The 45,026-nt window shown below is 50.8% G+C and carries 39 protein-coding genes, 2 tRNA genes and 3 rRNA genes (1 of these 44 running past the window's edge); 13 read left to right on the top strand and 31 right to left on the bottom strand.

Features of this window, described 5'->3' with window-relative positions; genetic code table 11:
- Window positions 1-594, bottom strand: the start of a protein-coding gene (gene tyrS, locus C7W93_RS24150; RefSeq protein ID WP_108442883.1) for a tyrosine--tRNA ligase. It extends 693 nt beyond the left edge of the window; only the first 594 of its 1,287 coding nucleotides appear in the window; it begins with the start codon at window positions 592-594; its stop codon lies beyond the left edge, outside the window.
- Between the two features lie 266 nt (window positions 595-860).
- Here tyrS and C7W93_RS24155 point away from each other — a divergent pair, with 266 nt between their 5' ends.
- Both C7W93_RS24155 and C7W93_RS24160 read left to right on the top strand, forming a co-directional pair.
- Window positions 861-2,231, top strand: coding sequence for a M23 family metallopeptidase (locus C7W93_RS24155; protein ID WP_225870024.1), 1,371 nt, complete (start codon window positions 861-863; stop codon window positions 2,229-2,231).
- An 85-nt stretch (window positions 2,232-2,316) separates the two neighbouring features.
- On the top strand, window positions 2,317-3,486 hold the full coding sequence (locus tag C7W93_RS24160) for an anhydro-N-acetylmuramic acid kinase (RefSeq protein WP_108442885.1): 1,170 nt from the start codon (window positions 2,317-2,319) through the stop codon (window positions 3,484-3,486).
- A 120-nt stretch (window positions 3,487-3,606) separates the two neighbouring features.
- On the opposite strand, the gene erpA is transcribed toward C7W93_RS24160, so the two are convergent.
- From erpA to rplM, 6 genes are all read right to left on the bottom strand, one after another.
- The gene (gene erpA, locus C7W93_RS24165; RefSeq protein ID WP_108442886.1) at window positions 3,607-3,966 is read right to left on the bottom strand and encodes an iron-sulfur cluster insertion protein ErpA; all 360 of its coding nucleotides are present in this window, start codon (window positions 3,964-3,966) and stop codon (window positions 3,607-3,609) included.
- A gap of 75 nt (window positions 3,967-4,041) precedes the next feature.
- Window positions 4,042-4,497, bottom strand: a complete 456-nt coding sequence (locus tag C7W93_RS24170; RefSeq protein WP_108442887.1) for a polymer-forming cytoskeletal protein — start codon at window positions 4,495-4,497, stop codon at window positions 4,042-4,044.
- Between the two features lie 94 nt (window positions 4,498-4,591).
- Window positions 4,592-5,302, bottom strand: a complete 711-nt coding sequence (locus C7W93_RS24175) for a DUF6776 family protein (RefSeq protein WP_108442888.1) — start codon at window positions 5,300-5,302, stop codon at window positions 4,592-4,594.
- 70 nt (window positions 5,303-5,372) lie between these two features.
- Entirely contained in the window at window positions 5,373-6,410 is a 1,038-nt protein-coding gene (argC, locus tag C7W93_RS24180) for an N-acetyl-gamma-glutamyl-phosphate reductase (RefSeq protein WP_108442930.1), read from the bottom strand.
- 261 nt (window positions 6,411-6,671) lie between these two features.
- Window positions 6,672-7,064: a 30S ribosomal protein S9 gene (rpsI, locus tag C7W93_RS24185; RefSeq protein ID WP_108442889.1), complete on the bottom strand. Its 393-nt coding sequence runs from the start codon at window positions 7,062-7,064 to the stop codon at window positions 6,672-6,674.
- A 9-nt stretch (window positions 7,065-7,073) separates the two neighbouring features.
- Complete coding sequence (rplM, locus tag C7W93_RS24190) at window positions 7,074-7,502, bottom strand: 50S ribosomal protein L13 (protein ID WP_108442890.1); 429 nt, start codon at window positions 7,500-7,502, stop codon at window positions 7,074-7,076.
- A 655-nt stretch (window positions 7,503-8,157) separates the two neighbouring features.
- Between rplM and C7W93_RS24195 the strand changes: the two genes are divergently transcribed.
- Window positions 8,158-8,604: an OsmC family protein gene (locus C7W93_RS24195; protein ID WP_108442891.1), complete on the top strand. Its 447-nt coding sequence runs from the start codon at window positions 8,158-8,160 to the stop codon at window positions 8,602-8,604.
- Window positions 8,605-8,674: 70 nt separating this feature from the next.
- On the opposite strand, the gene coq7 is transcribed toward C7W93_RS24195, so the two are convergent.
- The 5 genes from coq7 to C7W93_RS24220 form a co-directional block, all read right to left on the bottom strand.
- Entirely contained in the window at window positions 8,675-9,301 is a 627-nt protein-coding gene (gene coq7, locus C7W93_RS24200) for a 2-polyprenyl-3-methyl-6-methoxy-1,4-benzoquinone monooxygenase (RefSeq protein ID WP_108442931.1), read from the bottom strand.
- A 99-nt stretch (window positions 9,302-9,400) separates the two neighbouring features.
- Window positions 9,401-10,237: a DUF3025 domain-containing protein gene (locus C7W93_RS24205; protein ID WP_108442892.1), complete on the bottom strand. Its 837-nt coding sequence runs from the start codon at window positions 10,235-10,237 to the stop codon at window positions 9,401-9,403.
- A gap of 85 nt (window positions 10,238-10,322) precedes the next feature.
- Window positions 10,323-11,132, bottom strand: a complete 810-nt coding sequence (locus C7W93_RS24210) for an ABC transporter ATP-binding protein (protein WP_201747353.1) — start codon at window positions 11,130-11,132, stop codon at window positions 10,323-10,325.
- Between the two features lie 37 nt (window positions 11,133-11,169).
- A complete protein-coding gene (gene ntrB / locus C7W93_RS24215; protein WP_108442893.1) occupies window positions 11,170-12,114 on the bottom strand; it encodes a nitrate ABC transporter permease in 945 nt (314 codons plus the stop codon).
- Window positions 12,115-12,195: 81 nt separating this feature from the next.
- Window positions 12,196-13,470 (bottom strand): CmpA/NrtA family ABC transporter substrate-binding protein, encoded by a 1,275-nt coding sequence (locus tag C7W93_RS24220; protein WP_225870025.1) that lies wholly within the window; start codon window positions 13,468-13,470, stop codon window positions 12,196-12,198.
- Window positions 13,471-13,519: 49 nt separating this feature from the next.
- Between C7W93_RS24220 and C7W93_RS24225 the strand changes: the two genes are divergently transcribed.
- Window positions 13,520-13,738, top strand: a complete 219-nt coding sequence (locus C7W93_RS24225) for a hypothetical protein (RefSeq protein ID WP_108442894.1) — start codon at window positions 13,520-13,522, stop codon at window positions 13,736-13,738.
- A gap of 58 nt (window positions 13,739-13,796) precedes the next feature.
- Here C7W93_RS24225 and C7W93_RS24230 read toward each other — a convergent pair whose 3' ends face one another.
- The 10 genes from C7W93_RS24230 to C7W93_RS24275 form a co-directional block, all read right to left on the bottom strand.
- Window positions 13,797-14,417, bottom strand: a complete 621-nt coding sequence (locus tag C7W93_RS24230; RefSeq protein WP_108442895.1) for an ANTAR domain-containing response regulator — start codon at window positions 14,415-14,417, stop codon at window positions 13,797-13,799.
- A gap of 186 nt (window positions 14,418-14,603) precedes the next feature.
- Complete coding sequence (gene pyrC / locus C7W93_RS24235) at window positions 14,604-15,638, bottom strand: dihydroorotase (RefSeq protein ID WP_108442896.1); 1,035 nt, start codon at window positions 15,636-15,638, stop codon at window positions 14,604-14,606.
- A gap of 139 nt (window positions 15,639-15,777) precedes the next feature.
- Complete coding sequence (locus C7W93_RS24240) at window positions 15,778-16,503, bottom strand: amino acid ABC transporter ATP-binding protein (protein ID WP_108442897.1); 726 nt, start codon at window positions 16,501-16,503, stop codon at window positions 15,778-15,780.
- Between the two features lie 108 nt (window positions 16,504-16,611).
- Window positions 16,612-17,307 carry an amino acid ABC transporter permease gene (locus C7W93_RS24245; RefSeq protein WP_108442898.1) on the bottom strand — a complete coding sequence of 232 codons (696 nt, stop codon included), beginning with the start codon at window positions 17,305-17,307 and terminating at the stop codon, window positions 16,612-16,614.
- Window positions 17,308-17,309: 2 nt separating this feature from the next.
- Window positions 17,310-18,062, bottom strand: coding sequence for an amino acid ABC transporter permease (locus tag C7W93_RS24250; protein ID WP_108442899.1), 753 nt, complete (start codon window positions 18,060-18,062; stop codon window positions 17,310-17,312).
- A gap of 150 nt (window positions 18,063-18,212) precedes the next feature.
- Window positions 18,213-19,160: a transporter substrate-binding domain-containing protein gene (locus tag C7W93_RS24255; RefSeq protein ID WP_108442900.1), complete on the bottom strand. Its 948-nt coding sequence runs from the start codon at window positions 19,158-19,160 to the stop codon at window positions 18,213-18,215.
- 192 nt (window positions 19,161-19,352) lie between these two features.
- Window positions 19,353-20,222 (bottom strand): amino acid ABC transporter substrate-binding protein, encoded by an 870-nt coding sequence (locus C7W93_RS24260; protein WP_370446530.1) that lies wholly within the window; start codon window positions 20,220-20,222, stop codon window positions 19,353-19,355.
- Window positions 20,223-20,563: 341 nt separating this feature from the next.
- Window positions 20,564-21,850 (bottom strand): Glu/Leu/Phe/Val dehydrogenase, encoded by a 1,287-nt coding sequence (locus C7W93_RS24265; protein WP_108442902.1) that lies wholly within the window; start codon window positions 21,848-21,850, stop codon window positions 20,564-20,566.
- 203 nt (window positions 21,851-22,053) lie between these two features.
- Window positions 22,054-23,031: a LysR family transcriptional regulator gene (locus tag C7W93_RS24270; protein WP_108442934.1), complete on the bottom strand. Its 978-nt coding sequence runs from the start codon at window positions 23,029-23,031 to the stop codon at window positions 22,054-22,056.
- Between the two features lie 137 nt (window positions 23,032-23,168).
- Window positions 23,169-25,049 (bottom strand): ABC transporter ATP-binding protein/permease, encoded by a 1,881-nt coding sequence (locus C7W93_RS24275; protein WP_108442903.1) that lies wholly within the window; start codon window positions 25,047-25,049, stop codon window positions 23,169-23,171.
- A 74-nt stretch (window positions 25,050-25,123) separates the two neighbouring features.
- On the opposite strand from C7W93_RS24275, the gene C7W93_RS24280 reads away from it, so the two are divergent.
- On the top strand, window positions 25,124-25,540 hold the full coding sequence (locus C7W93_RS24280; RefSeq protein WP_108442904.1) for an acyl-CoA thioesterase: 417 nt from the start codon (window positions 25,124-25,126) through the stop codon (window positions 25,538-25,540).
- 104 nt (window positions 25,541-25,644) lie between these two features.
- On the opposite strand, the gene C7W93_RS24285 is transcribed toward C7W93_RS24280, so the two are convergent.
- Window positions 25,645-26,457, bottom strand: a complete 813-nt coding sequence (locus tag C7W93_RS24285; protein ID WP_201747354.1) for an IclR family transcriptional regulator — start codon at window positions 26,455-26,457, stop codon at window positions 25,645-25,647.
- Between the two features lie 298 nt (window positions 26,458-26,755).
- On the opposite strand from C7W93_RS24285, the gene C7W93_RS24290 reads away from it, so the two are divergent.
- Genes C7W93_RS24290 through dgoD form a run of 3 tightly spaced genes read left to right on the top strand, consistent with a single transcriptional unit; the run spans window position 26,756 to window position 29,640 of the window.
- Window positions 26,756-27,796, top strand: coding sequence for a 2-dehydro-3-deoxygalactonokinase (locus C7W93_RS24290; RefSeq protein ID WP_108442905.1), 1,041 nt, complete (start codon window positions 26,756-26,758; stop codon window positions 27,794-27,796).
- Between the two features lie 44 nt (window positions 27,797-27,840).
- Entirely contained in the window at window positions 27,841-28,461 is a 621-nt protein-coding gene (locus tag C7W93_RS24295; protein WP_108442906.1) for a 2-dehydro-3-deoxy-6-phosphogalactonate aldolase, read from the top strand.
- A gap of 30 nt (window positions 28,462-28,491) precedes the next feature.
- The gene (dgoD, locus tag C7W93_RS24300) at window positions 28,492-29,640 is read left to right on the top strand and encodes a galactonate dehydratase (RefSeq protein ID WP_108442907.1); all 1,149 of its coding nucleotides are present in this window, start codon (window positions 28,492-28,494) and stop codon (window positions 29,638-29,640) included.
- A 178-nt stretch (window positions 29,641-29,818) separates the two neighbouring features.
- Here dgoD and C7W93_RS24305 read toward each other — a convergent pair whose 3' ends face one another.
- The 3 genes from C7W93_RS24305 to C7W93_RS24315 form a co-directional block, all read right to left on the bottom strand.
- Complete coding sequence (locus C7W93_RS24305; protein WP_108442908.1) at window positions 29,819-31,510, bottom strand: long-chain fatty acid--CoA ligase; 1,692 nt, start codon at window positions 31,508-31,510, stop codon at window positions 29,819-29,821.
- A gap of 314 nt (window positions 31,511-31,824) precedes the next feature.
- Entirely contained in the window at window positions 31,825-32,901 is a 1,077-nt protein-coding gene (locus tag C7W93_RS24310) for an aminopeptidase (protein WP_370446529.1), read from the bottom strand.
- An 83-nt stretch (window positions 32,902-32,984) separates the two neighbouring features.
- The gene (locus C7W93_RS24315) at window positions 32,985-35,069 is read right to left on the bottom strand and encodes a molybdopterin-dependent oxidoreductase (RefSeq protein ID WP_108442909.1); all 2,085 of its coding nucleotides are present in this window, start codon (window positions 35,067-35,069) and stop codon (window positions 32,985-32,987) included.
- Window positions 35,070-35,421: 352 nt separating this feature from the next.
- On the opposite strand from C7W93_RS24315, the gene C7W93_RS24320 reads away from it, so the two are divergent.
- From C7W93_RS24320 to C7W93_RS24340, 5 genes are all read left to right on the top strand, one after another.
- The gene (locus tag C7W93_RS24320; protein WP_108442910.1) at window positions 35,422-36,621 is read left to right on the top strand and encodes a M20 aminoacylase family protein; all 1,200 of its coding nucleotides are present in this window, start codon (window positions 35,422-35,424) and stop codon (window positions 36,619-36,621) included.
- Between the two features lie 410 nt (window positions 36,622-37,031).
- Entirely contained in the window at window positions 37,032-37,598 is a 567-nt protein-coding gene (locus C7W93_RS24325) for an acyloxyacyl hydrolase (RefSeq protein ID WP_108442911.1), read from the top strand.
- Window positions 37,599-37,866: 268 nt separating this feature from the next.
- Window positions 37,867-38,262, top strand: coding sequence for a transposase (locus C7W93_RS24330; RefSeq protein ID WP_161539841.1), 396 nt, complete (start codon window positions 37,867-37,869; stop codon window positions 38,260-38,262).
- Window positions 38,259-38,606 carry an IS66 family insertion sequence element accessory protein TnpB gene (gene tnpB, locus C7W93_RS24335; protein WP_108438191.1) on the top strand — a complete coding sequence of 116 codons (348 nt, stop codon included), beginning with the start codon at window positions 38,259-38,261 and terminating at the stop codon, window positions 38,604-38,606. The genes C7W93_RS24330 and tnpB overlap by 4 nt, the downstream gene beginning before the upstream one ends.
- Before the next feature lie 29 nt (window positions 38,607-38,635).
- Window positions 38,636-40,213 (top strand): IS66 family transposase, encoded by a 1,578-nt coding sequence (locus C7W93_RS24340; protein ID WP_108438190.1) that lies wholly within the window; start codon window positions 38,636-38,638, stop codon window positions 40,211-40,213.
- A 152-nt stretch (window positions 40,214-40,365) separates the two neighbouring features.
- Here C7W93_RS24340 and rrf read toward each other — a convergent pair.
- From rrf to C7W93_RS24365, 5 genes are all read right to left on the bottom strand, one after another.
- Window positions 40,366-40,478 (bottom strand): 5S ribosomal RNA (gene rrf / locus C7W93_RS24345).
- Between the two features lie 177 nt (window positions 40,479-40,655).
- A 23S ribosomal RNA gene (locus tag C7W93_RS24350) occupies window positions 40,656-43,531 on the bottom strand.
- A gap of 356 nt (window positions 43,532-43,887) precedes the next feature.
- A tRNA-Ala gene (locus C7W93_RS24355) sits at window positions 43,888-43,964 on the bottom strand.
- A 9-nt stretch (window positions 43,965-43,973) separates the two neighbouring features.
- Window positions 43,974-44,051, bottom strand: a tRNA-Ser gene (locus tag C7W93_RS24360).
- Window positions 44,052-44,182: 131 nt separating this feature from the next.
- Window positions 44,183-45,026 (bottom strand): 16S ribosomal RNA (locus C7W93_RS24365); the annotation flags it as partial.

The raw sequence follows: 45,026 nt of genomic DNA on the forward strand, positions 1-45,026 counted from the left end.
GTGCACCGAAATGGGCGTTCCGGCTTTATAACGTTTCGTAAAATCTTCCCGCTCAAGTATCCGCGCGACCGTATATTTGGCCGACAACTGAATCATGCCACGCGCGCCAAGCTTGTCCGACCACTCAGAGTTGTATCGAATTTCAGTGCGCTCAGGGTCAAGCACCAGACTGGCCTGGGCAAAATACGTTTTGGCGTTTTCTTCGATCTGCTCGCGCGTTAGCGGCGGACGCGTGATATTCCGGCCCGACGGATCACCGATCATGGAAGTGAAATCACCGATCAGGAAAATGACGTTGTGGCCCAGATCTTGCAGCTGCCGCATCTTGTTCAGAACGACGGTGTGACCAAGGTGTAAATCCGGTGCCGTTGGGTCAAGTCCAAGTTTGATCCGCAAAGGCTTGCCGGTTTGCTCGGAGCGCTGCAATTTACGGGCGAAATCTGCTTCAATCAATAATTCATCGACGCCGCGCTTGGTGATTGCCAATGCTTCCTGCACCTTATCGGAGAGGATCAATGGCTTGTTTGCAGCGTTGTCGGCAGGTGATGACGCAACCGGCAGATTCGGCGCACTACTTTGGGGAGGTAAAGACATAGTTTATTTCTAGCGCATCGCGGAATAGGTTCTAAAAGTCACTGCATTTACCCCGATTGCGCGGTAAGCGAAATACGAAGCAAAACATGTAAGACACATTTCTAAGTGATCTATTTAACACTTTAAAAATCGGTATTTGGAGATCTGATACAATACTCGATTCCCTGAAACCCTGCCTTAGTGTCAAACACCAAAACAATAGCATCGAGAATCGGTACAAACGGCAAATTTTAACGTATAGCACCATGTCCTTTAAAGATAAATTCATGAACATTCGTCCCAGCGTCAAGCTGTTGACTGGTTCATCGCGTAAAACCCGTATTGTGTCAGCCTCTGCTTTGTTTCTCATTGTTTGCGCCTTTGGTGCAGCAGGGGTAGCACCAATCACACCAGACACATCTGACCTTCGCGTCAGGGCTATCGCAGAAGAATTAATGCTGCCAAGTCTACATCAGCAAATAGCCACACTCGAAGCACAAGATCATTTGTACGTCGCAGAAGACAAAATGCGCTCTGGCGATACACTTGCCGCGTTGATGACGCGCTTGGGAATAAGCGACAACGAAGCCGCCAATTTCATCAAATCCGACGTGACTGCGCGTGCGATGCTGCGCCTCAAACCCGGCAGCGTCGTGCAAGCGCAAACCGATGCTGAAGGCGATTTGCAGTGGCTGCGCGCGACCCGTCTTGATGGCCGCGATGCCCCTAAGAATCTGGTAGTAACCCGCCATGGCGACAAATTTAGCGCTGCAGAAGAAACCTCGGCCTTAGAAACTCGGATTGAAATGCACTCGGGCATCATTCGCTCATCGCTATTTGCAGCGACCGACGATGCAGAAATTCCAGATACCGTATCGGCGCAAATCATCGAGATGTTCGGCACCAATATTAATTTTTCATCCGACTTGAAACGCGGCGATCGCTTCAATGTCGCCTATGAAACTTTTTGGCAGAACGGACAATTTGTTCGCGCCGGACGCATACTAGCCGGTGAGTTCGTGAATGCAGGAAAAACCTTTCAGGCAGTCTGGTTTGACGATCCAAAAAGCGTGCAGGGCGGCGGATATTACGGCTTTGACGGCTCGTCAATGAAACAAGCATTTTTGAAGTCGCCATTGGCGTTTACGCGAATTTCCTCCGGTTTCTCGATGCGTACCCATCCAATTCTGGGTAACTGGAAAATGCATAGTGGCGTCGATTTTGCTGCCGCAACCGGCACCCCTATCCATGCTGCCAGCGATGGCGTAGTAGATTTTGTGGGCGTACAGAATGGCTACGGTAACGTGGTCATCATCAAACATGCCGGTAACATCTCAACCGTCTATGCCCACATGAGCCGCTTTGCGCCGGGTTTCCGCCGGGGCAGCAAGGTTAGCCAAAGCGATGTTATCGGCTTCGTCGGCATGACGGGCTGGGCTACCGGACCACACTTACATTATGAATATCGCGTGGCCGATAAACCAGTCGATCCTATGTCAGTCGTGGTACCAACGATGCAAGCGCTCACGGGCCCACGGCTGCAGCGCTTCCGCACTGTAGCCAACGATATGTCCCATCGCTTTGCCTTGCTACAACCCGATACGACTACTGCACTCAATAAAACTGCACAGACTACAGCGAAGACATCTCGCAGCTGAAGCAATATTCACCCCTTAAGGGCAGCAAAAAACCCGTTGATGGATCAGGCCTTGTAGAATTAGGCGATCCAACAACGGGTTTTTTATGACTACGCAAAACGCGAACACCACTTTATTTATTGGCCTGATGTCGGGCACCAGTCTGGATGGCATAGACGGTGTCATGGCTTCATTTCCAAATAATGATGGCAACGAGCCGCAACAACATCCAGCGACGACCCTGGCATCAGCGTATATGCCTTTTTCTGCCACATTACGCAGAGAATTGATGGCACTGCAACGTGCAGGCGAGAATGAAATCGAACGTGAAGCACTAGTCGGCAATACGCTGGCGACGCATTACGCAGCCTGTGTCGAGCGCTTATTGATCGATGCAGGACTGCGAGCCGACCAAATCCGCGCTATTGGGGTGCATGGTCAAACCATCCGCCATCGGCCAGAACTGGGATTCACCCGTCAAACGAATAATCCGTCGTTGCTAGCCGAACTGACCGGAATCGATGTTATCGCCGATTTCCGTAGCCGCGACATCGCCGCTGGCGGCCAAGGCGCACCTTTAGTGCCAGCCTTTCACCAAGCCGTGTTTGCAAATCCGGCAGAAACCCGCGTCGTCGTGAATATTGGTGGCATAGCCAACATCAGCGTCTTGCACCAGCGAACGGACGGCGCTACAACTGTGACGGATATTGGCTTTGATACTGGGCCAGGCAATAGCTTGATGGATCTTTGGATCAAGCTCAATAAAGGTAAGGATTACGACGAAAATGGCGTGTGGGGGGCTAGCGGCACCGCTCTGCCAATGCTATTAAAGGCATTTCTCAACGAGCCTTACTTTGCGTCTCCACCACCTAAAAGTACTGGCCGTGATTTGTTTAACGAAGCATGGCTGGCGGCAAAACTGGCCCAGTTCCCCCAGCTTTCTCCCGCCGATGTGCAAGCAACACTTGTCGCGCTAACAGCAGCGACGATTGCCGACGCCATCGCACGCCACGCTAGCGATGCCAAGATGGTCTATGTTTGCGGTGGCGGAGCTTATAACCCCTATCTGATGAAAATGTTAGGACGATCACTCGCACAGCATGGCTCAGCCGCCGCAGTCGAATCGACCGAGGCCCTCGGAGTTGCGCCGAATCACGTAGAGGCACTGGCATTTGCCTGGCTGGCGCAGCGCTTCGATTTAAGATTACCTGGAAACTTGCCCGGCGTGACCGGTGCCGCTGGCCCCCGTATTTTGGGAGCGCTGTATCCAGCCTGATCCGGGAGATGAAGACAGTCAGCATGCAAAAAAGCACTCAGATATATTATCTGAGTGCTTTTTTCTTAACTATTTCAGTTGCCGCAACCTGCGTTCTGCTAATGCCTTACTTAGCAGAAATTACGCAGAGAACGAAGATCCGCAGCCGCATGTCGTCGTTGCATTAGGATTCTTGATGACGAATTGCGCGCCTTCCAAATCATCCTTGTAATCGATTTCTGCGCCGACCAGATATTGATAACTCATTGAGTCGATCAGCAACTGCACGCCATTCTTGGTCATGGTCGTGTCGTCTTCATTGACGATTTCATCAAATGTGAAACCGTACTGGAAGCCAGAGCAGCCACCGCCCTGCACAAATACGCGCAGTTTCAGATCTGGATTGCCTTCTTCTTCAATCAGCTGCGCCACTTTCGAGGCTGCACTATCAGAGAAAAGAATCGGGGATACAACGTCTTGGATTTCAGCGACAGCATTCATTTTTGGCTCCTGCGGGAACATACAATACTTGCATTATAGGCGTTTAGCTGCGATTACGCAGACGAGACGCAACTCTTAAGCGGACTCTGATACTTTTGACAACTCTGCAACGGTAGAGCTCTGTGTAATCTGTGGGATCTGCCGCGTTTCCAGCAACCGTAATGTTGCTTCCGGCGTTACCACCTGATCATGCGTCAACTTACCGCTTACCAGAGCACCACTATGCATTTCCAGAATTTTGTAATTTACATCACCGGTTATGCGGGCTTTCGGTTGTAATTCAAGCAGTTCAGATGAAAAAACATTCCCCACGACCTCACCGTTGATCACTAAATGCGCTACGCGGATTTCACCCTCTACCTTGGCGTTCTCGGAAATCACCAGCATCGTGATTGATCCCTCGTCCGCGATGACGTTGCCTTTAATATGGCCGTCAATACGCAGACCGCCTTTGAAATGCACATCGCCATGAATACTTGTCGACGAACCGATCAAACTGTCGATGGTGTGTTTTGCTTTACGGTTAAACATAGTAATCCTGTCCTGTGATGCCGGGTTATCGTGGTCCGTTACTACGGGCAAGCTTCAATCGATATCCTCAATGATGGACGGCAATTATAAAGCACTAAAGATGCGTCGATTGTTGCGCCCGAACCTGGCCTTTTTCCAGCACTTTGACCTGCAACGTTTTAATCGTCGTCCCTTCCGGTAAAGTTACCATCCCATCAATGCGCTGGTAATACTTGAAATCAAGTCGAAAACCAGCCTTATCAGTGGGATTTGCATTCTGTTCGGGATAGGTCAATACAACATTTTTACCGCGTACAACCGCATTCACCAGCACCTGAAAGTCACCCACAAAATCGCGGCCATTGTTACCGCCGCGCATGATCAGAGAGCGATAACGCAATTGTGTCGGCGCGACCAACGCAAGATTCAAACGTTGAATCGCAACACCCTCGTTGCCGATAGCTGTTGGCAGCAAACCCTCAAAAAATGCCAGATCCTCTTTGAGTTTGGCGTTATCCAGTTCCAGCGCTGTAATTTGCTTGTTCAACTGCGCCTGAGTCGCTTGCGCAATATTTTGCTGACTCTCGGCCGCATTGGCGAAACTTAAAAATCGATCCCGTTCCAGACTCAATACGGTGACTTTGGCATTCAGGTCGGTTACATCCTGTGCGGTAGCCTGCACTCTGCCACCAGTAAAACTTCGACCAGCGTCATATGCCCAGAAGGCTATCGCAGAACTCAAACCAATCAGCGCAACCCCAAATGCCGCTTTTAACGGCCACGGAGAATGACTTTTGATCGTCATTCTCGGGGCAGAAATAGACATCTGTCGACGCCATAACGTGTACTTCATCGGACCACGACTAGCGACGCTCGGCAGCAATGAACCAATGACATTATGGCAAAACGGGTACGTGCATCAAACCCGTTGTTTCATCCAGACCAAACATCAGATTCATACATTGCACCGCTTGCCCCGATGCACCTTTGACCAGATTATCCTGAACCACCAGCACGACGACCGTATCGCCATCGTTCGGGCGATGCAAAGCAATCCGTAGCATGTTCGAACTGCGTGTTGAGCGGGTTTCCGGATGCGCGCCAAACGGCATTACGTCAATGAACGGTTCGTCCTTATACGCATCCTCAAACAAAGCTTGCAGCGCAACGTTGTCCAATTTCTGGTTCAGACGCGCATACAGCGTGGAATGCATCCCACGTATCATTGGCACCAAATGCGGCGTAAACAGCAGACCAACCTTTTCCTCAGTCAACTTGGTCAGTTGCTCCAGAGTTTCTGGCAAATGCCGATGCCCTGACACGCCGTAGGCCTTGAAATTATCACTCGCTTCGGAGAACAGCATCGCCACTTCGGCTTTACGTCCCGCGCCAGACACGCCTGATTTACAATCGGCGATCAGATTCGATGCATCAATGACGCCAGCTTTTAGCAGCGGTGCCAAGCCCAATTGCATCGTCGTCGGATAGCAGCCGGGATTGCCGACCAGACGCGCTTCTTTAATCGCTGCACGATTTAACTCTGGCAAACCGTACGCAGCTTCTTTGAGTAATTCAGGACAGCTGTGCGGCTGTTTGTACCATTTTTCAAATACCGCAGTATCTTGCAAGCGGAAATCTGCCGCCAGATCGATCACTTTGACCCCTGCTGCCAGCAACGCCGGTGCCTGCGCCATGGCGACACCATGCGGCGTTGCAAAGAAAACTACGTCGCACTCTTCCAAATGCGCGTTTTCAGGACTGGAAAAGGCTAATGCGACACGTCCGCGCAATGACGGGTACATATCGGCAATCGGGGTCCCGTCCTCTTTTCGTGAGGTGACAGCCATCAATTGCACTTGCGGATGCGTTGCCAGCAAACGCAATAACTCGACGCCGGTATATCCGGTACCACCAACGATTCCAACCTTAATCATTTTTTCGTCCTTACCTGAAAACACTATTGGCGCCTGAGTCGCCAGTCTGATCTGCGATAGCCGGGCCTTTGCCCGGTCCAAAAAATATACCAACGCATGTTTGTGTTGGTATAGCGGCGTATTTTAGCAGCCTGAAGGCAACTACTTCGTCCCCATCAAAAATCCGCGTAAAAATCTTATGTTTTGATCGATATAAAAAATTGGCGAAAAAAAAACCGCCGGGTGCGAACCTGGCGGTTTTTCTTGCTTTCGAAGCAAATATTAACGCTTCGAGAATTGCTTTGCCCGACGCGCTTTGCGCAGACCGACTTTTTTACGCTCAACTTCACGTGCATCACGTGTAACAAAACCAGCTTTTGACAGTTCTGGCTTCAAAGTTGCATCGTAGTCGATCAGAGCACGTGTAATGCCGTGACGAACTGCACCAGCTTGGCCGGACTCGCCGCCGCCGCTAACGTTGACTTTGATGTCGAAAGTTTCAACATTGTTAGTCAATACTAGTGGTTGACGAATAACCATCAGACCGGTTTCGCGCGAAAAATACTCATTCGCTGGCTTGCCGTTGACGATGATTTGACCTGAGCCTGACTTGATGAAGACGCGCGCCACTGCACTCTTGCGACGGCCGGTTCCGTAATTGTAGTTACCGATCATGTCAATTCCTTAGAGTTCAAGTACTAATGGTTGCTGCGCTGCATGCGGATGGGAACCATCTGCGTACACTTTCAGCTTCTTGATCATAGCGTAGCCTAGCGGGCCTTTAGGCAACATGCCCTTGACTGCTTTTTCTAACGCACGACCTGGAAAACGCTGTTGCATTTTCTGGAAATTGGTTTCGTAGATACCGCCTGGATAACCGGAGTGACGGAAATATGTCTTGTCGGTTGCTTTTGCGCCAGTAACACGCAATTTGCCAGCGTTGATAACGACGATGAAATCGCCAGTGTCGACGTGCGGAGTAAATTCTGGTTTGTGTTTGCCGCGCAATCGGAGTGCCACTTCGCTGGCAACACGTCCGAGGACTTTGTCCGTCGCGTCAACCACGTACCAATTACGCTGGACTTCATGTCCTTTAGCGGAAAAAGTTTTCATGTTGACTTCCTTACTAGTTTAATTCGCTCAAATGGTGGTTCCGGCGCTATCAAAAACACCGCTATTCCGATGTTATTGTCCTGCTTTGACGCCAGACTCTGCCTTGTAATCTTTTCCTGAGCAAACGGAAAAGCCGTAAATTATAACGTTTTCAAGGACTTGGCGTCAAATTCATTGATGCGATAACAGAATTCTCGTGCATCCGGCAGGAAAACTGTTGTAAATCCGGAGGCTATCAGAGGATTTTTCGCCAACCAAAAGTCACAATCTTTTGAAAAGGCAAAAAAAACCCGAAACATCGTGGTTCCGGGTGGAATCCGCACTACGAGGAGAGCGGAGGAGACATGGCTGATTGCCAGCAAGCATTGCGGCACTCAGTAAAATCATCTTAGCAGACGAAATTGTGCAGCGCAAGAAAAAATACGAACATTCGATTTCACCACCTTTTTTCCTGATTCTCCTATGAAGAATTTCGTTAGCTGTGCACAACGGACATTTTTATAATATCGATATGCCTTTTGACACCAAAAAATGATGCAGCGCAATATTTAAGGACGCACATCAATCGAAGGGCAATAAAGCAAGCTATCCACCAACGACAAACTTGAAGAGCAGTTAAACTATTCCGATCTATCAATCAGTCAGTGAGAAACATATGGAATGCACAGTGCGCTGGACAGGTTTGTCCGGCATGACGTTTTTGGCCGAAACCGGCTCAGGCCACGTAGTAACGATGGACGGCGCTCCCGATGGCGGCGGCCGCGATCTTGCGCCACGCCCTATGGAGCTGGTGTTGGCCGGGACAGGCGGCTGTACTGCTTATGACGTAGTGTTAATTCTGAGAAAAAGCGGGCAAGACATCCGCGCTTGCGAAGTAAAACTGACTTCAGAACGAGCAGAAAAAGATCCTAAGGTATTTACCAAAATCAATTTCCACTTCATCGTCCGTGGTCGCAACCTGAAGCCGAACGTTGTGGAACGCGCGATTAAGTTGTCCCATGAGAAATATTGCTCTGCATCAATCATGCTGGAAAAAACTGCCGAAATAACGCATAGCTATGAAATCGTCGACGATCTGGCGGAATTGCCACCGACCAGCTAATTTACGATCACAATCTAGCCCTAAGCCATATAGGGCTAGATGTTAAAGGTCGGAGGTCGGAGGTCGGACGTCAGATGTAATATGCAACGCTAGTCATTACTTTCGACATTGTCCGCATTGCCTTTTGCGCCGGTAGTGGCAGGTCAGTTCCTCCCAAAGCTTTCGCCGCGGCGCCATGCGCAATTTCATCTTCACGCATTTGCATCACAATCGCCCGGGACTTAGTGTCTTGTTCGGGCAATTCGGTCAGATGGCTGGTCAGATGTTCTTCGACTTGCCGCTCGGTTTCTGCAACAAAACCAAGACTGCGCGTATCTCCTAGTCGCGCCGCGACAGTGCCCAGCGCATACGCGCCGACATACCACAACGGATTAAGCAAGCTGACACGCGACCCTAACTCGCGCAGACGTTCTGCAGTCCAGGCCAGATGATCTTCTTCTTCGCGGCCCGCCTCGGCAAATTGTTGCTTGATCGGTTCCCCCTGCGCAAACCGCCCTTGCGCGTCATACAGCGCCTGCGCGCAGACTTCCCCGACATGATTTACCCGCATCAAACCCGCGCTGTGCCGCTGCTGATCTGCGTCCAACACGGTCTGCGCGACTTGCAATGCAGGATTCGGCCGCGATGCCGATGCAATCCCGCCAATCACGCGCAGCGCACGATCGAAATCTCCAATAACCTTGTCTAAAAATGGCATCTGTTTGACCAATAGAAATATGCGATGAGGGAATTTTATCAGGGGTGCAACAAGTTCACCGAACTAAGCAGGTCAAGTACAGTAAACCAACCGCGCCATTTAACCAATTACTCGCTTTGGGCGAAACACTGCGGCATCGGCATAAAAATCCTGACCCTGATTGCCGCACCAACCCGGCACGCCCAATACGGGCAACGGCGTTAATTGCCCAATAGTCATGCCTTGCTGCGTCAAATGTCCTGCCAGATAGCGATCAATCCAACGCCTGCGCGAATCCATATCCTGCACAAAAAAATCATCAGGAGCGATCAGTATTAACGTGTGCGCGGTAATCGCTTTGTAAGGACGCACCAGCTTTTCTACCAGCGCGTGGCCGAATAGCCATATCTCGGCATTGACGCCAAACGCCGCACGCTGCTCAATAAATGCTTCGCACCATTGATGCTGCCTTAGCGCCGCAATCAACGCGGTGCCTGCAAGGCCATCGCGAACGACCAGCAACGCTGCATTTTCATCAAAAATCGTCGCCGCATCACGTGCTGCACCGCGTGGCTTACCGCTACCCGATAACGTCCCGGCCTTGGATAGCTCCGCCGCTTGCAATGCATTCAGGCGCGCTTTGCTGGCGGGAAATGAGAGCCATATCAGCGCATTTAAAAAATCATGGAGATTTGTCCGCGTCGGCACCTTGCCGGTTTCGCTAATGAACGCTTCGTAGGCAGTATCGGCAGGCAATGCCGTCTGCGGCACAAAACCAATTAGCAAGCCACGATGATTGCGAATATCACCTGCGATGGCGGCGTTGTTGAGCGCCAGAAGCCAATCTTCGGTCGCAGCCAATTGCGCACCGTAGCCGCGCAGAGGCGATAGCCAAGGCTGTTGCCAGTCGATAGCATCAAGGAAGTGCGCAGTTGGGGAGGAGGGAGGAGAGCTCATTTTGCGCACATTTTACAGCGCCCTCCCCGCGTCCTCCACATGTTTCCAGATTCAGCAGCGCCCCGCTGCCTTTTGCCGGAACGAACTACGCAGCTTGCTGCGATGGATGTGATTGCTTGCGATACAAAAATTCCAACACCGTAGTGCGATATTCCGCATACAACGCATCCTGCGCCAATGCGACTCTTTCACGTGGTCGCGACAAGCGCACTTCCACGATTTCGCCGATGGTCGCGGCTGGCCCATTGGTCATCATCACGATGCGGTCCGATAGCAAAACTGCTTCATCAACGTCATGCGTCACCATCACGACGGTCGATTCCGTCTTCGCAACAATTTTTAATAACTCGTCCTGCAAGTGGGCACGCGTCAATGCATCCAACGCCCCGAATGGCTCATCCATCAGCAGCACTTTAGGCTCCATCGCCAGCGCCCGGGCAATGCCGACGCGCTGCTTCATCCCGCCAGATATTTCATTCGGGCGCTTCTGCGCCGATGCCATCAAGCCGACCAACGCCAATGCAGCATTGGTGCGCTCTTTCAATGCCGCTTTATTTTCGGTCGCTGAAAACACCCGCTCAACGCCTAAAAAAACATTTTCGTAGCAGCTCAACCAAGGCAGCAAAGAATGATTTTGAAACACGACAGCGCGCTCTGGCGAAGGCCCCGCAATTTCGCGATTTGCACACAGCAATACACCGGCACTCGGTTGCAACAAACCCGCAATCAGATTCAGTAAAGTCGATTTTCCGCAGCCGGAGTGACCGATCAGCGTTACAAACTCGCCTTTGCGTACCGTCAGATTAATTTCACGCAGCGCATGGAAATCTCCTTTGCGCGTATGAAACAGCATTTCAGCCTGATGGATATCGATAAATTTTTCGTCGCGCAGCATGATATTTTTCCTCTGGATATAATTGCTAGGTGCCGAATCAATTATTCACTTGCTCGTAAGTGAACGCCTTCGCCAACGCCACCAAAAGCTGCTCAAGCAACAAGCCCACCACGCCGATCACCACAATGGCAATGATGATGTGCGGAACGTTCAGATTATTCCATTCGTCCCACACCCAGAAGCCGATACCGACGCCGCCCGTCAACATTTCTGCGGCAACAATTACCAGCCATGCCGTGCCGATTGCCAACCTGACGCCAGTCAACATATAAGGCAAAACCGAAGGGAAAAGTATCTTGGTAACGATCTTCCACTCCGACAAATTCAACACCCGCGCCACGTTCATATAATCCTGCGGTACACGTTGCACACCGACCGCAGTGTTAATCACCATCGGCCAGATCGAACAAATAAAAATGGACCAGATCGCCGCTGGATTAGCCGATTTGAATACCAGCAAACCAATCGGCAACCAGGCCAGTGGCGAGACCGGTTTCAACAAGCTGATAATCGGTCCGAACATGCTGGATAAAAATTGAAAGCGGCCAATCATGAAACCCAATGGAATCCCGACGATGGCCGCCAGACCGAAACCGATTGCCACGCGTTGTAGCGAGGCCAAAATATTCCAGCCGATTCCTTGGTCGTTCGGACCAGTCCGATAAAACGGATCGGAAAATAGTTTAATCGCCTCTTTCAACGTCACCAACGGCTTCGGAAACTGACTATTGTTCAGTGCAATCACTTGCCAGACCAGTACCAGAAAAGCCAGCCCCAGTAATGGCGCGACGACGGCCATAACTTTCGGACTCATCGTGCTGCGACGCCACGCCGTCTTTTTTACCGCCTTGGCGATAACTGGCGCTACTTTTTCTTCCATCACGTCAACGTTAACGCGCGTTCCCGCCGCGCTACCGTCGCCTGTCGAGACATCGAGATCAGTACCACTGGCACCCATAACGGACTTTACAATTGCATTCATACGGACTCCCGAATTAATCGATGTACCAGACCTGCGCCGGTCACTTTCGCATCAAAGTGAAGGTTGATTTACAGTACGCACTCAAGCCCTGATCTTGAACGAAGCGGCGTAGGCTTTCGGATCTTTACCGTCCCAGACCACGCCATCCATCAACTTGGAAGATCGCATCGGGTCTTTCGGTACAGGCGTGTTTGTCAACGTAGCAGCTTCTTTATAGAGGTTGATCTGACTGACCGATTTAGCCACCGCCAGATAGTCGGGATCGCTCTTCAACAAGCCCCAGCGACGATGCTGCGTCATGAACCACATGCCGTCCGACAGGTACGGAAAATTCACTCGACCGTCGTTGTAAAACTTCATGTAATTCGGATCGTCCCAAGTCTTGCCAAGGCCATTCTGATAGCGCCCCATGATGCGTTGATCGATCACATCCTTGCTAGTATTGACATAGGATTTGTCGGCAATGGTTTCTGCCATTTTGTTTTTATTCGCTAACGAAGCGTCGATCCATTTACTGGCATCCAGTACCGCTGCGACCAAGGCGCGGCAAGTGTTCGGATTGTTTTTGACAAACTCGGCAGTCGTACCCAATACTTTTTCCGGATGATCTTTCCAGATCTCTTGCGTGGTAATTGCGGTGATACCGACGCCATCGACAATCGCCCGATGACCCCAAGGCTCACCGACGCAAAAACCATCCATGTTGCCGACGCGCATATTCGCCACCATCTGCGGTGGCGGCACCGTGATCACCTTGGCATCCTTCATCGGATTAATGCCATTGGCCGCCATCCAGTAATACAGCCACATCGCGTGCGTGCCGGTCGGAAAAGTCTGTGCAAATGTATATTCGCGCTTATCGGTTGCCATCAATTTCGCCAGTGAAGCGCCGTCTATCGCGCCTTTGTCCGCCAGCTTTTTCGATAAGGTAATAGCCTGGCCGTTGTTGTTGAGCCCCATCAAAATAGCCATGTCCTTTTTCTGGCCGCCGATACCCATCTGGACGCCGTAAATCAGGCCCGACAATACATGCGCTGCATCCAGTTCGCCGTTGGACAACTTATCCCGCACGCCAGCCCAGGAAGCCTCTTTACTCAGAACAATTTTGATACCGTATTTTTTGTCCAGACCCAATACCGACGCCATGACCACCGATGCGCAATCTGTCAGCGGAATAAAGCCAATCTTGACTTCCGTTTTCTCCGGCTTATCCGAGCCTGCAGCCCAAACGCCACCACTAGTTAATCCCAACATACTGGCTCCTGCGGCGATGGATGCCGTTTGAATAAGTTGACGGCGCTTAAGATTTTCTACAGCAACTGGAGCGGTGTTTGACAGTGCGTCTTTTGAGTCCATAGCATAAGCTCCACTTTAATTCTGACAATAAAAAAGGCATCATCCCGCGATGACCGAAGCCATTCGGGAAGACACCTTTGTCTTAATTGGACAGACCGCCGTTGGCCGCATCCAGTTGCGCCAGCATTGGCGCATACCTTCACTACGCAAGTGGCGTGCCAGCGCTCTAGAAGAAACTATAGGGAATAAAACAGAGAAATTGCATAAAAAATATGCACTGCGTTTGTGCGATGCACCAAGTTTGCTAGCCTTGTTGGTGCAAGCGTAGTCGGAGAATGATTGGAGATGCTGAGGAACAAACGAAACAGGCGATGTGATGCAGAACGCTATCCCAACAAATCATTTGCTTCAATAATCCGCTGCGCGACCTCGGATAATTTCAGGTTTTTATCCATCGCCAGACGTCGCAATTTTTTGTACGCATCTTGCTCGCTCAGTTGTTGACGCTCCATCAACAAACCTTTGGCGCGGTCAATTATTTTTCGATCCGCTAATTTGAGCTTGGTGTCCGACAATTCATTCAATAGCTTTTGCTCTTGATTGAATCGCGCCATGGCGACTTCCAGCACAGGCTTAATGCGAGCAGTTTGCAAGCCTGCGACGATATAGGCAGATACACCGGCAGCCATTGCTGCTTCCATGCTGGATTTTTTGTCATCTTCGGTGAACAACACAATCGCTCTGCGCGCGTCGCGGGTGGCGATGACAACGTGTTCCAGCACATCGCGGGCATCGGATTCCGCGTCGATAATAATCATATCGGGCTGGAGTTGGGCAATGCGATCTGGCAAGTAAAGGTCCGCTGGCAATGAGGCGATGATGTTATAGCCCGCCTGTAGCAATCCGATGCGCAAGTCGTTGCTACGCGCAGCCTGCGCGGCAAACGCAGGATCATTGTCGCCATCGAAGGCGACCGGATTGACAACTACAATGCGCAGGTTATGCATGCTACAAGGCCAGATAAACAGCGATTATATGAATCTACACCAATGTAAAAGTGCAGTCACAGGGCAGCGCACGATACTACAAAAACATAAAGATTATCTCTCTACATGCAAAAATCGCACCAGCTGGTGCGATTTTTTTGTTGAAGCCGATTTCTTAGTCAGCTTTTAGGCAGCATCAGAACGCGTTCAGAGGAGTTGCCAATGTATTACTTCACCACCATTTAGCGGGACAATCGTTGTATTACCCATCGGCAATTCGGCCGGAATAGTCCACTCCTTACGCTGCAACGTCACCGTACCCTGATTGCGTGGCAGATTATAGAAAGCGGGACCATTAAAACTGGCAAATGCCTCCAATTGATCCAACGCTTCGACTTGATCAAAGGCTTGCGCATACAGTTCCAAAGCGTGCAACGCTGTATAGCAACCGGCACAGCCGCAAGCATGCTCTTTCAATCCTTTGGGATGCGGAGCTGAATCGGTGCCCAAGAAAAAGCGATCACTGCCTGACGTCGCGGCCTGCACCAACGCCAAACGATGCTCTTCACGCTTCAAAATAGGCAAACAGTAATAATGCGGCCGAATCCCGCCCTTAAAAATTTCATTTCGGTTGTACAACAGATGATGCGCGGTAACAGTTGCAGCGATTGGCCCCTCGCCCGCGGCGACATACTGTGCCGCATCTTTGGTGGTGATATGTTCAAACACCACTTTCAACTCTGGCATATCGTGCCGCAAAGGCCGCATTACCCGGTCAATAAAAACGGCTTCACGATCAAAAATATCAATCGCCGGATCGGTCACTTCGCCATGCACTAAAAATGGCAAGCCGAGTTCTTGCATGACTTCCAGGGTTTTGTAGCATTTAGCCAGATCAGACACGCCCGCATCCGAATTGGTCGTGGCCCCCGCCGGATACAGTTTTACGGCATGCACAAAGCCGCTGTCTTTGGCACGACGGATTTCATCTGGCGGCGTATTGTTAGTCAGATACAGCGTCATCAGTGGCTCGAATGAAAGGCCTTCCGGCACTGCCGCCAAAATGCGCTCGCGATAGGCAGCGGCTTGCGCAACAGTGGTCACAGGCGGTTTCAAATTCGGCATAACAATCGCACGGCCAAACTGGCGCGCACTGTCCGGCAACACGCTGGCCATGACGTCACCATCACGCAAATGTAAATGCCAGTCGTCGGGTCGGGTGATGGTCAGGGTATTCGTCATGTTGGCTCTCTTATGCAATACAAGGTCGAAGGTCGATTAAGACAGGCCGACATTTTACCGCAGGCCGGCAGATCGCCGCAGGCAAAAAAAAGCCGCCTCTGATGCCAGGAGCGGCTTTAGCGTTACATCAAGTAGTTAATTAATGAATAATTTTTGCCAGGAAGTCACGGGCACGGTCCGAACGCGGTGCACCGAAGAATTCTTCTTTTTTGCAATCTTCAACGATCAAACCCTGATCCATAAAGATCACGCGATTGGCGACTTTCTTGGCAAAACCCATTTCATGGGTTACGACCATCATGGTCATACCTTCTTGCGCCAGGCCAACCATGACATCCAGCACTTCGTTAATCATCTCTGGATCAAGTGCCGATGTTGGCTCATCGAACAACATCGCAATCGGGTCCATCGACAATGCGCGAGCAATCGCGACGCGTTGTTGCTGTCCACCGGACAACTGACCTGGGAATTTATCTTTTTGCGCTATCAAGCCCACGCGATCCAGATATTTCAACCCCTTTTCAGTCGCTTCGCTGACGCTGCGTCCCAATACCTTGACCTGACCGATCGTCAGATTTTCGCGAATCGACAAATGCGGAAAAAGCTCAAAGTTCTGAAACACCATGCCTATGCGTGCGCGCAATTTGGACAGATTGGTTTTTGGGTCGCCGACCGAAATACCATCGACAGTGATATCGCCCTTTTGAAACGGCTCCAGACCATTCACGGTTTTGATCAGGGTAGATTTACCCGAACCGGAAGGACCGCAGACCACCACGACATCGCCCTTGGCTACGCTGGTTGTACAATCGGTCAGGACCTGAAACTGACCGTACCATTTACTGACGTTATTAAGTTTAATCACGCGTAATTCTCCTCATTCTTGAATGCTGTTTTACAAGTGTTCCGCCTTGCCGCGCCTGATCTGAAAACAGCGGCAAGCGGTGCACATTATCGATACATCAGCGCCACGTTAGCGAATAATCGCGACTTTTTCTTGCAGTTTTTTCACCATCGAGGATAAGCCGAAACTCATCACGAAGTACACCACGGCGACAAACAAATACATTTCTACCAGTCGGCCATCACGTTGTGCAATCTTCGATGCGACGGTAACAAACTCGGGCACTGAACCCAATACGTACACCAGCGAGACGTCTTGAAACAGGACGATGGTTTGCGTGAACAGGATCGGAATCATGTTACGGAATGCCTGTGGCAACACCACATTGCCCATCATTTGCCAGTAGTTCATTCCCAACGCATAACCGGCCGAGACCTGACCGCGTGGAATCGACTGTATCCCCGAGCGCATGATTTCGCAATAATACGCAGCTTCAAACAGGATAAAAGTAATCAGTGCCGACGAAAATGCACCTACCTGTATCGGTTGCGATGCACCGGTAATCCAGGCACCGATAAACGGCACAAGAAAATAGAACCAGAAAATCACCAGTACCAGCGGCACCGAGCGAATCAAATTAACGTAGCTGGTAGCAATGAATGAAATCGCTTTGCTATGCGACAAACGCATCATCGCCAATATCGTACCGAAGAAAATACCGCCGATCATCGCCGACACCGTCAGCATCAGCGTAAATTTCATTCCCGTTGTAAACAGGTAAAACCAGGAGCGTTGGATGACGTCAAAATCGAAATTTGAAAACATGATTAATGACCCCCTGTATTAGCGCTACCGGATGAAATAAAACCCGGGATGGCGATTCTTTTTTCCAGCCAGCGCGCAAACAGCAACGCTAATCCGGAGATAACGATGTAGATGACGGTTGCGCCGGTCAACGATTCAAACGTCTGAAACGTAAATTCGCGCATCGAATACGTCGCCGCAGTCAGCTCTACCAGACCTATCGTCAAAGCGACCGAACTGTTCTTGATGATCGCTGCAAACTCATTGGTCAGCGCGGGCACAATAATGCGAAATGACATCGGCAACAATACATAACGGTAAGTTTGCGGCAACGTCAGGCCAAGCGCAGTGCCCGCCAGTTTTTGACCACGTGGCAAAGCATTAATCCCGGCAGAAACTTGTACTGCTACACGCGATGAGGTGAAAAAGCCTAACGCGAGAAAGGCGGTAATGAATGAAGCGTTTGGCAAACTTTTGAGCCAGTCACCCAGCCCGGTCGGCACCAGTTCAGGCATCACGTAATACCACAAGAACATCTGCACCAGCAGAGGAATGTTACGGAACAATTCAACATAGCCATTGGCTATGCGCACCGCCCATTTGTTTGGCATTGTGCGGATTGTGCCAACTACCGTGCCGATCGCAAGCGCCATCATCCAAGACATTGCAGACAATGCGAGGGTCCATTTCAGACCTATCAGCAAGGTGTCCATATAGGTGCTGACACCATCTGGCGACAATTGCCAAAAGATGTTCCAGTTCCAGTTGTAATGCATAGTAAGTCCCCTCTTCCCTCTATTACACAATTCATCACTATTTTTAGTGACAATGCCGGTGTCAAAAAAATAATTTGCAGCGCGGCAACTTTACTCCGGAAACAAAACGGGAGGCTTGCGCCCCCACGTTTTGATCAGGATATGTTCGTCTTATTTTTTCTTGGAAGATTGTTTTTGGGCTTCAGGAACGGCAGCGTAAACCGCTGGGTCACCGGAGTCCGTTGGTTTAGCAAATGCGGCTTTCAGTTCTGGGCTAATTGGCACGTTAAGGTTGATACCTTTTGGTGGAATTGGCGCCTGGAACCATTTTGCATAAATTTTATTGATTTCGCCTGATTTGTAAACATTGCTCAGAGCGGTATCAACAGCGTGTTTGAATGGCAAATCGCCGCTACGTTCAATGATGCCGTACGGCTCGACTGACAACGCTTCTTTAGTGATAACGTAATCATCAGGCTTCTTCGAGCTAGCTGCCAGCGATGCCAACAAGATGTCATCCATGCCGAAGGCGACTGCACGACCGGTTTCCACCATCAGGAAAGCTTCAGCGTGATCTTTAGCGGCAAGAATATTCATGCCCAGATTACGTTCAGCGTTCAAGACTGTCAGTTGCTTCAGATTAGAAGTGCCTGAAGTTGAGACGATAGTCTTGCCCTTCAAGTCTTCCAATTTAGTGATGTTGGACGATTTTTTAGCCAGCAAGCGATTTGCAGTGACATACATCGTTGGCGCAAACGAAACTACTTTTTGACGTTCCAGATTGTTAGTCGCTGAATCGCAAGACAAATCGATCGTGCCGTTTGAAATCAGAGGAATACGTGTCGCAGAAGTGACCGGTACCATTTTGACATTCAATGACAACATACCAAGTTGCTTCTGAATCGCTGTTGCCGCCTTCATACACAAATCAATTGAATAACCTTGATACGATTGCTTATCATCAAGGTAAGAAAAAGGGATCGACGAATCACGTACACCTAGCGTGATAGTGCCTGTATCTTTGATTTTTTTGAGCGTACCTGTCAGCTCTTGAGCCTGCGCAGCGGAAGCAATAACACCAACACTGATTAGCGCGACGATTAACTTTGATACCTTCATAACGACTCCCCCAAAAGAAATAAGTTTTTAGTTTAACAAAATCAACACTGGAACAGCACAACTTTACCTATCCAAATGTTAACTTAGTCTAAAAATAAATAATTTAGCCGACTTTAAACACTGTAATTACTTTGTATTCGTGGCAAAAACTTTGGCACAGCGCTACAACATTGACGGCGCTGTCCTTTACTTTTAATCGCCAACCTGATCCGACGGAAAGCGCAGCGATTCTCTAAACAGATACCCCATCGGCATTTTTAAATTTATATTGTTTTTTGCCGCTATCGGATTTAAAAACCATTTTTGGTATAACTTGTTTAATTGCCCATCCTGAATGATCTGCGCCATCGCACGATCAACCATCGCTTTAAAGGCGGGATCATCCCTGGGCAACATGATCGCATACGGCTCGGTACTCAACGGATCACCAACTACATCATACGCAGCGGGATTTTTTGATGCAGCGCGCAAACCGTATAGCAGAACATCGTCCATCACAAAAGCGTCGACCTTTTTGTCCTCGACCATACGAAAAGAAGCATCATGTTCAGATCCTTCCAGCACAACGATATTCAGTGACCGTACCTGCCCACGATCCGTCAGCGTTCGAACACTGGTCGTGCCCTTGGTCGATACCACTTTTTTGTTACGTAAATCCGGCCAGTTTTTTATACCGGAATCGACATTCACGATCATCCGCACGCCAGCAATAAAATGCGCAATAGTAAAGGCTACATGCTTACGCCGCGCTGCCGTATTTGTCGTTGATCCACACTCAAGATCAGCTTTGCCGTCCTCGATTGCTGATATGCGCGTAGAAGAAGTAACGGGCACATACGCAATCGTCAGCTGCGGCAACTTCAATTGCTGCTTGACTGCGTCTGCAATTTTTAAGCACAAATCAATGGCATAACCAACTGGCTGCTGACTCTGGTCAAGGAAGGAAAAAGGTAACGAGGCATCCCGGTAAGCGATCGTGATCGTTTTCGAATCCCTTATTTTGCTCAATACGTCGGCTTGTGCGCTGGCTTCTGAAAAACTTACCGCCAGCCCCAGCATCATCACCACATTTTTCACAAACTTTGATCTGCGATGTCGCTTTACGACCTTACCTGCCAATGAATTATCCGACTTCTTGCCTGCGTTAGCCTTGTTCTGCCACATAACCGCACTCTCCCTTAAACGATGCATAAACACCGCTGCCAGGTTTATCACGCAAGATTCAAGCCAGGTGATAAACCATTAGTAGCGGTGTCCGATTAGTTTCCCGATCTTCTCAGCAACCGAAGCGAATAGCAAACTATTCACTTCGGCGCTAGGCGCACCTTAACATCTCAAACGGCACAAAACCCGTCACGAGAAGTGGATCTAAGAGAAAGTCTATAACTCCATTAACACTGCGATCAAGGATACAAACCGCGCATTTCACGGGCTTGCAGGACACGGGTACACGCCATAATAAATGCCGCTGTCCGTAGCGATACTTTTTTCTCTTCTGCCAGTTGCCATACGGAGCTGAAAGCCTCGCGCATAATGCGGGTGAGGCGTAAATTGATTTCGTCTTCAGTCCAGAAGAAGCTTGAAAAATCCTGTACCCATTCGAAATAACTGACAGTCACACCACCGGCATTGGCAATGACATCAGGCACAATTAAGACACCCTTATCGTGCAAAATATCATCGGCTGCAGGTGTCGTCGGACCATTCGCGCCTTCCAGAATAATCTTGGCGCGGATAGTCTTTGCGGTATCGACATTGATTTGCTGCTCTAACGCGGCGGGGATCAAAATGTCGCAATCGGTTGCCCAAAACAGTGCACGATCCGAGATCTCTTCACCACCAGTGAACCCGGCCACGCTACCAGTTTGCAGGACATGCTCTTGCAACGCAGGAACGTCCAGACCGCTTTCTCGTATCACGGTGCTTTTGTGGTCCTGCACCGCAACAACTTTGGCGCCAGCTTCAGAAAACAGGCGTGCTGCAATACCGCCGACGTTACCGAAACCCTGCACTGCTACCCGTGCGCCCTTGATATCCAGACCGCGTTTAACAGCCGCTTCGCAGCCGACGACAAACACGCCGCGTCCGGTAGCTTCGCGCCGTCCCAGACTGCCGCCCAGAGAAATCGGCTTGCCGGTGACAACGCCAGAAGCGGTGCTGCCCTGATTCATGGAATAGGTATCCATCATCCACGCCATGATCTGCTCGTTGGTATTAACGTCAGGCGCAGGAATATCTTTATTCGGGCCGATGATGATGCCGATTTCACTGGTATAGCGGCGCGTCATCCGTTGCAACTCACCTTGGGATAACGTTTTTGGGTCAACCCGAATACCACCTTTAGCACCGCCGTATGGCACGTTGACTGCGGCATTCTTCACCGTCATCCAGGCCGATAAAGCCATGACTTCCGACAGTGTCACGTCTTGATGGAAACGAACGCCGCCCTTGCCAGGACCACGCGAGGTATTGTGCTGTACGCGATAGCCTTCAAAGTGGGCGATGGTGCCGTTATCGCGCTCAATCGGGACATCCACGATCAAAATACGCTTAGGCCGTTTCATGGTTTCGACCCAACGTGCTAACGGGCCGAGATAAGGGGTAACACGATCGATTTGCTCAAGATAGTCGCCCCATGGACCAATGCCATGTGACGACAAATAAGAAGGGACTTCATGCTGAATAGACATTTGTGACGCGCTCCGAAGGTTGCAATGATTAGCTCATTAACGCAAGTAAGGCGTAATAAATTGCCTTATTGGTCTGGCTAGAATCGTAGAACATCCGGGTGCGTCAATTCCAATGCTTTGTTCGCATGCAACTATGCATTTTTTGCATGGGGCTGTATTTTTGCCTGATTCTGTGCAACCAAATCGCGCCAGCTAGCGCGGCCTCACAAGGCTATTTTTGGTTTCTTTCTGGTGCCACCGCTACGTACTTTGACCTGTCCTTCTTGCTGCTGCAACAAGTAAGCCCATAACCGCGAAACCACCGGCTTACCGGGCCGCTGCGCTGTGGGGCGTTCGCGATAAAGGCGAATTTCCATGACCGCCTCCCACTCGTGCGCGCCATCGTCGACGCGTGCCAATTGCTTTAGCTTGACTTCACGCGTGACGGCAGACTCGGGTAAAAACGCGACGCCGTGGCCTTCTAGGGCCATCATTTTCAAGCCTTCCGCCATATCGGTTTCATAGCGTTTTTCCAGATGCAACGGCCTTTTCGAATCAGTCAGAATCAATTCCACCATCCGACCGAGATAGGCGTTACTTGTATAAGATAAAAATGGTAAAGGGGTGGTGCTAGTGCCGGGGAAGAGATAATCGGGCACACCAGACTTATTGCAATGCGCGTACGCACGCAACACTTCGCTACCCAAAGTCAGCATGTCATACCGACCGGAATCGAGTTGCACCGGCTGGCGCGGATGGTGATAACACAAGAGCAGATCGCAACCGCCATCTACCATCGTCATCACCGCATCATGGACATTAAGTGCAATTAACCGCGTGCTAAGGGGGCCGAAGTCGGCTTCAAGCAGCCTTATCCAGCGCGGCATATACGTCAATGACAACGTATGCGGCACGGCGAAATCGACGGTACTTAATCCGGTCGGACGCTTACCACGCATCAGCGCACGGGCATTATTAATCTGCCCGAGCATTTCCATCGCCTGCTCATAAAACACTTCGCCCGATGGCGTTAAGCGGGTCGGGTACGAAGTGCGATCGATCAAATCCGCCCCCAGCCACGCCTCAAGCGATTGAATTCTGCGCGAAAACGCAGGCTGCGTGACGTGACGCAATTCTGCCGAACGGCTGAAACTATGCGTTTCGGCCAACGAAATAAAGTCTTCTAACCATTTACTTTCCATAGCGCTATCGTAACGCGAGTCACCGTCGGAAGGGTTAATAGGCGCATAAAAAAATTGGCTGACGCAAAAATGGCCGAGGGGTTTTAACGCCCACTCGGCCAACTAATCCTGATGCTAGCGCAAATCCGTCAACTTTCTCAAGCCTCGGCGAACGGCATCGATGGCACCGACTGCGGCGATGCGGCGGCTTCTTCCGGATGCGCTTGCTGGCGTTCCCACATTTGTGAATATGCACCGGCGGCAGCCAGCAATTGTCCGTGCGTGCCGCGTTCGATGATGCGGCCGTGATCCAGCACCAGAATCTGCTGCGCGTCGGCGATGGTCGACAGGCGGTGCGCAATTACCAGCGTAGTCCGGTTCTTGGCAATTTCTTTTAGCTGGGTCTGGATCGCTTGCTCGGATTTTGAATCGAGCGCAGACGTCGCCTCGTCAAAAATTAGCAACGCCGGATTTTTCAGCAGTGTGCGGGCAATCGCTACGCGCTGCTTTTCGCCACCGGAAAGTTTTAAACCTCGCTCACCCACCATCGATGCATAACCATCGGGCAGCGACACAATAAAGTCATGAATATGCGCCGCTTTCGCCACCGCGATAACCTGCTCTTTGCTCGCGCCCGGCATGCCATAGGCAATGTTGTATTCGATACTGTCATTAAACAGCACGGTATCTTGCGGCACGATACCGATTGCTTGCCGCAACGAAGTTTGCGTCACGTCGCGCAAATCTTGCCCATCAATCGTGATTTTTCCGTGATCGATATCATAAAAACGAAACAGCAAACGCGATAGCGTCGACTTGCCCGAACCGCTATGGCCGACCACAGCCGTAGTCGTACCCGCCGCAATCGTAAAGTCGACATCGAACAGAATCTGCCGGTTGCTTTCGTAACTAAAATCAACGTGCGAGAAATGTACTTGTGCGCCGGTGGTGAACAATGGCGTGGCATCGGGCCCGTCGGCAATTTCGCGGTTCTCGTCCAATAGCGAAAACAGCCGTTCCATATCGGCCAGACTTTGCTTGATTTCGCGATAAATCACACCCAGAAAATTCAACGGAATATATAACTGGATCATGAATGAATTCACCAGTACCAAATCGCCCAATGTCATCTTACCGTCGATCACACCCTGCGTTGCGCGCCACAAAATCAACGTTACAGCGATGGCGATAATCAATGACTGACCGGTATTGAGCAACGACAACGAGGTCTGCGATTTGACCGCCGCCGTTTCATAATCCATCAAACCGTCGTCGTAACGCTTGGCTTCGTACGCTTCATTGCCAAAATATTTAACGGTTTCATAGTTGATCAGGGAATCGATCGCTTTGGTATTCGCTTTGGAGTCCAGCGCATTCATCGTACGGCGAAAATGCGTTCGCCATTCCGTCACAACTACAGTAAAAGTAATATAGGTAATCAACGCCACTGAGGTGATGACCGTGAACCAGATATCGTAATGAATCGCCAGATAACTCAGTACCAAAGAAATCTCAACCAGCGTTGGCAAAATGCTAAATAAGGCGTAAGACACTAGCGACGAAATCCCGCGCGTTCCGCGTTCGATATCCCGCGTCATTCCACCGGTTTGTCGATTCAGATGAAAACGTAACGACAACGCATGCAGATGCCGAAACACCTGCAAAGCAATCGTTCTGACGGCCCGCTGCGTCACCCGCGCAAAGACAAATTCGCGCAATTCAGTGAACAAAGTCGTGCTTAATCGTAGTGCGCCATACGCCGCCAGGATACCTAACGGCAACACCAACATCGCTTGCGGATGCGCCGCGGTGATGGTCATGCTATCGACCAGGCGTTTGAGGACCAGCGGTACGCCGACGTTGGCCATTTTTGCGCCTACCAAAAATAACAGCGCCAACGAGACCCGCCATTTATACGTCCATAAATACGGCAGCAATGTCTTTAAAGTGACCCAATCGCTGCGTTTTTTTGCGGCCGATGGGGGCGAGGGCTGAGATGCTGGGTTAGCAGAATCTGCAGAAGTGGAATAGCGACGCATGGATAGAATCTTATGAATGGTTTATGCTACAGGGCGACCAATTATTGTAGTTGTAGGGCTTAAGGAATTTCAAAATGACTGAACAAAATAACACCATCAATCCGAATGCACTACCGAACGGGAAAATGCCGCAATTGCGGGTAATGCCAATGCCAAGCGACGCCAATGTATATGGCGACGTATTTGGCGGCTGGATTATGGCGCAAGTCGATATTGCCGGCTCGTTACCTGCGACTCGCCGTGCTAATGGCCGGGTTGCCACCATCGCGGTAAATTCGTTTATCTTTAAAAATCCCGTCTTCGTCGGTGATTTACTGTCGATTTACGCCGAGATTGTCAAAGTCGGCAATACTTCGATTACCGTTAATGTAGAAGTCTACGCCGAACGCAATCGCTTGCAGGCGGAGACCGTTAAAGTGACCGAAGCCACGCTGACCTACGTTGCAACCGATTCAAGCCGTAAGCCACGACAAATTCCACCAATGCGTTAAATGGCGGTCAAAAGGCGTAATTCAATATGAATTTAGTTAGAATTTTGTTTGAAAGTTAAGTAAATTTCAGCGAGATTTTCGGCAAAGCGCTGCTTTTACCTGTATCAAGTGGCGGCTGCGCCCAACTCGGTCGAGATAGCGGCGGCTGCCTGCTTCACAATAGGAATTAATGCCTGCATGCGTTTATAGGGCATGTACGGCAAGGTGCTAGACACGCTGATGGCGGCGACAATAGCGTGGCTGGCGTCGCGTATCGGTGCAGCGACACAACGGATCGATGGTTCGTTGTCTTCCAGATCGAAAGAAAAGCCGCCTTTCGCATATTGCTGCATGTGTTCCAGAAACTCCGTCCAACTCCCCTTTTTGAGTAATTTTGCGCTGTCGGCGCTGTGCGCAAACGTGCGCTTCTCATACAAATCTTTCCAGCGGTCCTCCGTCAGTTCCAGCATTAACGCTTTGCCGACACCGGTCGTCGCAATCGGCATTCTGTGGCCGACGCGGGAACGCATTTCCAAACCTTTTTTGCCTGGAATTTTATCCAGATAAATAACGTCATCGGCGTCACGAACGGCAAGATGAATCGTGTCATTCGTTTGCTCTGCCAGCGATTCCAGAAAAGGCCGGGCCACGACCGAAAGCGAGACTTCTTCCCGCGCTTGAAAGCCCAGTTCGATCAATTTTGGACCTAACGCGTAACCGGTGTTTAAGCTGAACCGCAAATAACGCTCTTGCACCAGACAACTGGCCAGCCGGTGCGTGGTGCTGCGGGTGGTCCCGACTGCGGCGGCAATTTGCATCAAATCACGCGCACCGGCAGCAACCGCATGGACCACTGCCAATCCGCGCATTAACGTTTGCGTGCCCGTGGGGGACGACCCATTTTGGGTTCCATCATCTGCCGCCAGTGGCTTCATCATTTCGGGACTTTCGTTTTATTCAATCAATAAAAAGTATCGTGCATCGGGCTTGCCCGGAAAAGATAGGCAATAACCAGTATTTTACACAAAATCTGTAAAAATCCCATATATTGGTACTACGTATCATATATTGACAATCCAAATGCGAAGGTCTAGAGTGCGATGATTGGTGCGCAATGCTACATTTTTATCAGCCGTCGGCATCTGCTAAATGCACTGAAGCAACGGCGAACAGCAAGCCCGCAATAAATAGTCACACCAAAATCTCGCCACCAACGACCACGATGAAGGCAATCTCATGCAGCACACTCAATTAATCGCGCTGGACTGGGGCACTTCATCGTTACGCGCATATCGCCTCGGATATCGTGGCGAGGTGCTGGAACAACGCAGTTTTCCCTGGGGGATCATGCATTTACCCGCAGTCACGGCTGAGGAAGAGCTTGCTTTCGGTGACAAGGCTGGCTTCGAACTGGCTTTCAGACAAGCTTGCGGCGACTGGATCGCGGCAGCACCAGAAACACCGATCATCGCCTGCGGCATGATCGGCAGCATGCAGGGATGGCGCGAAGCGCCATACTTAACGACGCCAATCGCCATCGATCAGATCGGCAAAACATTGCAAGCGGTACAAACAAACGATGGATTAACCGTCCATATCGTACCGGGCCTGATACAGCACACCGACTTGCCTAACGTTATGCGCGGTGAAGAAACGCAGGTCATCGGCGCATTAGCGATCTCTGCTGAAAAACATAAAAAACTAGTCGATGACGTGCTGATCGGTTTGCCGGGTACACATTCCAAATGGATACGCGTGCATCAACACAGTAGCGAACCGATGATCCAGCATTTCGATACGTTCATGACCGGCGAAGTCTACGCCGCGCTCTGTGCGCACACCATTTTAGGCCGCACTATGCAGCCGGAGACGGCCTTTGAATTTGGTGCCGACGATGCTGCCAATGCAGCATTTTTGCGTGGATTGGAAGTCGCACAAACGGTCGCTGGTCGCGCTGGTGTGCTCTCCACTATTTTTAGTTCGCGCACACTCGGATTGACCGGCGCGCTGGACGGCGCAGGTCAACGTGAATATTTATCGGGCTTACTCATTGGTCATGAAATCGCCGTTTTACGCGCCTCACTGGAAGAACAAGCGCATCCGCCGCGTCAAATTATTTTGATCGGCGACACGGCATTGTGCGCGCGTTATATGAAGGCGCTGGAAGTCTATGAAATCAGTCATGCAGAAGTCGCCAGTCAAGCGACGGAACGCGGTTTATGGATGCTGGCAGTACAGGCTGAATTGATTGCAGCAACGCCTTCATCCGGCAAATAACCGACGTACAAAAATATTAATATCAGCCCTCCAAGAAAGTTCAAATGCTAAAAAATGCGATGCAACAATGCGGCATGATTGCGATTTTGCGCGGAGTACTTCCCAGCGAAGTTGCCGCTATCGGCATGGCGCTTTACGCCGCTGGGTTTCGTGTCATTGAAGTCCCTTTAAATTCACCCGAACCGTTTGAAAGTATCCGTATATTACGCACCACGCTAGCCGCTGATTGCGTAGTGGGCGCGGGAACTGTGTTAACAACTGCGATGGTGGCAGAAGTAAAAAATGCGGGCGGTGAAATCATCGTCATGCCGCATAGCGATGCTGCCGTCATCGGCGCTGCCAAACGTGCTGGAATGGCATGCGCGCCCGGCGTCGCCACCGTCACCGAAGCGTTTGCAGCGCTGGCTGCGGGCGCAGACGTTCTCAAAATGTTTCCTGCCGAGCAGCTTGGCCCCAACGTCGTCAAAGCCTGGCGTGCCGTGATTCCCACGAATATCGCGCTGGTTCCGGTCGGCGGTATTACACCAGAAAACATGGCAACATTTATGGCCGCCGGGGCTTCTGGATTCGGCCTGGGATCAGCCCTCTATAAGCCCGGCATGTCTGCCGAAGAAGTCAGCAAAAATGCGCAGCAATTCGTCGCCGCCTGGCGCGCACTAGCCTAGTCGAGCATAAAAAAATAAGGAGATGACTAAATGAAAATCACAAAATTAACGACCTACATTGTGCCGCCGCGGTGGTGCTTTTTAAAAATTGAAACTGACGAAGGCGTTGTAGGTTGGGGCGAACCGGTAGTAGAAGGTCGTGCGCACAGCGTGGCGGCAGCAGTGGAAGAGCTAGCGGATTATCTGATCGGTAAAGATCCACGCAACATCGAAGATCACTGGACCGTACTGTATCGCGGCGGGTTTTATCGCGGCGGCGCAATCCACATGAGCGCACTGGCTGGCATTGATCAGGCGCTATGGGATATCAAAGGTAAAGCGCTAGGCGTCTCGGTCAGCCAGCTATTGGGCGGCCCCGTACGCGATAGCATCAAGGTCTATTCCTGGATCGGCGGCGACAGGCCGGCCGACACTGCAGCAGCAGCCAAAGATGCCGTCGCACGCGGATTCAGCGCCGTCAAAATGAACGGCACTGAAGAATTACAGTTCGTTGATTCATATGACAAAGTAGAGGCGATGCTGGCCAATGTCGCTGCCGTACGTGCAGCAGTCGGTCCAAATATCGGCATCGGCGTAGACTTCCACGGCCGCGTCCATAAACCAATGGCAAAAATTCTGATCAAAGAACTAGAGCAATATAAGCTGATGTTCATTGAAGAACCGGTCCTGAGTGAGAACTACGAAGCCCTAAAAGAATTAGCGCATCTGACCAGCACACCAATCGCACTAGGCGAACGCTTGTATTCACGCTGGGATTACAAACGCGTGCTAAGCGAAGGCTACGTCGACATCATCCAGCCAGACGTATCACACGCAGGCGGCATCACCGAAACCCGCAAAATCGCCACCATGGCCGAAGCCTACGACGTAGCCGTCGCTCTGCACTGCCCGCTCGGTCCAATCGCGCTAGCAGCCTGCCTGCAAGTCGATGCAGTTTCGTACAATGCTTTCATTCAAGAACAAAGCCTGGGCATCCATTACAACAAAAGCAATGACCTGCTAGATTACGTCGTCGATCCCACCGTATTTGCCTACAACGAAGGTTACGTCACCATCCCGCAAGGCCCTGGACTTGGGATAGAAATCAACGAAGAATACGTAAAAGAACGGGCAGCGCTAGGACACCGGTGGCGCAATCCAATCTGGCGCCACAAAGATGGCAGTTTCGCAGAATGGTAAGGAATTAGCGCCACGAGCGAAAAAGGTTCGCCATAAAAAAATCCCCGATAGGTTCATAGCCTAATCGGGGATTTTTCATGAAAAAGAAAATAACTAATATAGATATTTTCGATTAAGCGGCAGCGGCGGTTATTTTTGCAGTTGCAGTAGTTGTTGAAGTTGACCTACCCCGTCAAAATCAAGCAACCTGCTTCTGCACAACCTTCTCATCCCGCAACTCACGTCGCAAAATTTTCCCAACATTAGTTTTAGGTAGTTCAGTCCGAAACTCAATATATTTAGGCCGCTTATACCCGGTCAATTGCTCTCGACAAAAAGTCATCAATTGATCCGCCGTCAACGCCGGATCCTTACGCACGACGAAAATCTTAACAACTTCGCCAGCATGCTCATCCGGCACCCCAATACAAGCACACTCCAACACCCCCGGATGCTCCATCAACACACCCTCAACTTCATTCGGATAAACATTAAAGCCAGAGACCAAAATCATGTCTTTTTTACGATCAACAATTTTAGTGTAACCACGCTCATCCATCACCCCGATATCACCAGATTTAAAGAAGCCATCCGGCGTCATAACCAGCGCCGTTTCATCCGGACGATTCCAATACCCAACCATCACCTGCGGCCCACGAATAGCAATTTCACCCGCCTGCCCCACCGCCACCGGATTACCAGCATCATCCAGAATCGCCACATCAGTCGACGGCAACGGCAACCCAATCGTGCCGTTATATTCCGCGATAGTGGGCGGATTAGCGCAAGCAATTGGCGACGTCTCAGACAGCCCGTAACCTTCAATAATCGGACAACCCGTAACCTTCATCCATTTATCAGCAACGGCCTTTTGAACCGCCATCCCGCCCCCAACGCAGACCCGATAACCGGAGAAATCCAACTTGGCAAAATCAGGATGATTCACCAGCGCGTTGTATAGCGTATTCACTGCTGGGAAAGTATTAATTTGATACTTGGACAATTCTTTGATCAGCCCTGCGATATCACGCGGATTTGGGATAAGCAAATTAAGCGCGCCAGTGCGCATGCCAAACATGCAGCAGGCCGTCAACGCGAAGATGTGATACAGCGGTAACGCACAGACAAAAACCAATTGCTCGATCTTTGGACCTTTGTCTAAACCGGGCGACAACCAGGCCTCCGCTTGCAAGACATTCGCAATCACGTTCCGATGCGATAACGTCGCCCCTTTCGATACGCCGGTAGTCCCGCCGGTGTACTGCAAAAAAGCAACGTCGGTTTGCGTCATGTCAACCGGCTTCAAAGAGAGCGCCGAAGCATCCGACAATACGCGTTTAAATGAAACAGAACCGGGCAACGCATATGCGGGCACCATTTTTTTGACATGCCGTACAACCAGATTAACGATCAGCCCTTTGGCCCCCATTAAGTCACCCATGCTGGCAACTACGGTATGTTTAATCTTGGTCCGTGCAATCACTTGCTGCAAGGTCGTAGCGAAATTTTCGAGGATGAAAATCGCTTCTGCGCCAGAGTCGTTTAACTGATGTTCCAGCTCACGCGGCGTGTACAAAGGATTGACGTTCACAACGGTATAACCGGCACGCAGAACGGCAGCAATAACGACAGGATATTGCAGTACGTTGGGCATCATGATGGCTACCCGCGCACCTTTTTTCAAACCTTTGGTTTGCAGCCATGCTCCCACTTTCTTTGACAACTGGTCAATCTCAGCATAGGTCAGATATTTACCCATACAAACGTAGGCGTTACGCGTTGCATATTTCTGAAATGATTCCTCTAGCAGATGCACTAAAGAACGATACGGGGAATAATCAATTTCGGCGGGAACGCCTTCGGGATACGATTTAAGCCAAAATTTATCCATGTTTTGTCTTTGCCTCTAGTTGTTATTAATGCATTCTTGTAAAGGGACTACCTGCTGCGGTGCGGCAGAATCGACTCCCTAAGTCGAGCAGGCCCATTGAAGGGGATCATGTTGCAATAAAAAAGCACGATTGTTTTATTCTATCGCGATGCTAGCGGGCATGGGGCCAGGTTGCAAGCATTTTGACGATATTCGAATAACTCCTCGGCACTGACAAGTTAAGTAAAATGTGGCTTTTTCATCAATAGTTGATACATATTCATCCCCATCGGTCCTACTCATTTTGGCGTTGACGCTTCGGTTAAATGTTCAATTTATCGTGCCGGCAACGCGGCCAAAGCCATCAATTGACGACGCCGCTCATCTTTCGGTAATTTCGCTAACTTGGCAACGGCAACGTAAAATTGCGCGAAACTATGTTGCTGCGCCAGCAGTGCACGAAAGCCGGGAACCAGGTCGTAATAAGTCGCCACCAATGCCAGATGCGCGTTCGATAACGGTTCGGCAAACCAACGGTCATATCCAGCATAGCCGTCCCACTTTATTTTCAACAGTTTGTATTCATCCTGAAGCGCTGCAAAGATGCGCGCCTTGTTTTGCAGCTTGTCAGCATCACTAATATGGCTGGTATAGGTGTCCTGTAACTGCTGCCGATACTTCAGCAGCAAAGCCAAAAATGCCGTTTTACGGGCTTCAAAATCGCGATATGCCTGATATCTGTGTTCATCACCATTAGCGGCCAGCCAACGTTCGGCCCCGGCCTCTTCCACAGAAGTCGCGAAGGATTCGTTGAAATCGGTGTCGTCCTTAACGTACAGCACCTGATGCGCCAGCTCATGAAAAATTAATCGCGCCAGTTCAGCATCGGGATAATTGATAAAAGTCGACATGACCGGATCATTAAACCAACCCAGTGTCGAGTAGGCCGGAATCCCTAAAACTTGTACGTCATAGCCTTCGCTACGAAGTTGGGCGCCGTATTTTTGCGCGCTTTGCTGATCGTAATATCCACGGTAAGAAACACAGCCAGCAACCGGGAAGCACCACTGTTTTGGCGTCAATGATAACGCCGGTGCCGCAACCACATTCCACAACACGAATTTGCGTTGTAATTGTGCATAATTGCGATAACTTCCATTGTCTGGCAAAGTCAATTCGTCGATAGCAAACTGACGAATTTGCTTGACCGTGCGCAGCTGAGATTTCAACTTATCGCTGGCTGACGGATCATCCAGCCAACTAGCAATCGGACGCGCTTGTGCGAGTAACGAAAACTGGCCGTGGACCGCTTGCGCGTAATAGCTAAATTGGGCGCAACCGCTAAGCTGCGACAGACATAATGCAGCCGCGCAAACGCTCACTGAGGCACGTATTTTTTTCGTCGCAAGCACTCTTCGCGTCCTTCTAAAACGTCGTCACAATGGCCAAAATAGTGAGGGGAAAATGCCTGCGTTGCGAATATTTTCGTGAGGCCTTACGGCAAGGCTTCTACCTCAACCAGGACGTCATAAAACGTCGGTGCTCGTCCCATATCCGTCAAGCGCTGGCTAGTCAGCTCATTCACATTTTTACCGTCGGTGGCAAACTTTTTCCACCAGATAGACAGGCCGACAACTAAGCCTGGCCTGGCTTTTTCGGTGATTCTGACCTTGGCGTTAAAGGTGCCGCGATCATTAAAAATACGCACGCTGCCGCCAGTCAAAATACCGCGATGCGCGGCATCGGTGGGATGCATATCGAGATGCGGCTCGCCCTCGGTATCACGCAGACTTTGCACATTTACAAAACTGGAATTCAGAAAATTGCGCGCTGGCGGCGAGATCATCGCTAACGGATATTTGGCCGCCAAAGTTGGATTGCTGGCAACCGATTCATACGGAGGAATATAGGTCGGCAATGGGTCCAGACCATCGGCTTGCATAAGCGCGCTGAAGAACTCGCATTTACCCGATGGCGTGGCAAAACCACCGTTGGCGAACGGCGCATCGGGCACGTTCAATTTTTGCCAGCCCTTCAATTTTAAGGATGCCCAATCGAAATTTATCGCACGTTCATTACGTCGATCAAAAGCTTGTGCAGCAATCGCATCATCGCTCTCTTTAAAACAGTCTTCATCAAAGCCCATGCGTGCCGCCAGCAATCGGAATATCTCGGTATTTGGCTTTGATTCCCCTAATGGCGTAATCGCCGGATTGTTCGCCAGCATATATAAATGGCCATACGCGGAGTGAGCGTCGAGATGTTCAAGCTGAGTTGTGGCCGGTAACAGAATATCGGCGTAATCGGCGGTATCGGTCTGAAAATGTTCCAGCACGACGGTAAATAAATCTTCTCGGGCGAAGCCTTGCGCGACGCTGCGCGATTCTGGCGCGACGGCTACGGGATTGGCGTTATACACAATTACCGCCGCAATTTTAGAGCCGAAATCAGCGGAAGTTTCACGCAGCAAATCATCGCCTATCGTACTCATATTAATCGTCCGCGATGGCACGCCGTGTCGAAGCAGCAGATCGGGGCGTTGTAACGCTTGCAGATTCTTCGGGAAGCTATCCGAGACCGATAATTGCACACCGCCGGCGGCGTTCCGCCAGGCGCCTACCAATGCTGGAAGGCAGGCGATATTGCGCACTGCCATGCCGCCGCCGCGAACCCGTTGCAAACCATAATTAATACGAATCGCGGCACCATTGCCAGCCAGCGCCGCTTCGCCATAATCGCGCGCTAGTTGGATGACTTGCTGCGCATCGATTCCGCATACTTCGGCGACACGTTCTGGCGGCCATTCCAGCGCACGTTCTTTCAACTGCTCAAAACCGAAAGTGTGTTGCGCAATATAGTCATGGTCTAACAAGTTCTCGGCAATCAACACGTGCATCATGCCAAGCGCCAATGCGGCATCCGTTCCCGGCAGCAGGGCAATATGCTGATGACATTTTTCAGCTGTGAGCGAGCGGTAAGGATCAATCGCAATCAGCTTTGCACCATGGCGTTTGGCTTCCTGCACGCGCATCCATAAATGCAGATTGGAGGCGATAGGATTGCCGCCCCAGATCAGGATAAGTTTGGCATTCTGAAATTGCTCAAGGTCGGTTCCCATCCTTGTGCCGACCGTATATTTATACCCGGCACCGCCCGCCGACGCGCAAATGGTGCGGTCCAGCAACGAAGCCCCAATCCGATTGAAGAAGCGCATCGCCATCGACTCGCCTTGCACCAACCCCATCGTGCCCGCATAGCTGTAAGGCAGTATTGCCTGCGGATCCTGAGCGGCGATCGTTCCCAACTCGGCGGCTATCGTATCCAGCGCTTCATCCCAGCTAATCCGCACGAATTTCCCATCGCCCTTGCCACCGACGCGTTTCTGGGGATAGAGCAAGCGATCTTTGTGATACGTGCGCTCGGTGTACCGCGACACTTTGGTGCAGAGAACGCCTGCGGTACTCGGATGATCGGGATCGCCGCGCACTTCTGTGGCGACGCCGTCTTTGACGGTAACCAATAGCGCGCAAGTATCGGGGCAATCGTGCGGACAGGCCGCACGGATAATGGATGTGGTCATGGTAGTCCTGATGGTTCAAATAACGCTGAGGCAGGTAAGTGCATTACTTTAACAAATCCTGCGCGTCTTCATAGGAGATTTCAAAAAACAGCGCGGCTTCGGCAAGCTAAGAAAACAGCATTCGAGGGCCGCAGCTTCCTGCATGCCATAGAGCAATAGCGCAGTCCGATGTAACCGGCGCATCAAAGCTAAGCGCCACTGCTTCGCTCAGACAAATCGATTAATACGATTCGCCGCGTGTAATTGCCGGATAGAACACTGAGCGTCCGAGTAAAGGTAATATACACAGTTTACAAGTGCCGCAAAAAATCGCTTCCTTGCGCGATGGCAAGCAGTAATTCAGGAGAAAATGATGAAATTGATCGACCCGATTATCCAGTTCCATACTGAAATCCAGGCAATTCGCCGCGACTTGCACGCGCATCCAGAGCTTTGCTATAAAGAACAACGTACCGCTGACGTCGTCGCCAGTAAATTGACCGAATGGAATATCCCGGTTATACGCGGACTGGGTATCACCGGCGTTGTTGGGATCATCAAAAAAGGCAGCAGCGATCGCGCCATTGGGCTGCGCGCCGACATGGATGCATTGCCGGTACAAGAATTAAATACCTTCGCACATGCGTCACAACACGCAGGCAAAATGCATGCATGCGGCCATGACGGTCATACCGCGATGTTATTAGGCGCGGCGCGTCATTTATCTCTTCATGGCGACTTTGACGGCACGGTCTATTTGATTTTTCAACCGGCAGAAGAAGGCGGCGCAGGCGCGCAACGGATGATTGATGATGGTCTGTTTGAGCAATGCCCGATGGAAGCGGTATTTGGCATGCATAACTGGCCCGGCATGCCCGCCGGTAAATTTGGCGTCACGCCGGGGCCAATGATGGCGTCTAGTAATGAGTTTGAAGTGATTGTGAAGGGCAAAGGCTCGCACGCCGCCCAACCGCATAAAAGCATTGATCCGGTGATGGTCGCGGTGCAAATCGCCCAAAGCTGGCAAACCATCGTCGCACGCAATATCAATCCAAATGATTCTGCGGTCTTATCGATCACACAAATTCACTCTGGCAGCGCGACCAATGTCATTCCTGATGAGGCAACACTCATTGGAACGGTGCGTACTTTCTCGGTAGACGTACTCGATATCATTGAGCAACGCATGCGGGATATTGCTCAGCACACCGTGGCGGCTTTCGGCGCCGAAGTGGATTTTCGTTTTCATCGCAATTACCCGCCGCTAATCAATCATCCAAAAGAAACTGCGTTTGCAGTGTCGGTCATGCAGGCAATGTCGGGCGTTGAGAATGTCGATGCCACGGTGGAGCCGACTATGGGTGCGGAAGATTTTTCGTTTATGTTGCAGCATAAACCGGGCTGCTACGTATTTTTAGGAAATGGATCAGGCGATCATCGCGATGGCGGTCATGGACTTGGTCCTTGCAACTTACATAATGCGAGCTATGATTTTAATGACGAATTACTACCTATCGGCGGTAGTTATTGGGTAAACCTGACGGAATCGTATTTAAAACCGGCTGCTGCGTGATCGTGATATTCGATACGCGATTGGTGGGAGCCGTATGATATCGGTGATATCGGCGATGTGGGCAATGGCTAGGGATGAGCGTTCAGCCGTGAACCCTAAGCTTTGATCGTGTCTTCATACTCAAGGCAATGGTGGTTAGATATCTTGCTTTTACTGGCATGTTGGATAACGTCTACGGCTTTGCCATTTAGCAATCCATAAATCTTTGAAAATCATCCTAAGTCGTCAACTAAATCCTAGTTTGTATCTGTGTTCTTTACGCGACTGAATCACGCTTATTTGGCAAGAATAGGAATTTTGAACTACTATTTATGACTATTATTTTGAAGCACAGGTCTCCGAGTCAGATGTGTGTTCTTCATCATTGATTTACACTCCGATTCTTTTATTTTCTTATGTCGAAAGTCTTTATGCTTAAAAAAAATATGGGTTTTAAAATCCTGGCTACCGGATGCTTATTAGTCGGCATAATTGGCACACAGGCGGCCCATGCTATTAATTACACACCGGACTCTGCGTCATTAGAAGTGGGAACCGGTAATAAAAGCCAATTTGTCCGCCTTGCTACCCAATGGGATTGGAACAGCAAATGGTGGCAATCAAATGGCACGCATATCGGCGGCTATTGGGACTTGAGCTTGGCGGAGTTCAGACAGAATCAATATCAGAATATTCCCGGCCAGCAGAAGAATTTGACTGATATTGGTTTCACGCCAGTATTTCGCTTTCAACGCGACGATAAAAAAGGCGCTTACGCTGAAGCTGGGATCGGCGTCCATCTGATGTCCCATTTATACGATAACAATAGCCGTCGTTTCTCGACAGCATTTGAGTTCGGCGATCATTTAGGCGCAGGCTATGTCTTCAGCAATGGTCTGGATCTTGGACTGAAATTGCAGCACTTCTCCAACGGCAGCATTAAAGAGCCGAATAGTGGCGCGAATTTTGCCGTTATACGTGCGGCTTATCGTTTCTAAAGACTAGATTCCTACCTTAGTTGGGAAATAGACCTTCTTTGGAATACATATTGACGTGGGGTGCTACGAGATTATCTTGTAGCACCCCATGTTGACGTTTGGGATAGTCATTTTGTAGCTTGATATTTTGTTGGATGCTGATTGGCTGATGTGTGACGGCGGATTATATGAAGGTAAGCGTGCGCTCAAAACCGTCTATACCTAATCCTCAAATGTCCGCATGATTGCGTTGGAGGGTACAAATCGATTGTGCCCACAACTTCAAATTATGGACACAAATATTGAGTCGGTTACTCCCTCTAAGCGCAGTGGTTATCGGCAACATTCGATTGATTTCAAACGCATGGTGGTCGAACAATCCTTGATGGCTGGGGCCTCGGTGTCGCGGGTGGCGCGGGCCCACGATGTGAATGCGAACCAGGTATTTACCTGGCGTAAATTGTTTCGTGCAGGAGCCTATGAGATTGCCTCAGGCAAGTCCGTCAAATTGCTGCCAGTAGTTCTTGGCGACCCTCGGCAACCATCCCCTGCCAAGCCAGTCTTCACCACGGCCGTTACACCGACCGGCGTGATGGTCCTGGAAATAGGTAAGGCGCGACTTCGAGTCGAGGGCGTGGTGGATCCGTCTATGCTTTCCATGGTGCTGGCCCGGTTGCTGGCATGATCGGTTTGCCAGCAGGAACGCGGATCTGGATCGCAGCAGGCGTGACCGATATGCGTTGCGGTTTTAATGGGTTGGCAGCCAAGGTGCAAACGGCATTGGCCGATGACCCGTTTAGCGGTCACGTCTTCGTGTTTCGTGGCCGACGTGGCGATATTTTGAAGATCTTGTGGTGGACCGGCGACGGGCTGTGTCTGCTGGCCAAACGGCTGGAACGCGGCCGCTTCATCTGGCCGCAGGCAAGCGAAGGCGCGGTTTGTCTGTCGCAAGCGCAACTGTCAATGTTGCTGGAAGGGATCGATTGGCGACGTCCCGAGCGCACGCAACGGCCCCTGTCAGGCTTGTAAACATCGACGTCATTCGGTAAACTACGGGCATGTCAACGCCGCCCCACCTTCCCGACGATATCAGCGCTTTAAAAGCGATGATTACCGATCGTGATGCGGTCATTGCGTTGCACGGGGAAACGGTGGCGCAGCTACAGGACGCACTGTCCTCACATCGCATCGAAATCGAACACCTCAAGCTCTTCATCGCCAAACTCAAACGGCTGCAGTTCGGCCGCAAATCCGAGAAGCTGGACCGGCAAATTGAACAACTCGAATTACGGTTAGAAGATTTGCAGACAGAAGAAAGTGACGTTGCCAGCGCTGCCCCGGCAACGAAGCCAGTGCGTCCGAAGATACCACGCAAACCGCTACCGCCCCATTTGCCCCGGGACGAGAAGATCTATACGCCAGAGCATGCCGCCTGCCCCGATTGCGGTGGCGATTTGCGTCATCTCGGCAGTGACGTTGCCGAGCAACTTGAATTCGTCCCGGCCAGCTTTCGGGTCATCCGGCATGTGCGTCCCAAACTCGCTTGCACCTGCTGCGACTGCATCGTCCAGGCGCCGGCACCCAGCCGTCCGATTGCACGCGGTCTGGCGGGGCCCGGATTACTCGCCCATATTCTGGTGAGCAAGTTCGCTGATCATCTTCCGCTCTACCGGCAATCGGTCATCTATGCCCGGGAAGGTGTGGAACTGGATCGGGGATTATTGGCAGACTGGGTCGGTGCTGCCAGCAGCCTGCTGCGACCGCTGGTCGATGCGGTACGCCGTCATGTGATGGCAACGACCAAATTACATGCCGACGACACCCCGATCCCGGTACTGGCACCCGGCAATGGCAAGACCAAAACAGCCAGACTGTGGACGTATGTCCGCGACGACCGGCCATCGGGATCAACCGATGCCCCGGCAGTCTGGTTCGCTTACACGCCGGACCGCAAAGGTATCCATCCTCAGACCCATCTGGCGAAATTCGCCGGCGTTCTGCAGGCCGATGCGTATGCCGGATTCAACGCGATTTATGCAACCGGTCGTGTACAGGAGGCTGCGTGCTGGGCGCACGCGCGACGCAAATTCTTCGACTTGCATGCAGCACGGGCCTCGCCAATCACCACTGAAGCCTTGCGCCGCATCGGCGCATTGTATGAGATCGAAGCAAGCATACGTGGCAAACCGCCACAGGTAAGACAGGCAGTGCGCCAGGCGCAGTCGCGCCCGCTCATTGATGCGTTGGAAAGCTGGCTGCGGGCAAGTTTGTTGACGCTGTCGCGCAAATCCGATACTACTGCGGCGATCCTGTACGCCCTCAATTTATGGCCAGCATTAACCCGCTATTGCGACGATGGCAGCATCGAGATCGATAATTCGGCCGCCGAACGCGCATTGCGCGGTATCGCCATTGGACGACGTAATTATCTGTTTGCAGGCTCCGACAATGGCGGCGAACGTGCCGCCGCTATCTACTCGCTCATTGGGACGGCTAAACTCAATGGCGTCGATCCGGCAGCATGGTTGCGCTACGTCCTGACGCATATTGCCGATCATCCCGTCAATCAAATTGATGACTTCCTGCCTTGGAATCTGGCATCTAGGCTGGCGATCATATCTGCGCCAAAGCAATAGCCGCTGAAATGCGGGGCTGTCAATACGGCCTTTGAACGACGCTTACATATGAAGAATGGTGGTACCGGGACTATCGATCCGATTTCGATTCGATTTCGATTGCCCAAAGCAAAAACCCTCCCAGATTTCTCTGGGAGGGTTTTCTAATAAAAGCCTGACGATGACCTACTTTCACACTGGTTGCAGCACTATCATCGGCGCAAAGTCGTTTCACGGTCCTGTTCGGGATGGGAAGGGGTGGTACCAACTCGCTATGGTCATCAGGCATAAACTGTAGTGTCATATGTTCCCAATCGGGCAACACACAACGCAATCTAGAAGAAGTAAAGTTTTGTTTCATGTGTTGGGGTAACGAGGGTTTCGTTACCCCAACACTGGGTATGATTGCACTTTTCAGGCAAACACATATCTCATTAGCTTATATATAACCTGCTAAGGTTATAGGGACAAGCCGCACGGGCAATTAGTACTGGTTAGCTTAACGTATTACTACGCTTCCACACCCAGCCTATCAACGTCCTGGTCTCGAACGACCCTTTAGGGGAATCTAGTTCCCGGGAAATATCATCTCAAGGCAAGTTTCCCGCTTAGATGCTTTCAGCGGTTATCTCTTCCGAACTTAGCTACCCGGCAATGCCACTGGCGTGACAACCGGTACACCAGAGGTTCGTCCACTCCGGTCCTCTCGTACTAGGAGCAGCCCCCTTCAAATTTCCAACGCCCACGGCAGATAGGGACCAAACTGTCTCACGACGTTTTAAACCCAGCTCACGTACCACTTTAAATGGCGAACAGCCATACCCTTGGGACCGGCTACAGCCCCAGGATGTGATGAGCCGACATCGAGGTGCCAAACTCCCCCGTCGATATGAACTCTTGGGAGGAATCAGCCTGTTATCCCCAGAGTACCTTTTATCCGTTGAGCGATGGCCCTTCCATACAGAACCACCGGATCACTATGTCCTACTTTCGTACCTGCTCGACTTGTCAGTCTCGCAGTTAAGCACGCTTATGCCATTGCACTACCAGCACGATGTCCGACCGTACCTAGCGTACCTTCGAACTCCTCCGTTACACTTTGGGAGGAGACCGCCCCAGTCAAACTGCCTACCATGCACTGTCCCCGATCCGGATAACGGACCAAGGTTAGAATCTCAAACAAACCAGGGTGGTATTTCAAGGTTGGCTCCACGCAAACTAGCGTTCACGCTTCAAAGCCTCCCACCTATCCTACACAGATTGGTTCAAAATTCAATGCAAAGCTACAGTAAAGGTTCATGGGGTCTTTCCGTCTAGCCGCGGGTAGATTGCATCATCACAAACATTTCAACTTCGCTGAGTCTCGGGAGGAGACAGTGTGGCCATCGTTACTCCATTCGTGCAGGTCGGAACTTACCCGACAAGGAATTTCGCTACCTTAGGACCGTTATAGTTACGGCCGCCGTTTACTGGGACTTCAATCAAGAGCTTGCACCCCATCATTTAATCTTCCAGCACCGGGCAGGAGTCACACCATATACGTCCACTTTCGTGTTTGCATAGTGCTGTGTTTTTATTAAACAGTCGCAGCCACCTTTTTATTGCAGCCCTTTCACCCTTCTGGCGCAAGCCAGTCAAGCTACCGGGGCGTACCTTATCCCGAAGTTACGGTACAAATTTGCCGAGTTCCTTCTCCCGAGTTCTCTCAAGCGCCTTAGAATACTCATCTCGCCCACCTGTGTCGGTTTGCGGTACGGTCTCGTGTGACTGAAGCTTAGAGGCTTTTCTTGGAACCACTTCCGATTGCTTCGTGAATAAATTCACTCGTCTCAACCCCTTGAATTACGCTGCCGGATTTGCCTAACAGCCTTCTCTGAGCCAAAAACCGACTATTCCAACAGTCGGACAACCTTCCGCGATCCGTCCCCCCATCGCATCACACGACGGTGCAGGAATATTAACCTGCTTCCCATCAGCTACGCATCTCTGCCTCGCCTTAGGGGCCGACTCACCCTGCTCCGATGAACGTTGAACAGGAAACCTTGGGCTTACGGCGTGGAGGCTTTTCACCCCCATTATCGCTACTCATGTCAGCATTCGCACTTCTGATACCTCCAGCATCCTTTACAAGACACCTTCGCAGGCTTACAGAACGCTCTCCTACCATATCAATAAATTGATATCCGCAGCTTCGGTGACTGGCTTAGCCCCGTTACATCTTCCGCGCAGGACGACTCGATCAGTGAGCTATTACGCTTTCTTTAAAGGATGGCTGCTTCTAAGCCAACCTCCTGACTGTTTTAGCCTTCCCACTTCGTTTGCCACTTAGCCAATCTTTGGGACCTTAGCTGGCGGTCTGGGTTGTTTCCCTCTTGACGTCGGACGTTAGCACCCGGCGTCTGTCTCCCAAGCTCGCACTCATCGGTATTCGGAGTTTGCAATGGGTTGGTAAGTCGCAATGACCCCCTAGCCATAACAGTGCTCTACCCCCGATGGTGATACTTGAGGCACTACCTAAATAGTTTTCGGAGAGAACCAGCTATTTCCAAGTTTGTTTAGCCTTTCACCCCTACCCACAGCTCATCCCCTAATTTTTCAACATTAGTGGGTTCGGACCTCCAGTGCGTGTTACCGCACCTTCATCCTGGCCATGAGTAGATCACTTGGTTTCGGGTCTACACCCAGCGACTGAACGCCCTATTCGGACTCGATTTCTCTACGCCTTCCCTATACGGTTAAGCTTGCCACTGAATGTAAGTCGCTGACCCATTATACAAAAGGTACGCAGTCACGGAACAAGTCCGCTCCTACTGTTTGTATGCACACGGTTTCAGGATCTATTTCACTCCCCTTCCGGGGTTCTTTTCGCCTTTCCCTCACGGTACTGGTTCACTATCGGTCGATTACGAGTATTTAGCCTTGGAGGATGGTCCCCCCATGTTCAGACAGGATTACACGTGTCCCGCCCTACTTGTCGCACACTTAGTTCCACACCACCGATTTCATGTAAGGGGCTATCACCCTCTATGGCCACTATTTCCAGAGTGTTCCATTATCGCTGATGCTAAATCGTGCAGGCTGTTCCCATTTCGCTCGCCACTACTTTGGGAATCTCGGTTGATTTCTTTTCCTGTAGCTACTTAGATGTTTCAGTTCGCCACGTTCGCCTTGCATACCTATGTATTCAGTATGCAATACCCTAAAAGGGTGGGTTTCCCCATTCGGAAATCTGCGGATCAAAGCGTGTTTGCTCGCTCCCCGCAGCTTATCGCAAGCTACTACGTCCTTCATCGCCTGTAATCGCCAAGGCATCCACCATGTGCACTTATTCACTTGTCCCTATAACGTTAGCCTCTAGACGCGTTTCACGTCTAAAAACCGGTTATAGGATATTACTTATGAGTATTACTTTAGCGTTTGCCGTATCCAAAGTGTTTTCGCAGTTGCATACTCTCGTATGCTCTTTTGAGAACTCTTTTAATACTTTTTGATTTGATACAATCATACCCATCCACAATGCTGTCGCACTGCGGACGAATCTTTACTTCTTCTAAATTGTTAAAGAACAAACAGCCAATGATCTTAAAAAGATCAAACCTAAATCGCGCCGCATCACGCTGTCTTAACCCTGCGTAATACCTGACTTAGGTTTGATATTTCACCACGCTCAACCCCGCTCTGGGAATCAAACAATATGGTGGAGGCTAACGGGATCGAACCGATGACCCCCTGCTTGCAAAGCAGGTGCTCTCCCAAGCTGAGCTAAGCCCCCATAAACTTGTGGTGGGTCTGGTTGGGCTCGAACCAACGACCCCCGCGTTATCAAACACGGTGCTCTAACCAACTGAGCTACAGACCCGCTTTGGATCAGTACTTCAGTAGTCAACGATAAACCCTCTATCGCACGCGCACCGCGCTCTACCTATAACTGTTCTTCTTTTAACTAACACACCGATAAGTGTGGACGCTTAATGTCCGTACAAACTCTAGAAAGGAGGTGATCCAGCCGCACCTTCCGATACGGCTACCTTGTTACGACTTCACCCCAGTCACGAATCCCACCGTGGTAAGCGCCCTCCTTACGGTTAGGCTACCTACTTCTGGTGAAACCCGCTCCCATGGTGTGACGGGCGGTGTGTACAAGACCCGGGAACGTATTCACCGCGACATGCTGATCCGCGATTACTAGCGATTCCAACTTCATGTAGTCGAGTTGCAGACTACAATCCGGACTACGATACACTTTCTGGGATTAGCTCCCCTCGCGGGTTGGCGGCCCTCTGTATGTACCATTGTATGACGTGTGAAGCCCTACCCATAAGGGCCATGAGGACTTGACGTCATCCCCACCTTCCTCCGGTTTGTCACCGGCAGTCTCATTAGAGTGCCCTTTCGTAGCAACTAATGACAAGGGTTGCGCTCGTTGCGGGACTTAACCCAACATCTCACGACACGAGCTGACGACAGCCATGCAGCACCTGTGTTACGGTTCTCTTTCGAGCACCACCTAATCTCTCAGGCGTTCCGTACATGTCAAAGTAGGTAAGGTTTTTCGCGTTGCATCGAATTAATCCACATCATCCACCGCTTGTGCGGGTCCCCGTCAATTCCTTTGAGTTTTAATCTTGCGACCGTACTCCCCAGGCGGTCTACTTCACGCGTTAGCTGCGTTACCAAGTCAATTAAGACCCGACAACTAGTAGACATCGTTTAGGGCGTGGACTACCAGGGTATCTAATCCTGTTTGCTCCCACGCTTTCGTGCATGAGCGTCAGTGTTATCCCAGGGGGCTGCCTTCGCCATCGGTATTCCTCCACATCTCTACGCATTTCAC

Origin of the sequence: Glaciimonas sp. PCH181, assembly GCF_003056055.1 — a bacterium.
In the GTDB taxonomy this organism is placed as follows: Bacteria; Pseudomonadota; Gammaproteobacteria; order Burkholderiales; family Burkholderiaceae_D; genus Glaciimonas.

What these genes read in the sequence shown, in the direction of transcription:
- C7W93_RS24315 (WP_108442909.1), bottom strand. Translation starts at nt 35,069, where the DNA reads ATGACCACATCCATTATCCGTGCGGCCTGTCCGCACGATTGCCCCGAT.
- C7W93_RS24250 (WP_108442899.1), bottom strand. Translation starts at nt 18,062, where the DNA reads ATGCATTACAACTGGAACTGGAACATCTTTTGGCAATTGTCGCCAGAT.
- C7W93_RS24210 (WP_201747353.1), bottom strand. Translation starts at nt 11,132, where the DNA reads ATGCTGCGCGACGAAAAATTTATCGATATCCATCAGGCTGAAATGCTG.
- C7W93_RS24305 (WP_108442908.1), bottom strand. Translation starts at nt 31,510, where the DNA reads ATGGATAAATTTTGGCTTAAATCGTATCCCGAAGGCGTTCCCGCCGAA.
- C7W93_RS24195 (WP_108442891.1), top strand. Translation starts at nt 8,158, where the DNA reads ATGGAATGCACAGTGCGCTGGACAGGTTTGTCCGGCATGACGTTTTTG.
- coq7 (WP_108442931.1), bottom strand. Translation starts at nt 9,301, where the DNA reads ATGCCATTTTTAGACAAGGTTATTGGAGATTTCGATCGTGCGCTGCGC.
- C7W93_RS24205 (WP_108442892.1), bottom strand. Translation starts at nt 10,237, where the DNA reads ATGAGCTCTCCTCCCTCCTCCCCAACTGCGCACTTCCTTGATGCTATC.
- C7W93_RS24220 (WP_225870025.1), bottom strand. Translation starts at nt 13,470, where the DNA reads ATGGACTCAAAAGACGCACTGTCAAACACCGCTCCAGTTGCTGTAGAA.
- C7W93_RS24245 (WP_108442898.1), bottom strand. Translation starts at nt 17,307, where the DNA reads ATGTTTTCAAATTTCGATTTTGACGTCATCCAACGCTCCTGGTTTTAC.
- tnpB (WP_108438191.1), top strand. Translation starts at nt 38,259, where the DNA reads ATGATCGGTTTGCCAGCAGGAACGCGGATCTGGATCGCAGCAGGCGTG.
- C7W93_RS24160 (WP_108442885.1), top strand. Translation starts at nt 2,317, where the DNA reads ATGACTACGCAAAACGCGAACACCACTTTATTTATTGGCCTGATGTCG.
- C7W93_RS24270 (WP_108442934.1), bottom strand. Translation starts at nt 23,031, where the DNA reads ATGGAAAGTAAATGGTTAGAAGACTTTATTTCGTTGGCCGAAACGCAT.
- C7W93_RS24265 (WP_108442902.1), bottom strand. Translation starts at nt 21,850, where the DNA reads ATGTCTATTCAGCATGAAGTCCCTTCTTATTTGTCGTCACATGGCATT.
- C7W93_RS24290 (WP_108442905.1), top strand. Translation starts at nt 26,756, where the DNA reads ATGCAGCACACTCAATTAATCGCGCTGGACTGGGGCACTTCATCGTTA.
- C7W93_RS24320 (WP_108442910.1), top strand. Translation starts at nt 35,422, where the DNA reads ATGAAATTGATCGACCCGATTATCCAGTTCCATACTGAAATCCAGGCA.
- C7W93_RS24280 (WP_108442904.1), top strand. Translation starts at nt 25,124, where the DNA reads ATGACTGAACAAAATAACACCATCAATCCGAATGCACTACCGAACGGG.
- C7W93_RS24295 (WP_108442906.1), top strand. Translation starts at nt 27,841, where the DNA reads ATGCTAAAAAATGCGATGCAACAATGCGGCATGATTGCGATTTTGCGC.
- C7W93_RS24175 (WP_108442888.1), bottom strand. Translation starts at nt 5,302, where the DNA reads ATGTCTATTTCTGCCCCGAGAATGACGATCAAAAGTCATTCTCCGTGG.
- C7W93_RS24155 (WP_225870024.1), top strand. Translation starts at nt 861, where the DNA reads ATGAACATTCGTCCCAGCGTCAAGCTGTTGACTGGTTCATCGCGTAAA.
- C7W93_RS24260 (WP_370446530.1), bottom strand. Translation starts at nt 20,222, where the DNA reads ATGATGCTGGGGCTGGCGGTAAGTTTTTCAGAAGCCAGCGCACAAGCC.
- C7W93_RS24285 (WP_201747354.1), bottom strand. Translation starts at nt 26,457, where the DNA reads ATGATGAAGCCACTGGCGGCAGATGATGGAACCCAAAATGGGTCGTCC.
- C7W93_RS24170 (WP_108442887.1), bottom strand. Translation starts at nt 4,497, where the DNA reads ATGTTTAACCGTAAAGCAAAACACACCATCGACAGTTTGATCGGTTCG.
- argC (WP_108442930.1), bottom strand. Translation starts at nt 6,410, where the DNA reads ATGATTAAGGTTGGAATCGTTGGTGGTACCGGATATACCGGCGTCGAG.
- C7W93_RS24230 (WP_108442895.1), bottom strand. Translation starts at nt 14,417, where the DNA reads ATGCATAACCTGCGCATTGTAGTTGTCAATCCGGTCGCCTTCGATGGC.
- dgoD (WP_108442907.1), top strand. Translation starts at nt 28,492, where the DNA reads ATGAAAATCACAAAATTAACGACCTACATTGTGCCGCCGCGGTGGTGC.
- pyrC (WP_108442896.1), bottom strand. Translation starts at nt 15,638, where the DNA reads ATGACGAATACCCTGACCATCACCCGACCCGACGACTGGCATTTACAT.
- erpA (WP_108442886.1), bottom strand. Translation starts at nt 3,966, where the DNA reads ATGAATGCTGTCGCTGAAATCCAAGACGTTGTATCCCCGATTCTTTTC.
- ntrB (WP_108442893.1), bottom strand. Translation starts at nt 12,114, where the DNA reads ATGAATGCAATTGTAAAGTCCGTTATGGGTGCCAGTGGTACTGATCTC.
- C7W93_RS24325 (WP_108442911.1), top strand. Translation starts at nt 37,032, where the DNA reads ATGCTTAAAAAAAATATGGGTTTTAAAATCCTGGCTACCGGATGCTTA.
- C7W93_RS24340 (WP_108438190.1), top strand. Translation starts at nt 38,636, where the DNA reads ATGTCAACGCCGCCCCACCTTCCCGACGATATCAGCGCTTTAAAAGCG.
- C7W93_RS24330 (WP_161539841.1), top strand. Translation starts at nt 37,867, where the DNA reads ATGGACACAAATATTGAGTCGGTTACTCCCTCTAAGCGCAGTGGTTAT.
- rplM (WP_108442890.1), bottom strand. Translation starts at nt 7,502, where the DNA reads ATGAAAACTTTTTCCGCTAAAGGACATGAAGTCCAGCGTAATTGGTAC.
- C7W93_RS24255 (WP_108442900.1), bottom strand. Translation starts at nt 19,160, where the DNA reads ATGAAGGTATCAAAGTTAATCGTCGCGCTAATCAGTGTTGGTGTTATT.
- C7W93_RS24275 (WP_108442903.1), bottom strand. Translation starts at nt 25,049, where the DNA reads ATGCGTCGCTATTCCACTTCTGCAGATTCTGCTAACCCAGCATCTCAG.
- C7W93_RS24225 (WP_108442894.1), top strand. Translation starts at nt 13,520, where the DNA reads ATGACCGAAGCCATTCGGGAAGACACCTTTGTCTTAATTGGACAGACC.
- rpsI (WP_108442889.1), bottom strand. Translation starts at nt 7,064, where the DNA reads ATGATCGGTAACTACAATTACGGAACCGGCCGTCGCAAGAGTGCAGTG.